Annotated in this window: 38 protein-coding genes; 21 read left to right on the top strand and 17 right to left on the bottom strand. The window is 65.7% G+C overall.

Features of this window, described 5'->3' with window-relative positions:
- Positions 1–88 precede the first annotated feature (88 nt).
- The 9 genes from CKY51_RS19270 to CKY51_RS19230 all read right to left on the bottom strand — a co-directional run bounded on the left by CKY51_RS19270 (position 89) and on the right by CKY51_RS19230 (position 5,491).
- Complete coding sequence (locus CKY51_RS19270; RefSeq protein ID WP_022973267.1) at positions 89–424, bottom strand: hypothetical protein; 336 nt, start codon at positions 422–424, stop codon at positions 89–91.
- Between the two features lie 103 nt (positions 425–527).
- A complete protein-coding gene (locus tag CKY51_RS19265; RefSeq protein ID WP_022973268.1) occupies positions 528–806 on the bottom strand; it encodes a RebB family R body protein in 279 nt (92 codons plus the stop codon).
- A 51-nt stretch (positions 807–857) separates the two neighbouring features.
- Complete coding sequence (locus tag CKY51_RS19260) at positions 858–1,124, bottom strand: RebB family R body protein (RefSeq protein ID WP_152249687.1); 267 nt, start codon at positions 1,122–1,124, stop codon at positions 858–860.
- 29 nt (positions 1,125–1,153) lie between these two features.
- Positions 1,154–1,423 carry a RebB family R body protein gene (locus CKY51_RS19255; protein ID WP_022973269.1) on the bottom strand — a complete coding sequence of 90 codons (270 nt, stop codon included), beginning with the start codon at positions 1,421–1,423 and terminating at the stop codon, positions 1,154–1,156.
- A gap of 34 nt (positions 1,424–1,457) precedes the next feature.
- Entirely contained in the window at positions 1,458–1,745 is a 288-nt protein-coding gene (locus tag CKY51_RS19250; RefSeq protein WP_152249686.1) for a RebB family R body protein, read from the bottom strand.
- 639 nt (positions 1,746–2,384) lie between these two features.
- Positions 2,385–3,449 (bottom strand): uroporphyrinogen decarboxylase, encoded by a 1,065-nt coding sequence (hemE, locus tag CKY51_RS19245; RefSeq protein ID WP_022973271.1) that lies wholly within the window; start codon positions 3,447–3,449, stop codon positions 2,385–2,387.
- Between the two features lie 12 nt (positions 3,450–3,461).
- Positions 3,462–3,713, bottom strand: coding sequence for a WGR domain-containing protein (locus CKY51_RS19240; RefSeq protein ID WP_022973272.1), 252 nt, complete (start codon positions 3,711–3,713; stop codon positions 3,462–3,464).
- A gap of 126 nt (positions 3,714–3,839) precedes the next feature.
- Positions 3,840–4,952 carry a 3-dehydroquinate synthase gene (gene aroB, locus CKY51_RS19235; RefSeq protein WP_022973273.1) on the bottom strand — a complete coding sequence of 371 codons (1,113 nt, stop codon included), beginning with the start codon at positions 4,950–4,952 and terminating at the stop codon, positions 3,840–3,842.
- Positions 4,949–5,491, bottom strand: coding sequence for a shikimate kinase (locus tag CKY51_RS19230; protein WP_022973274.1), 543 nt, complete (start codon positions 5,489–5,491; stop codon positions 4,949–4,951). Before CKY51_RS19230 ends, aroB begins: the two co-directional genes overlap by 4 nt.
- A gap of 164 nt (positions 5,492–5,655) precedes the next feature.
- Here CKY51_RS19230 and pdxH point away from each other — a divergent pair, with 164 nt between their 5' ends.
- The 7 genes from pdxH (at position 5,656) to CKY51_RS19195 (ending at position 11,008) form a co-directional block, all read left to right on the top strand.
- Positions 5,656–6,255: a pyridoxamine 5'-phosphate oxidase gene (gene pdxH, locus CKY51_RS19225; RefSeq protein WP_022973275.1), complete on the top strand. Its 600-nt coding sequence runs from the start codon at positions 5,656–5,658 to the stop codon at positions 6,253–6,255.
- Positions 6,256–6,490: 235 nt separating this feature from the next.
- Positions 6,491–6,907: a YjfI family protein gene (locus tag CKY51_RS19220; RefSeq protein ID WP_022973276.1), complete on the top strand. Its 417-nt coding sequence runs from the start codon at positions 6,491–6,493 to the stop codon at positions 6,905–6,907.
- Positions 6,908–6,919: 12 nt separating this feature from the next.
- A complete protein-coding gene (locus tag CKY51_RS19215) occupies positions 6,920–7,693 on the top strand; it encodes a PspA/IM30 family protein (protein ID WP_152249685.1) in 774 nt (257 codons plus the stop codon).
- Positions 7,694–8,145: 452 nt separating this feature from the next.
- Complete coding sequence (locus CKY51_RS19210; RefSeq protein WP_031340271.1) at positions 8,146–8,820, top strand: YjfK family protein; 675 nt, start codon at positions 8,146–8,148, stop codon at positions 8,818–8,820.
- Between the two features lie 28 nt (positions 8,821–8,848).
- Complete coding sequence (locus tag CKY51_RS19205; protein WP_152249684.1) at positions 8,849–9,253, top strand: DUF350 domain-containing protein; 405 nt, start codon at positions 8,849–8,851, stop codon at positions 9,251–9,253.
- An 11-nt stretch (positions 9,254–9,264) separates the two neighbouring features.
- Positions 9,265–9,840, top strand: a complete 576-nt coding sequence (locus CKY51_RS19200) for a DUF1190 domain-containing protein (RefSeq protein ID WP_022973280.1) — start codon at positions 9,265–9,267, stop codon at positions 9,838–9,840.
- A 1-nt stretch (position 9,841) separates the two neighbouring features.
- A complete protein-coding gene (locus tag CKY51_RS19195; RefSeq protein ID WP_022973281.1) occupies positions 9,842–11,008 on the top strand; it encodes a glutathionylspermidine synthase family protein in 1,167 nt (388 codons plus the stop codon).
- A 398-nt stretch (positions 11,009–11,406) separates the two neighbouring features.
- Here the strand turns inward: CKY51_RS19195 and CKY51_RS19190 are convergent, their stop codons facing one another.
- Positions 11,407–12,777, bottom strand: coding sequence for an MFS transporter (locus CKY51_RS19190; protein WP_031340273.1), 1,371 nt, complete (start codon positions 12,775–12,777; stop codon positions 11,407–11,409).
- A gap of 95 nt (positions 12,778–12,872) precedes the next feature.
- Between CKY51_RS19190 and soxR the strand changes: the two genes are divergently transcribed.
- The 6 genes from soxR to CKY51_RS19160 all read left to right on the top strand — a co-directional run bounded on the left by soxR (position 12,873) and on the right by CKY51_RS19160 (position 22,932).
- A complete protein-coding gene (soxR, locus tag CKY51_RS19185) occupies positions 12,873–13,319 on the top strand; it encodes a redox-sensitive transcriptional activator SoxR (RefSeq protein ID WP_022973283.1) in 447 nt (148 codons plus the stop codon).
- A gap of 79 nt (positions 13,320–13,398) precedes the next feature.
- A complete protein-coding gene (locus CKY51_RS19180) occupies positions 13,399–15,375 on the top strand; it encodes a M1 family metallopeptidase (protein WP_031340274.1) in 1,977 nt (658 codons plus the stop codon).
- Between the two features lie 792 nt (positions 15,376–16,167).
- Positions 16,168–19,326, top strand: coding sequence for a TonB-dependent receptor (locus CKY51_RS19175; protein WP_170292355.1), 3,159 nt, complete (start codon positions 16,168–16,170; stop codon positions 19,324–19,326).
- Positions 19,327–19,592: 266 nt separating this feature from the next.
- Complete coding sequence (locus tag CKY51_RS19170) at positions 19,593–20,339, top strand: SapC family protein (RefSeq protein WP_022973287.1); 747 nt, start codon at positions 19,593–19,595, stop codon at positions 20,337–20,339.
- Between the two features lie 3 nt (positions 20,340–20,342).
- Complete coding sequence (locus CKY51_RS19165) at positions 20,343–21,380, top strand: cupin-like domain-containing protein (protein WP_022973288.1); 1,038 nt, start codon at positions 20,343–20,345, stop codon at positions 21,378–21,380.
- Between the two features lie 34 nt (positions 21,381–21,414).
- Positions 21,415–22,932: a tryptophan halogenase family protein gene (locus CKY51_RS19160; protein WP_152249682.1), complete on the top strand. Its 1,518-nt coding sequence runs from the start codon at positions 21,415–21,417 to the stop codon at positions 22,930–22,932.
- 39 nt (positions 22,933–22,971) lie between these two features.
- Here CKY51_RS19160 and CKY51_RS19155 read toward each other — a convergent pair whose 3' ends face one another.
- Positions 22,972–23,979, bottom strand: a complete 1,008-nt coding sequence (locus tag CKY51_RS19155; protein ID WP_022973290.1) for an MBL fold metallo-hydrolase — start codon at positions 23,977–23,979, stop codon at positions 22,972–22,974.
- A gap of 305 nt (positions 23,980–24,284) precedes the next feature.
- On the opposite strand from CKY51_RS19155, the gene CKY51_RS19150 reads away from it, so the two are divergent.
- On the top strand, positions 24,285–24,521 hold the full coding sequence (locus CKY51_RS19150) for a KGG domain-containing protein (RefSeq protein ID WP_031340279.1): 237 nt from the start codon (positions 24,285–24,287) through the stop codon (positions 24,519–24,521).
- Between the two features lie 108 nt (positions 24,522–24,629).
- On the opposite strand, the gene CKY51_RS19145 is transcribed toward CKY51_RS19150, so the two are convergent.
- A complete protein-coding gene (locus CKY51_RS19145; RefSeq protein ID WP_022973292.1) occupies positions 24,630–26,027 on the bottom strand; it encodes a trypsin-like serine peptidase in 1,398 nt (465 codons plus the stop codon).
- A gap of 346 nt (positions 26,028–26,373) precedes the next feature.
- Complete coding sequence (locus tag CKY51_RS19140) at positions 26,374–27,753, bottom strand: APC family permease (RefSeq protein ID WP_022973293.1); 1,380 nt, start codon at positions 27,751–27,753, stop codon at positions 26,374–26,376.
- A gap of 148 nt (positions 27,754–27,901) precedes the next feature.
- On the opposite strand from CKY51_RS19140, the gene CKY51_RS19135 reads away from it, so the two are divergent.
- The 7 genes from CKY51_RS19135 (at position 27,902) to cydB (ending at position 37,890) form a co-directional block, all read left to right on the top strand.
- Positions 27,902–28,666, top strand: a complete 765-nt coding sequence (locus CKY51_RS19135) for a LuxR family transcriptional regulator (protein WP_031340282.1) — start codon at positions 27,902–27,904, stop codon at positions 28,664–28,666.
- 171 nt (positions 28,667–28,837) lie between these two features.
- Positions 28,838–29,779, top strand: coding sequence for a proline iminopeptidase-family hydrolase (locus tag CKY51_RS19130; protein ID WP_022973295.1), 942 nt, complete (start codon positions 28,838–28,840; stop codon positions 29,777–29,779).
- Between the two features lie 799 nt (positions 29,780–30,578).
- Positions 30,579–31,640, top strand: coding sequence for a pectate lyase family protein (locus CKY51_RS19125; protein ID WP_152249681.1), 1,062 nt, complete (start codon positions 30,579–30,581; stop codon positions 31,638–31,640).
- A gap of 167 nt (positions 31,641–31,807) precedes the next feature.
- Positions 31,808–33,196: an amino acid permease gene (locus CKY51_RS19120; RefSeq protein WP_022974203.1), complete on the top strand. Its 1,389-nt coding sequence runs from the start codon at positions 31,808–31,810 to the stop codon at positions 33,194–33,196.
- A 495-nt stretch (positions 33,197–33,691) separates the two neighbouring features.
- Complete coding sequence (locus CKY51_RS19115) at positions 33,692–34,921, top strand: membrane dipeptidase (protein ID WP_152249680.1); 1,230 nt, start codon at positions 33,692–33,694, stop codon at positions 34,919–34,921.
- A gap of 552 nt (positions 34,922–35,473) precedes the next feature.
- Positions 35,474–36,883, top strand: a complete 1,410-nt coding sequence (locus CKY51_RS19110; protein WP_152249679.1) for a cytochrome ubiquinol oxidase subunit I — start codon at positions 35,474–35,476, stop codon at positions 36,881–36,883.
- Complete coding sequence (cydB, locus tag CKY51_RS19105; protein ID WP_022974199.1) at positions 36,874–37,890, top strand: cytochrome d ubiquinol oxidase subunit II; 1,017 nt, start codon at positions 36,874–36,876, stop codon at positions 37,888–37,890. The genes CKY51_RS19110 and cydB overlap by 10 nt, the downstream gene beginning before the upstream one ends.
- A 75-nt stretch (positions 37,891–37,965) precedes the next feature.
- Here cydB and CKY51_RS19100 read toward each other — a convergent pair whose 3' ends face one another.
- The 4 genes from CKY51_RS19100 to CKY51_RS19085 all read right to left on the bottom strand — a co-directional run bounded on the left by CKY51_RS19100 (position 37,966) and on the right by CKY51_RS19085 (position 42,622).
- Complete coding sequence (locus tag CKY51_RS19100; protein WP_031340755.1) at positions 37,966–38,763, bottom strand: carboxylesterase family protein; 798 nt, start codon at positions 38,761–38,763, stop codon at positions 37,966–37,968.
- 114 nt (positions 38,764–38,877) lie between these two features.
- Positions 38,878–40,239, bottom strand: coding sequence for a magnesium transporter (mgtE, locus tag CKY51_RS19095; protein WP_022974197.1), 1,362 nt, complete (start codon positions 40,237–40,239; stop codon positions 38,878–38,880).
- A gap of 321 nt (positions 40,240–40,560) precedes the next feature.
- Complete coding sequence (gene ptsP, locus CKY51_RS19090; RefSeq protein ID WP_022974195.1) at positions 40,561–42,291, bottom strand: phosphoenolpyruvate--protein phosphotransferase; 1,731 nt, start codon at positions 42,289–42,291, stop codon at positions 40,561–40,563.
- Positions 42,292–42,352: 61 nt separating this feature from the next.
- Entirely contained in the window at positions 42,353–42,622 is a 270-nt protein-coding gene (locus CKY51_RS19085; RefSeq protein WP_022974194.1) for an HPr family phosphocarrier protein, read from the bottom strand.
- Between the last annotated feature and the right edge of the window lie 48 nt (positions 42,623–42,670).

Raw genomic sequence — 42,670 nt, 5'->3', positions numbered from 1 at the left:
GCCATTGCCGCGCCCGATGCGGCCGTGCCGACCAGGCTGGCAACGCTCGCGAGACGTGCGCTGGACTGCATGGCAGGGGATTGGCGTCCTACGCCAGCGACGGCCTACGCTGGGCGATGCCGGCCGAGGACGAGAACAGCACGGTGTTCTGCGGTTCGTGCCTGCACGCGTACTGAAAGGCGACGCCACTGGGTACCCGCTCCAGCAGCGCGAAATTTCCGTGCGGTACGTCGATCACGCCGCCCAGCGCCTGGCGATACACCAGTGGCTGGATGCCTGGAATCATCGGCAGGATGCCGTCGAACTGGACGTTCATCACCGCCCTTTGGTGCGGCGCGAACGTCGCCACGATGGTGCGGCCCCGGATCAGCCTCACGACCACGTCCAGGGTATTGGACGTGGGCACATGGTGGAGTTGCAACATGATGCGTCCTTTCTGGATTCAAGCAGAAGATGCGTAGAGTTGCGTTGCACTGCCCATCGAACCAGGCGCCGCACACGCGGCGGTGGCGGCGCCTGGTTGTCGATTACCGCAGCCCGGCGCTGAGGATTTCGCGGGTGGCCACGCCATCGGAGGCGGTGTCGATCGAGTACAGGGTGGAGACGCCCTGGGTGGTCGAGGCCTGCATCGTCACGTAGGACTGTTGTTGGTTGTTGGTGGCGTTGTGGGCGGCGTTGGACAGCGCCTGGCTGGTGGCGACGAACAGGTTGCCCATTGCGATCGCCGGCGCGTCGCCGAGGACCTTGGTGTTGACCTGCGAGACGGAATCGGTGATCTGGCTGTTGACGGCAGTCGGAAAGGCCATGGTGAAAACTCCTTTAGGTAGAGAGAGGAGAAGAATCCGCAGCGGCAACGGTTAGCTGAGGATCTTCTTGGTCGCGGCACCGGTGGTGCCGGTATCGAGCGAGTACAGCAGCGATACACCCATCGTCGTCGCCGCCTGCGCGGTGACATACATCTGTTGTTGCGCGAGCGTCGCGTTATGGGCTGCGTTGGCCAGTGCTTGCGCGGTGGCCTGATACAGATTGCCCATTGCCGCAGCCGGTGCGCTTCCCAGCACCTGCAGGTTGGCTTGTGTGACCGAATCGGTGATCTGGTCGTTGACCGCAGTGGGAAATGCCATGCGATTGATTCCTTGGCGTCAGCAGGACGTCACACGCCCAGTATCTGTTTGGTGACGACGCCGGTGGTGGCGGTGTCGATGGAATAGAGCGTGGCGACGCCCATGGTGGTGGCCGACTGCGCGGTGACGTAGCTCTGCTGCTGCGCGTTGGTGGCGTTGTGAGCGGCGTTGGCGAGCGCTTGCGCGGTGGCCTGGTAGAGATTGCCCATCGCGATCGCCGGTGCGTCGCCCAGCACCTTGGTGTTGACCTGGGTGACGGAATCGGTGATCTGGTTGTTGACTGCGGTCGGGAATGCCATACGTGCTCCTTAGCTGTCTAAGATCAAGGTGGGCTTAGCCCAGGCCCTTGACGCCGGTGCTCAGCACCTGCTTGGTGGCGACGCCGGTGGTGGCGGTGTCGATGGAATAGAGCGTGGCCACGCCCATGGTGGTGGCTGACTGCGCGGTGACGTAACTCTGCTGCTGCGCATTGGTCGCGTTGTGGGCGGCATTGGCCAAGGCCTGTGCGGTGGCCTGGTAGAGATTGCCCATGGCGATGGCAGGCGCATCGCCCAGCACTTTGGTATTGGCTTGTGTGACCGAATCGGTGATCTGGTCGTTGACGGACGTCGGAAATGCCATGTCTCGCTCCTTGCTGATGCGGATGAGTGGATGGGTCGAACGCAACGGTGTCGTGGGCCGGCGTGCCGCTGTCGCCAGCGAAGCGAGGCGGGTGCGAGGTGTCACCGTGGGGCCAATGTAAGCCACCACCGTTGGCAAAGATCGGCGTGAATGACGAGGATCGCGGGCTTTTCAATGTGAAAGCATTGCCCGCCAGTCGCCATGGGGGCTGCGTTGCGCGGTGCTGCGCACGGCATGCGGTGGAATCACCGATGCATCGCGATGGAGTTCGCCAACGCCATGTGCGCTAGTGCTCGTCACGCCTTCAGGTCTTCACGTGCGCAACGGCCTGCCTGCTTTACGGCGGGATGTCTAGATCAGTCGTGCGGCGCGCGCCGCTAGCCGGGCGCGCGCAATGCTGCGGCGCAGGCTGCGCATCACAGGGCAAGCGCGGGATGGGTGGGCGCTCAGTGGGGCCAGTAGTGGCCTACGGCTGACCGGCGGAGGCCCTGTGATAGGACAGGCGCGGTTATCTGCCAGACGCGGGGTTAGCTGGTGCAGGCATACGCCAGGAGGGCGTGGCGCGTGCAGACGTCTGCACGCGTGGGCGCAGGGCTGCCCGGCTGCGGTCCGCTATCGCCATGGCAGACCGCTCCGGGCTCAGCGTGCGCTCAAGGTCCGTACTGCCTCGACCAGCACTGCCACGTGTTCCGGATCCATATCCGGCGACATGCCGTGCCCGAGGTTGAAGACATGGCCTTCGCGCGAGCCGCCATTGCCTTGCGCATAGCTGTCCAGCGCCTTGCCGACTTCGCTGCGGATCGCGTCCGGGCTGCCGTACAGCGTTGCCGGATCGAGGTTGCCCTGCAGCGCCACGCGGCCGTCGGCACGTTGGGCGGCATCGGCCAGCGAGATGGTCCAGTCCACGCCCACCGCTTCGGCGCCGCTGGCGGCCAGCTCGTCCACGTACGCACCGTTGCCCTTGCCGAACAGCACCAGCGGGGTGCGTTCGGCGCCGTCGCCGCGTTCGAGCTCGCGCGCGATCCGGGTCAGGTAGGGCAGCGAGAATTCGCGATACATCGCCGGCGACAGCACGCCGCCCCAGGTGTCGAAGACCTGCAGCGCCTGTGCGCCGGCGGCGCGTTGCGCCGCCAGGTAGGCGATCACCGCATCGGTAACGGTCTCCAGCAGTTGGTGCAGCAGCTGCGGTGCGTTGAAGGCCATGGCCTTGATGCGCGCATATTCCTTGCTGCCGCCGCCTTCGATCATGTAGCAGGCCAGGGTCCACGGGCTGCCGGAAAAGCCGATCAGCGGGACCGCACCGTCGAGCTCGCGGCGGATCAGCCGTACCGCGTCCATCACGTAGCGCAGTTCGGTTTCCATGTCCGGCACCGCCAGGCGTTGGATCGCCGCGGCGTCGCGCACCGGGTGGCGGAACTTGGGACCTTCGCCCTCGACGAAATACAGCTCCAGGCCCATCGCGTCGGGGATGGTCAGAATGTCGGAGAACAGGATCGCCGCGTCCAGCGGGAAGCGCTGCAGCGGCTGCAGGGTGATCTCGCAGGCGATGTCCGGATTCTTGGCCATGCCCAGGAAGCTGCCGGCACGCGCGCGGGTGGCGCGGTACTCGGGCAAGTAGCGACCGGCCTGGCGCATCAGCCAGACGGGGGTGCGGTCCACGGGCTGACGGTGCAGGGCACGCAGCAGGCGATCGTTCTTGAGCATGGAAGATGGTCCTCAGCGCGACGCGTCGGCGCCGCCGGTGATGAGTTGGAAGCCACGCTTGAGTTGGGTGTCGCGGGCTTTCTCGAAGGCGCGTCCGGCCTCGTCCTGTTGCAGGTACTGGTCGCGCCGCAGTTGGGTACGGCCGCCGATCTCGCCGCTCTCGCGCAGCAATTCCCAGCCGCCGAACAGATCCGGTTGCAAGGTCAGCTGGACATAGCGAAGCGGTGCATTGCCGCCGGCGTCGTGTTGCAGAAGGATGCGCATGCCGCCGATTGTAGCCGGGCGGTGCTGAAGCCCGCATTGGGCGCTGCCGGCGCCGGCCGTGCAGGCGAAGCGTCGAGGCATCGCCTCATCGTGTGCCGGGTGGCACGCTCGGCCGCCGTGGCCGCGCTAGCTGGCCAGGATTGCCAGCACCGCCGCTTCGTCGACGTCGGCGACGACCTCGGCCTGGCCAATGCCGCGCCACAGGACCAGTCGCAGCCGGCCGGCAACATTCTTCTTGTCCAACCGCATGCGGCCGAGCAAGGACTGCGGCGATAGCCCCGGCGGCAGCGCAGTCGGTAGCCCGAACGCCTGCAGCAACTCCACCAGTGCGGAGGTCTGGTCGGCATCGGCCATGCCCAGTGCGGCCGACAGCCGTGCTGCCAGCACCATGCCGACCGCGACCGCCTCGCCATGATTGAGGTTGTCGTTGCCGGGCGCGCCGTAGCCCTGCTCGGTTTCGATGGCATGGCCGAAGGTATGGCCCAGGTTGAGCAGGGCGCGTTCGCCCTTCTCGAGCGGATCGCGCGCCACGATCTCGGCCTTGTGCTCGCAGCTGCGGGCAATCGCCTGTGCCAGTGCGGCCGGGTCGCCATCCAGCAAGGCATGGCGCTCGGCATGCAGCCACTGGAAGAACAGCGGGTCGCGGATGGCACCGTACTTGACCACCTCGGCCAGGCCCGCACGCAGCTCGCGGGCCGGTAGGCTGCGCAGGGTGTCGGTGTCGGCGATCACTGCGCGCGGCGGATGGAAGGCACCCACCAGATTCTTGCCTTGCGGGATATCCACCGCGGTCTTGCCGCCGACCGACGAGTCCACCATGGCCAGCAGCGTGGTGGGGAGTTGCACGCAGTCGACTCCGCGCATCCAGCACGCGGCCGCAAAGCCGGCCAGGTCGCCGACCACGCCGCCACCCAGGGCGAACACACAGGCATCGCGGGTGGCGCCCAGTTCGGCCAGGGCGGTGATCGCTGCGCCGAAGTTGTCCAGGGTCTTGGAGGCTTCGCCGGCGGCGATGACCAACTCGCCCAGGCGCAGCTCCGGGCGCGCCTGCAGCAGGGCGCTGCGGACGCCGGCGGCGTAGCGCGGGGCGACGTGCGAGTCGCTGACCAGCAAGGCGTGGCGGCCGCGCACGTGGCCGGCCAGACGCGCGCCATCGGCCAGCAGGCCGGGGGCGATGGTGATGGTGTAGGGCAGGGCACCGTCGACCTGGACGCTGCGCGAAGAACGGGAAGAAGTCATGCGGGAGTGCTCGACATGCGCCACTGCGCGGCCAATCGCAGCACCAGCTGCGCGGTGGCCTCGCCGGGCGAGAGGTGATCGGTTTCCAGGCTGAGGTCGGCGACCTCGCGGTACAGCGGGGTGCGCTGCTCGGCCAGGGCGTACAAGACCTGCTCGCGGTCCGGTCGTTGCAGCAGGGGGCGGTTGCGGTCGCGCACCAGGCGGGTCAATTGCGCCGGCACGCTGACATGCAGATACACCACGAAGCTGCGGCTGCTCAGCTGTTGCCGGTTGTGCGGGTCGAGGATGGCGCCGCCGCCGGTGGAGATCAGCGTATTGTCCTGCGCCAGCAGCGCCTGCAGCACGTCGCGCTCGTACTGGCGGAAGCGCTCCTCGCCATCGCTGGCGAAGATCTCCGGGATGCTGGCGCCGGCGCGCTCGACGATGGCCTGGTCGACATCGACGAAGTCCAGCCCGAAGCGCTCGGCCAAGCGGCGGCCGATGCAGCTCTTTCCGGCGCCCATCGGGCCGACCATCGCGAGATTGGGAGCGGGATTCATCCCCTGCGATCCTAACATTCGCTTGGCGTGTCGGGAGCGATGGGCCCCGTTGCGCGCACGCGGCGGCGTGCCGGCGGGTGCGTCCAGCGGTCGCGCCGGCGGCATAGGCGAAAGCGCACCGATGCGCCCACAATAGGCATCTTCTTCGCTGCCCTTGTGCCGTCATGCCCGACCTGTATGCAGAAGCCCTGGCCACCTTTTCCGCGCTGTACGCCGAAGCGCACGACAGCGCCGAGATCGAACCCAGCGCCATGACCGTGGCGACCGCCAGCGTCGATGGCCGGCCGAGCGCGCGCACCGTGCTGCTGAAGGCCTTCGATGCGCGTGGGTTCGTGTTCTACACCCATCTGGACAGTGCCAAGGGCCGCGACCTGCAGACCCACCCGCAGGCGGCGCTGCTGTTCCTGTGGCGCAGCCTGCGCGAAGCCGGGATCCAGGTGCGTATCGAAGGCGGGGTGCAACTGGTGGGCGCGGAGGAAGCCGACGCCTACTTCGCCTCGCGGCCGCGCATGAGTCAGATTGGCGCGTGGGCCTCGCAGCAGTCGCAGCCGTTGGCCTCGCGCGAGGAGTTCGATGCGGCGATCGCCAAGGTCGAAGCCACGTTCGACGGCCGCGAGGTCCCGCGCCCGGAAGGCTGGGGCGGGTTTCGGGTGGTGCCGCAGGCCTTCGAATTCTGGTATGGCGCCAAGTTCCGCCTGCATGAGCGCTGGCGCTACGAAGCCGACATGGCCAGCCATTGGAGCAAGCGGATGCTGTATCCCTGAGCGCCGGGCCGGGGGCGTGGCTGCCAGCTGTCTCGGCCAAGCGGTTGCCCCACGCTCGGATCGGATGGCCTGTCGGCAGTGCTGCGGCCGCACCGTCCAGGCATGAGGGCGACGCTGTCGGGGCGCCGGAACCCTCCCGCTTGGCCGCTGAATGCCCGCCTGGGCGTGCCGTTCTGCTGGTCGCCAACTGTCTGTACTATGTTGGCCCATCGCATGCCCAACGGACAGGACAGCCATGACGCAGTACACCACCGTCGCCTTGCATGGCCTGCTGGCCGAGCGCTATCACGACCTGCCGATCCACGTCGAACTTGTTGATGGGCTGGAGCCCGCCATCAACCTGACCCTGGGCGACCACGGCGACATGCAGATCCAGGTTGCCGCGTCCGGTTCGCAGATATTCGTCTCCACGCTGTTGGTGATGGGCGATCACGTCAAGGACCGCGCCGCCTTCAACGATGCCTGCATGCGGCTCAATCCGCTCAATCCGTTGTCCAACCTGGGCCTGGTGCAAATGGACGGCAAGGACGCCTATATCGTGTTCGGCGAACTGGCGGCCTCGTCCACCCTCGATCAGATCGACGAGGAAATCCACACCCTGGCGACCAACACCCTGGACGCTGCCGAATCCCTCAAGCCGTTCTTTTCCTAAGGGCCTGTTGTCATGAGTATCTTTTCCAAGCTGATCACGCTGCTGCGCGGCGGCGCACATGAGGCCGGACAGAAGGCCGTCGATGCCAATGCGCTGCGCATCCTGGATCAGGAAATGCGCGATGCCGGAACCCAGCTCACCCGCTCGCGCGAAGAGCTGACCAAGCTGATGGCGCAGAGCAAGCTGGCGCAGCAGAAGATCGACGCGCGCGCCGACAAAATGGCCGAGTACACCCGCTATATCGAAGGTGCGCTGGCCAAGGGCGACGAGGCGCTGGCGCACGACGTGGCGGTGAAGCTGGCGGCGCTGGAAAGCGAGGACGCTGGCGACAAGACCACCAAGGCGGCGCTGGATCAGTCGGTCCTCACCCTCAAGGCCACCATCCAGAAGACCGAGAACCAGCTGCGCGGCATGCGTCAGCAGATCGATACCGTCAAGGCGACCGATGCCGTCCAGCGTGCGCAGGCTGCCATCGCCGCGCGCCATTCCGGTGCCAATAGCAAGATGGGCTCGGCGCTGGAGTCGCTGGAGCGGATCAAGTCGCGCCAGGCCGAGACGGCGGCGCGGATCGAATCGGCCGAGGAGCTGGAATCCTCCAGCGGCGACGGCGACCTGAACCGTCGGCTGGCGGCTGCCGGGCTGATGGACGGCGAGTCCAATGCCGCCGCCGTGCTGGCCCGCTTCAAGAAGCCGGCCCAGCAGCTGGGTCACGACAACGCCGGGGGCACCGCGCCGCTGATCGGCCAGGTCCGCGACGTGCAGCAGGTGCCGCGCAGCGACAGCTGAGCGAGCGGCCACGGCACAGGATGCGCCATGCGCAAGGTTGGACCAGCGCAACCTGCAGCGCGACGCCGTGTGACGCGGCGCGTGGGGCTTGTACGCCATGAGGTGCAGGCCGAGGTGCTGGTCGATCAGCGCGGGGCCGTGGTGCGACTGAGGGGCCCTGCGATCGCGGAACGACCGCGACCGATACGCTAGCGTGCAGCAGGTCGGGCCAGTGCTTGCCATCTCCGTCGGCGACCTGCCGCGATCGCGCGCCGGCATCAGCGCGCCTCGGCACATGACCGCGTTGCCACTGCGATCCTTCGGCATCGTCCGCTGGACGCTGCGCGAACAAACCCGCTTGTCGGTCCATGCGATGCTGTACGACCTGGCCGAGCAGCGGTCTCCGCGCAGGCCATCACCCGGCCGGGCGTGTCTGCGTCCGTCGCCTTTCCATCCCGATTGCCCACAGGTGCATGACGATGAGCTTCTTCAATAAATTGTTCGGCCAACCGCAACCTCCGCCGTTGCCCACCGGCAGCGGTGCGATTGGCCATGCGCTGCCGCTGGGATTGCGGGTCGGCGGGCAGGTCGCCATCGACACCACGCTGTATCGCATGGCGCCGGAGGCGATGACGGCCGAGCTGCCTGGCGGCAATCAGGGCATTCCCTGCTACGGCTACGTCGATCTGGGCGATGGTTATGCCTTGCATCGCTTCTATCTCGACGACGATGCGTTTCTGCAGGTCACCACCGTCGGCGGCGATGTCGAGGCGATGAAGGCCTTCGTGTTCTGCGAGACGGTCAACCCGCAGAGCAAGCAGGCGTTTCAGGATTTCGTGCTGCAGCATCCGCACCTGGGTGCCGCGCAGATCGACTATGCGGGCAAGCGCTGGGAGCGGGCGACCCAGTCCACCGACACGCTCGGGCGTATCCCGGCGATCGCCTACGACGAAGTGCTGTACCGCTACCAGCCGCCGCGCCCCGATGGCGACCTGACCCATTACGCCATGCTCTACAGTCGCGCGGTGCCCGAACTGCAGCGCGACGAATTCCTGCTGGTCACCGGCGAAGACTCCGGTCCCAACGAGTTCTGCATCACCTATGCGGTCGGGATCGACGTCACCCAGGCCGACCTGGACATCACCTGAGCCTCTCCTTCCTCATTCCGGTCCTGCCATGACTCCGATCACTCTGCACAGCCTGCTCGCCTTTCTTTCCTATGTCGGTACCGGCCTGGGCGTGTTGGTCATCGCCACTGTGGTGGTAACGCTGGTCACCCCGCATCGCGATTTCACCTTGTTACGTCAGGGCAATGCCGCAGCGGCGACTGCGCTTGCCGGCAACCTGATCGGCATCGCGCTGCCCTTGCACTCGGCGATCAGCCACTCGGTCAGCCTGCTCGACGCGCTGATCTGGGGCGGCGTCGCTGTGGTGGTGCAGGTCGTGGCCCATCTGCTGGCCAACCTGGTGGCGGGGCGGATCTCGCGGCAGATCACCGACAACGTCATCTCGGCGGGAATCTTCTCGGCGGGCGTCTCGGTATCGGTCGGCCTGATCAACGCCGCGGCGATCACGCCGTAACGGAGCCTGGCATGAAACGCTCGCGCAATCTCAAGCTCACCTTGATGGCCGCCGTGCCGGCGGCGCTGCTGACCGGCTGCGGGTCCGAGCCGGAAACCGGCGTCGTGCTGCAGTCGGCGTCGGACTGTTATCAGCTCAAGCAGGAACAGGGCAGCATCGAGCAGTGCCTGAAGGCCTACGACGAAGCCACCGCCAAGCACCGGCAATCGGCGCCGCGCTTCGGCAGCCGCTATGAGTGCGATGCCCAGTTCGGCAGCTGCACCGAGGTGGACGAACAGGGCCAGCACAGCTGGATTCCGCCGATGGGTGGTTTCCTGCTCGGCTATGCGCTGGGCAATATGACCAGCGGGGGCAGCTACGGCTATCGCTATGGTGGCGCCATCCCCTTGTATCGCGACTATCGCAGCGGCGGCTTCTACAAGCCCAACGGCGACCTGGCCAGCGACCGTATCGGCACCGTGCGTGGCCGCAGTGGCGCCATCGACATGCCAACGCGGGCGATCACCGTGTCGCGCTCGGGTTTCGGTTCCAGTGCCGCTGCGCGCAGCTCCTTCGGTGGTGGCCGCAGCAGCGGCTTCGGCGGCTGACATGCGACGCATCGCCATCGCCGAGCGCCCGGACTGGCGCGACCAGGCCGAGTCGCTCGGTTTCCACTTCCACACCATCGATGGCGAGCCGTACTGGGACGAACAGGCCTACTACGCGTTTTCGCTGCGGCAGATCGAGGACGACATCGAGGCGCCTACCCAGGAGCTGCATGACATGGCGATGCAGCTGGTCGACGAGGTGGTCGGCTCGGACGCATTGCTGAGTCGGCTGGCCATCCCGGCGTTCTATTGGGACTGGATCGCCGCCTCGTGGAAAAACCGCGACCCGCATCTGTACGGACGCATGGACCTGGCCTATGCCGGCGACGGCCCGGCCAAACTCTACGAGCTCAATTACGACACGCCGACGTCGTTGTACGAAGCGGCGTACTTCCAGTGGTTGTGGCTCGAACAACGCATCGCCGACGGCGCGCTGCCGCCGGGCACGGATCAGTACAACCTGATCCAGGACCTGCTGTGCGAGACGCTGGGCACGCTGGCGCTGGACGGCGCGATCGGCCCGCGGATGCATTTCTCCGCGGTGCGCGATTCGCTGGAGGATCAGGCGACCGTGCGTTATCTGCGCGATTGCGCGCACCAGGTGGGTATCGCGACCGAAGAAGTGGCCATCGAGGACATCGGCCTGAGCGCCGAGGGCTGGTTCACCGATACCCAGGATCAGGTGATCCACACCTTGTTCAAGCTGTACCCGCTGGAATTCATGATGGAAGAACGCTTCGGTCCGGCGCTGTGCGCCAACCGCGTTCGCCTGATCGAGCCGGCCTGGAAGGCGGTGCTCAGCAACAAGGGCATCCTGCCCTTGCTGTGGGAACGCCATCAAGGTCATCCCAATCTGCTGCCGGCACGCTTTGCCGACGGCAATGAGGCGCCATCGGCAGGCTGGGTGCGCAAGCCGCTGCTGTCGCGCGAGGGCGCCAACATCGCTCTGGTGACCGCGCAGGGGCTGGTCGCGCAGACCGATGGCCCGTATCCGGATGGTCCGGCAATCCTGCAGGCGCATCATCCGCTGCCGGTGTTCGCGGGCCGGCATGCGTTGGTAGGCAGCTGGGTGGTCGCCGACCGTGCCGCCGGACTGGGCATGCGCGACGACGATGGCCCGATCACCCGCGACAGCTCGCGCTTCGTCCCGCACGTCATCGTCGACTAAGCGCAAGCCGTGCGCCGGCGTCGGCCGGGTAGGGTGGAGCGGCGTGACGTCTGGCGGGGCCGACGCCGTATCTGCAGTGGCGGGGTTTTCCACACCCCCTGTGGATGAAAACTGCACAAGGCTGTGGACAAGTGGTCTCGGCCCCCGGCCCGCAAGGCTGTCAAGAGGGGTGGTCAAAATTTGACCATCGCGTGACAGCGCGAACCGGTGTGCTGTCGGTCTGTAGGCGCGGCGCTTCTGGCCGACGCATCGCATGCGCAGATCACACCGGTGCCGGCAAGGCGCGCGACGGACAGTGCTGCAGCCGGCGGCAGTCGTCCGAGCAAACCGCACATGCGTGCTTGACGACGGCTGGCGGCCCGCACCCGCCGGCGAGGCGATGACGCCAGCGCCGATCGTTACAGCCGCTGCACCAGCCAGTGGCTTGCCACCGCGAGCAGCCAACACAGTGCGAAAGGACCCAGGTAGGCGGCCGCGGGTACCCGTGGTAGCAGCAGCGCAAACAGCGTTCCGGCGATCGCCAGCACGCTCGCCACGCTGATCGCTTCGCCCAATTGCAGCGCGGCGCTGCTACGCCCTTGCTGTGTCGTATTCGCCAGTGCCAGCACCGACAGGCTGGGCAGCAGCAGCCCCATGCCGACACCGCACAGGCCCCAGCCGGCGATCGCCACCACGACCGGGAACGCTGGCCACAGCGCGCCGCTGTTGATTGCCAGGCCGAGCAGGAGCCAGCGCACACCCAGTGCAGGCAAGCCCGTGCGTTGCGTCGGCAGGCGGCGGCGACCTTGCAACCAGGAACCGGCCGACCAACCCAGTGCGCCCACGCTCAACGCGAGCCCGGCCAACCACGGTGACAGCGCCCGCTCGCGCGTCAGCAGCAATGGCAGGAAGGCTTCCACGCCATAGAACGCGGCGGCGGTAATGCCGCGCAGCGCAACGGCCGTCGGTAGCCCGCGTGCCAGCCGCAACGTGCCGGCCGGCAGCAGGCGCCAGGCGCACACGGCGGTGAGCGCACTGGCCAGCACCACCAAGGCGGCGGCGCCGGCGCCGTGCAACCGAGCGCCAACGGAGATGCTCAGGATTGCCGCCGCCGCGGCAATCGCCCATCCAAGTGCACCTGCGTGCGCGGTCGCGGCCCCGCCAACACGGCCCTGGGTACGGATCGCTGGCCACAGCAGCGCGGTGATCGGCACGGCCAGCATCGGCACGGCCAGAAAGACCCAGCGCCAGCCGAACTGGCCGACGATCCAGCCGGCAACGCTGGGCCCGACCAGCGAGGGCACCACCCAGCCGGCGGAGAAGGCCGCCAGCACCTGGGGCCTGAGCGCAGGTGGATACAGGCGGCCCACCAACACATACAGCGCCACCACATAGGCGCCACTGCCCACCCCCTGCAGCAGTCGCCCAGCGATCAGTTGCGGCATTCCTGGCGCCAGGCCAGCGGCCAACAGCCCGGCCACGAAGCACACCATGCCCAGCGCGAGCATGCGGGCGGGTCCATGACGATCGCAGCCCCGACCGGCGATGGTCATGCCGACCACGCTGCCGGCGAGCGTCGCACTGAAGGCCAGCGCGTACAGCGCCACGCCAGCGAGTGCGCGGACCACCGATGGCATCGCTGCGGCCACCGCCATCGCTTCGAAGGCGCCAAGTGCGACCAGGCTCACCATCGCCCCGGTTGTCGCCCGATAGCGCGCTCCGAGGATGCTGTCTGCCCTGCGTGCCGCTGTAGCAGCAGGGGTGGATGCGGGGCAGGTGCGGTCGGTCATCGGATCTCCGGAGACGCTGCGGTGGGCGACGCAGGTGGTTGCGCCGAGTGAGCGCGGGGCAGCATGCTTGCTCAACCAAGGTTGAGGTCAAGGCGATGGGGCAGGAGCTATCGGTGGGCGAGGTGGCCAAGCGCAGCGGCGTGGCGGTGTCGGCCCTGCACTTCTACGAACGCAAGGGGTTGATCCGCAGCCTGCGCACCGCTGGCAATCAACGGCGGTATGCCCGCGATGTGTTACGCCGCATTGCGGTGATCCGTGTTGCCCAGCGGCTGGGAATTCCATTGCAGCAGGTGCTGGCGGCGTTCGCGCTGCTGCCGGCGCAGCGCACGCCCACGCGCGCGGAGTGGGCGCGCATGTCGGCGTGCTGGCGCGCCCAGCTGGATGCGCGTATCGCCGAGTTGCAGGACCTGCGCGATCAACTGAGCGAATGCATCGGCTGTGGATGCCTGTCGTTGCGCCGCTGTCGCCTGAGCAATCCTGGCGATGTGCTGGGCAAGCACGGCGACGGCGCGGTGCGACTGGCCTCGCTGCGCGCGCGTTGAGCTGACGTCACGCTCGTGCGACCGCATCGGCTTGCTCTGTTCTAAGATTTCGGTGATCCCCCCGCCGCAGGATTCTGCAATGAGCCCTCGTTTGCGCCGCTTCGCCTCCGTTCCCTTCCTGCTGGCCAGCCTGGTGGCCCCGGCGTTTGCCGCGCCGGCCAGCGATAGCGGTTTCGATCCGCAGGCCTTGTTCGCCCCGTTGCAGTTGCCGGAACCGCCCACTGCCTATCGCGGCGGCAGTGGCTTGCCGGGGCCGGCCTTCTGGCAGAACCGCGCCGATTACCGGCTGCAGGCCAGTATCGACCCCGCCAGCCATCAGCTCAGCGGCGAGGCCGCCATCCGCTATACCAACAACAGTCCCGATGCGTTGGACGTGCTGTGGTTGCAGTTGGACCAGAACATCTACCGTGCCGATGCCCGTGCCGCGGCCAGCCGCCCCGCGCGGCGCACGCAATTCACCGACGGCATGCAGATCGCCAGCGTGGAAGTCGACATGGGCAACGGCCGCCAGGCGGTGCCTTATCTGGTCGATGACACTCGCCTGCGGGTGGATCTGCCGCAGCCACTGAGCGGGCAGGGCAAGACGTTGACGCTGCATATTCGTTATCGCTACCAGATCCCCGGTACCTGGGGCGGCCGCACGGCGGTCAGTAGCAGCAAGCAGGGCGAGATCTACGAGATCGCGCAGTGGTATCCGCGCATGGCGGTCTACGACGATCTGCGTGGCTGGGACACGCAACCGTATCTCGGTGCCGAGTTCTACCTGGAGTACGGCGATTTCGACTACGCGGTGACGGTGCCCGAGGGCTTCCTGGTCGCCGGTTCAGGTGCGCTCGTCAATCCGCAGGAGGTGCTCAGCGCGGCCGAGCAGCAGCGGCTGGCGCAGGCGCGTCGCAGCGACCGCACGGTGGTGATCCGCACGCCCGAGGAGGTGGCTGCGCACGTGGCTGCGGCGGCAACGGGCCGCACGCGCACCTGGCGCTTCCACATGGACCATACCCGCGATGTCGCCTTCGCGGCGTCGCCGGCCTTTGTCTGGGACGCAGCCCGCATCAACCTGCCCGAGGGCAAGCAGTCGCTGGCGATGTCGGTCTATCCGGCCGAGGGTCTTGGTGCCGACAAATGGGGACGCTCGACCGAATACGTCAAAGGCGCGATCGAGCACTTCTCGCAGTGGTATCCCTATCCGTGGCCCGCCGCGGTCAACCTGGGCGGCTACGGCGCCGGCATGGAATATCCGGGAATCGTCTTCGACGGTTTCGAGGACGGTGGCAAGGATCTGTTCTGGATCACCGCCCACGAAATCGGCCATACCTGGTTCCCGATGATCGTCGGCTCCAATGAACGGCGGCATGCGTTCATGGACGAGGGCTTCAATACGTTCATCGACGTCTATGCCTCGGATGCCTTCAACAAGGGCGAATACGCGCCCAAGCGCGATTCCGAATATGCCCCCAAGGGCGGCAATCCGGTCGACGAGATCCTGCCGCTGCTGGCCGATGCGAAGGCGCCGACCCTGATGGATCGTGCCGACGCCATCAGCGAGACGTATCGGCACTCGCTGATCTACTTCAAGGGAGCGTTGGGGTTGGTGTTGTTGCGTGAGCAGATCCTGGGGCCGGCGCGCTTCGATCGTGCGTTCAAGCGCTACATCGCCACCTGGGCCTACCGCCACCCGACGCCGTCGGATTTCTTCCGCCTGATGGAAAGCGAGAGCGGCGAGGATCTGTCTTGGTGGTGGCGCGGTTGGTACTTCAACAACTGGCAACTGGATATGGGCATCAGCGATGCGCACTACATCGATCACGATCCGGCCAAGGGCGTGCAGCTGACCCTACATAGCCAACAGAAGCTGGTCTTGCCGGTGACTGTCCGCGCTGAGCTCGCCGACGGCGGCCATCTGGATCGCCGCGTGCCGGTGGAAGTGTGGATGCAGGAGCGTGCGCCGCAACTGGTGCTGCCGACCCGGCAGAAAGTGCTGCGGGTGATCGTCGATCCCGACCACGTGCTGCCCGATGCGGACCGGGGCGATAACCAGCGCAACGTAGCGAACTGAGCTGTCGCGGGCGCGTAGCCGGCCACGCACGTGGCCGGGCGTGCTCAGTATCGGCCAATGCCCCCTGGCATTCGTGCTGACACGCGCGCCCATTCCCGGTTTGACGACAACACAGTGCAGCGCAATCGATTGCGCTGCGCGTTGCGATATCCGAGAAGTGTTCCGTGTGCTGCCGCGCGCTTGGCGCGGCGGAAAACCCTCTGTGCATCGCGTCTGCGATGAGGTGGATGTCGCGATTTTGCGCAGGCGTGTGCGATGCCTGCATCAGGCATGCGCATAGCGAGCGAGCGCATCGGCAATGTGATGCTCTTGACCTTATCGAGCTGGTAACGCTTACAGCCGCGATACGTCTCTATATGCTGACGGACTCGAGTGTGCGTCCGCGCACTGTCGCGACGTGCGCGATAGTCGCTTTGTTGCAACGCACGGTGACAAGCCTGGCCACGCGTGACTAGGCTTCGCTGAGTGTTAGCGCTATCAAAAACGGTACTCGACCGCATCGTCGAACCGCTGGTCACCGTGGTTCGCATCGATGACGATACCGAAGCGCAGGGGGGCGCGGGGTATCTAGCAGTTGTCGTGATCGTGCAGCTGTCGCCCTCTTGCGGGCGTGACGCTGTGCGACCGCCGCAGGATCAGGGGGATTCGTTCGATCCAAATGCAGGGGGATGACATGCAGTGCTGCAGGGATTCGTGCCATGCGCCGCAGCGACGGCGCTGGTTGACAGATGCCACGTCGCAGATCGCGACACCGGCCGTGGGTGGTTGGACTCCAGACCCGAGGACATATCGATGCGTCGTTCGTTGAACAGTTTCAAATCCAAGGCCATGTTCACCTTCGTCGGTGGCTTGCTGGTGATCAATCCGGCCTTCGCGCAGGACAGTGCTGCGCAGACAGCGGCGCAATCGCAGACCGGTGGCGATACGGCCACCACCCTCGATGCCGTCACCGTCACCGGCATCCGCAGCAGTCTCAACCAATCCATGGGCATCAAGCGCGATGCCGCGGGCGTGGTCGATGCGATCAGTGCCGAGGACATCGGCAAGTTCCCGGACACCAATCTGGCCGAGTCCCTGCAACGCATCACCGGTATCTCGATCGAGCGCCGCGATGGCGAAGGTGCGCAGGTGACCGCGCGCGGCTTTGGTCCGCAGTTCAATACGGTGACGCTCAACGGACGCCTGATTCCCGGCGCCGATGCGTTCGGCGCGCCTGGCCAGACCCCGATCGGTGGCGTGGACGTCGGTACCCGTGCCTTCAACTTCGCCCAGCTCGCCTCCGAAGCGATTACCGGTATCGAGGTCTACAAGACCAGCCGCGCCACCGCACCCAGCGGCGGTATCGGCGCAACCATCAACATCCTGACCGACAAGCCCTTCAACCATAGCGGTGTGGTCGCCAATGCCGGTGCCAAGATGGTGTCGGACCGCTCGCAGCCGTTTGGCGATTCGCTGACGCCGGAAGTGTCGGGCATCTTCAGCTACACCAACGACGACAAGACCTGGGGTATCGGCCTGAGCGCCAGTTACCAGAAGCGCCACGGCGGTTCGGTGCAGGCTACCGAGAACACCTGGAACATCCAGCGCTGGACCGGCACCGATCCAGCGCTGCGTCCGGACGCGGTGGTGACCAATGCGCCGCAGATCGGCCAGCTGTACGGCATGCCCAACGACCTGCGCTATGCGTTCGCGGATTTCGAACGCGAGCGCATCAATGGCCAGGCCGTGCTGCAGTTCGCTCCCAGCGACAGCCTGACCCTGACATTGGATTACACGTTCTCGTCCAACGAGATCAGCGAGCGGCGCGGCGAGCAGGGCATCTGGCTGCAGCGCGCCAATAGCTTCACCGATCTGACCTTCGATACCGGGCAGGCCGTTGCCACCCCGGTATATCTGCGCGACGTCCCCAACGGTGCCAAGGATTTCGGCATGGAGCAGCAGCGCAACGAGCAGAAATATCGGCTCGGTTCGCTGGGCTTCAACGCCGATTGGCAGGTCAGCGATCGCTTCCAGCTCAGCTTCGATGCCCACGACTCCAAGACCCAGAGTCTGCCCAACGATCCGCTGACCGGCGGGAGCGCCACCTACTTCAGCTTGGCCGGCACCAACAACTGCAGCAATGGGCCGCTGTGCGGCGGGCAATGGGGGCAGGAGCTGTGGTTCAACAATTCGCTGCCGATCGGTGCGCGGACCTGGTATCCCACTGCCGCCGATTCGGTCGCCGGCACCAACGGTGTGGTCAATCCGGACTTCACCGCGGCCAATCTCGGTTCGCAGGTGCTGCGTATCTACTATCAAAAGCAGGTCACCGAGATCAAGGAAGGCCGGGTGGACGGTACCTTCGACTTCGACGAGGGGCGCTTCCAGTTCGGCGTGAGTTCGGCCAATACCAAGATGAACCGGCTGACCAGCGACAACACCTCCACGTTGGGCGACTGGAGCGCCGCCAACGCCGGCAACGAGCCTGGCATGGTCGCACTGCTCAGGCCGGTCAGCATCACCGGCATGTTCGACGACTTCAACACCAACGGCGCCGCCCGCAATGCCTGGCGTGGTGATGCCAATCAGCTGGCGCAATGGGCCGCCGGGCAATACGGCGCCAATACGCGCTATAACCCGCTGTACAGCGCCGATAATCTGGTGGAGGAAAAGACCCGTTCGGCTTACGTGCAGTTGGAAATGCGCGGTGAGCTCGGCGGTTTGACCACCAACACCCGAGTCGGCCTGCGGTACGAACGGACCGATGTGGAATCCACCTCGCAGGTGGCGACGCCGACCGCGATCCTGTGGCAGTCGAACAACGACTTCCAGATCCTGCGCTCGTCCGAATTGCAACCCTTCAGCGAGAAGACCAGCTACAACTACATCCTGCCCAATCTGGACTTCAGCATCGACTTCAGCGACTCGCTCAAGGGGCGTGCCTCCTTCGGGCAGACCATCGCGCGGGCGCCATACAACAACCTGATCGCCGGCCCGGTGCCCAACCAGCCGAGCGGTTCGGTGCTGATCAATCCGTCCACCCGTGCCGACGGCGATTCGCAGAACCCGGCATTGGATCCGCTGGAGTCGGACAACCTGGATCTGGCGCTGGAGTGGTACTTCGCCGACGCCAGCTATATTTCGGCCACCTTCTGGAACAAGCGGGTCAGCAACTTCATCGGCAACACTGTCTCGCGCCAGTCGCTCTACGGCTTGCGCGATCCCACCTCCGGCCCGGACGCGCAGGCGGCGTTGGCCTTCCTGCAGAGCGCAGCATGCGCGGCGCAGGTCGGGGCGGCCGGCAACGATGTGGCCGCGGCCTGTGCGGCCAACGACACCTCGTTGTTCTCCACCGTGGCGCTGCTGCGCAACGCGGCGGCGACCGGCGGGCTGGCGGCGTACAACGGCAGCTCGGCGCAGACGCTGGCACTGGAGAACGCCTACGATCTGGTGGGTACCGCGGCCGATCCGCTGTACGAATTCGATGTCAATCGCCCGGTCAACCAGAACAAGGCCAACATCCATGGCTGGGAGTTGGGCGGGCAATACTTCTTCGGCAGTACCGGCTTCGGCATCTACGCCAACTACACGATTGTGGAAGGCGACGTCGGCTTCAACAACAATGTGATCGATCGCGACCAGTTCGCCCTGCTCGGCCTCAGCGATACCGCCAACATCATGCTGATGTACGAGAAGTACGGCTGGAGCGCCCGCCTGGCCTGGAACTGGCGCGACGAATATCTGATTGCCGCCAATCAGGACGGCTCCAACCGCAATCCGTACTATGTCGAGCCCTACCAGCAGTTCGATCTCAGTGTCAGCTACGCCTTCAACAAGCAGCTGTCGGTCGGCTTCGAGGCGATCAATCTGACCGGCGAGGATGTGCGTTGGCACGGACGGTCGGAGAAGCAGATCATCCGTCTGGTCGATCAACAGCCGCGCTATACGCTCGGCGTCCGCTACGCGTTCTGAGGTCGTCGGTGGCCGTCGCTGCGGCGACGGCCACCTTCCGGATAGGGCGGGCGGGGCGCGCGGCTGTGCAGCCACGGGCCCATCTGTGGCCGCGGCTGCAGGCGTCTTGATCCGGAAGGTGCTCGGCAGCGGCCGCTTTGCTGCCATGCCGCTTGCCGGGACCGGCGTTTTTGGCAATGCTCGCCGCCAGTGCGAGCCGACGATCCGTCCCGCCGCCTCCTCGACCCTTGGCGCGATCGGCGCTGCGTTTCACTGCCGGAGTTCTGATGACGCGTTACGCTGTGCTCAACAATGTGGCTCACCACGATGTCCGCGTCATTCTGCGATTCGGTGCCGAATTCGGCGATGCCGTCGGCCTGGTACCGGCCTTCGTCACCGAGTACGCCGAGCTCCAGCGCGAATACCCGCTGTTCTTCCGCAAGGATCCGGCCGGCGAGGGGTATCAATCGGTCGCCTTGCTGGGGTTCGAGACCCACGAGAACCTGTTCCTGCACGGTGGGCGGTGGAATGCCAATTACGTGCCAGGCATCGTTGCCAAGGGGCCGTTCCTGATCGGTCTGCAGGAGCAGCGCATCGATGGCGCGTTGGTGCAGGAGCCGGTGATCCATGTCGATCTGGAGCATCCGCGCATCAGTCGTTCCGAGGGCGAAGCGGTATTCCTGCCCGAAGGCGGGCATAGCCCGTATCTGCAGCACATCATCGAGATCCTGCGTGGCATCCACGATGGGGTGGAGGCCGGGCGCGCGATGAACGCCGCGCTGGATGCCGCCGGACTGATTCAACCAATACGGCTGGATGTGGGCCTGGATGCGAATCACCGCGCGCAGCTCGATGGCCTGTTCGCCATCGATCGCGAGCGATTGGCCGCGCTCGATGGGGCAATCCTGCAGACGCTGCATCGTCAAGGCTATCTCGAAGGCGCGTTCCTGATGCTGGCGTCGCAGCACAATCTGCGGCGGCTGATGGCCGAAAAGCAACGCCGCCTGCAGCTGGCGGCGGCCCCCCAGGGGTGATGCATGGCGGTCGCTGCTCCGCTCTCTGGCTGTACACCGATTGCCGAGCGGCAGGATTGCCGCGGTGGCGCGCTGCCGTTGGCCGAGCTTTGCGCCGCGGCCGAGCCGGTGGTCCTGCGCGGCGTGGCTGCCGATTGGGCGCTGGTACGCGCCGGGCTGCGCGATCCACGCGAGGCGATGACGCAATTGCTGCGGTACGACCGCGGGCAGCCGCTGGTGTATTCATACGGCGCCCCAGAGATCGACGGCCGGCCCTTTTATGACGAGGACCGCACCGCGCTGAACTTCGAGGTGCGCCGTGGCAGCTTGAGTAGCGTGCTGGACGCCATAACCGCAGCGGCCGGCGAGCCGCGGCCGCCGACCTATTACCTGGCGTCGTTGCCGGTCGACGACCATCTGCCTGGTCTGCGTGCCGGCAACGACCTGGGCCTGGCCGCCAGCGGTGTCGATGTGCAGCCGAGCATCTGGATCGGCAATCGTGTCATCGCTTCCTGCCACTACGACGTGCCCAATAATCTGGCGTGCTGCGTCGTGGGGCAGCGCCGTGTCACCGTGTTTCCGCCCGACCAGGTGGCCAACCTGTATCCCGGCCCGCTGGAGCCGACCCCAGGCGGGCAGGTGGTGAGCATGGTGGATTGGCGCGCCCCGGACCTGCAGCGTTATCCGCGCGCAGCCGATGCGCTTGCGCAGGCGCGCAGTGCACTGCTGGAGCCGGGCGATGTGCTGTTCATCCCCAGTCTGTGGTGGCATCACGTCGAGTCGCTGCAGCCGTTCAACGTGCTGCTCAATTATTGGTGGAACAGCGTGCCGGCACATGTGCCCACGCCGATTCCGGCGCTGTATCACGCGCTGTGGTCGATTCGCGACCGCCCGGATGCCGAGAAGGCAGGATGGCGCGCCTTGTTCGACTACTACGTGTTCGGGCCATCCACGCACGCGGGGGAGCACTTGCCCGAAGCGGCGCGGCAGGCACTCGGGCCGATCGATCCGCTGCTGGCCCGCCAGCTACGCGCGATGCTGATCGGCCGGCTGAATCGCTAAACAGTCCCGGACCTCTCGTCATCAGGAGCATGTCGTGAATCAGCCCCGTATTCGCAAGGTCGTCATTGCCGGCGGTGGTACCGCCGGTTGGATCGCCGCGTGTGCGCTCTCGCATCAGTTCCGTGAGTTACTCGATATCACCTTGGTGGAGTCCGAGCAGATCGGGACGGTTGGGGTCGGGGAGTCGACGGTGCCGCCGATCCGCACCTTTCACCGCTTTTTGCAAATCGACGAACAGGACTTCCTGCGCGCGGTGGCTGGCACCTTCAAGCTGTCCATTTCCTTCGAGAACTGGCGCCGGCACGGGGAGCGCTATATCCATCCGTTCGGTTTCACCGGACAGGGCACTCTGGTGTGTCCCTTCCACCACTTCTGGCTGGAAGGCCAGCGACGTGGCCTGACCGGGGAACTGGGCGACTATTGCCTGGAAACGGTCGCCTCGCGGGTGGATCGCTTCGCGTTGCTGCGCGAGCCGGCGATCAACTATGCCTACCACTTCGATGCGGCGCTGTATGCGCGCTTCCTGCGGGCGCGCAGCGAGACATTCGGCGTCAAGCGGGTGGAAGGGCGGATCGAGCGCGTCACCGTGCACGCGGACAGTGGCGATGTCGCTGCGCTGGTGATGGAAGACGGGGCGGTGATCGATGGCGATCTGTTCATCGACTGCAGTGGGTTCCGCGGCTTGCTGATCGAGCAGACCCTGCGGACCGGTTACGAGGACTGGAGCCACTGGTTGCCGTGCGATCGCGCGGTGGCGGTGCAGACCGAGTCGCTGGAAGCGCCGGTGCCATATACCCGCGCCATCGCCCATGAGGCCGGCTGGCGCTGGCATATCCCATTGCAGCACCGGGTCGGCAATGGTCTGGTGTTCTCCAGCCGCCACCTGTCCGACGACGAGGCACAAGCCAAGCTCTTGCGCGATGTTGGCGCGCGACCGGTCAAGGAACCATGGCTGGTGCCGTTCCGCACCGGATGCCGCAACAAGGCCTGGAACAAGAACGTGGTGGCGCTGGGTCTGGCCAGCGGCTTCATCGAGCCGCTGGAGTCCACCAGCATCCACCTGACCATCGCGGCGGTGGTGCGGCTGATCGCGCTGTTCCCGAGCGAGGGCATCGCGCCGTCGCAGGTGGAACTGTTCAATACGCTCAGCCGTGCAGAGATGGAGCATGTGCGCGACTTCGTCACTCTGCATTACCACGCCAATCAACGCGATGAGCCGCTGTGGCAACAGTGCCGAACCATGGAGTTGCCAGACTCGTTGCAACTGCGCCTGCGCGCCTGGCGCGAACGTGCGCATGCCTGGCAGGCCGGCGACGAGTTGTTCCGGGTCGACTCATGGACCCACGTGCTGCTGGGGCAGGGGATGGTGCCGGATCAGCATCACCCGCTACCGCAGGCGATGCCGGACCTCGAGTTGCGGCGATTGCTGGATGGCATCGCCCGGCCGATCGAACAGATCGTCGAGCAGATGCCGTCGCAGCAAGCCTTCATCGAACGGTATTGCCAGGCAGGCGCGCAAATCTGGGGTGGACGCGTACCGATGCCGGCCTGAGCGTGCTTACGCCGCGCATCTGACGCGCTGGTCGCTGCGCTATAGACGCATCAGATCCTTGCCGACCACGATCGGCCCGTTGTAGTGCTTGCGCGCGCCCTCGCTCCACATGGCGTCGGTGATGGAGGCATCGCCGCCAGGGACGAAGTGGCTGAGCACCAGCATCTTCGCGTCGGCGGCAGCGGCGATCTTGCCGACCTCCTCGCTGGTGCAGTGGCTCTTGAGCAGGTGATCGAGCAGGGTAGGCGCGTTGTCGTTGGTCTTGAGCAGTTTTTCCAACGCCGGGACGTACATCACCTCGTGCACGAGGATGTCGGTGTCCTTGGCGAAGTCCGCCAGCGCCGGCAGGTAACGCGTATCGCCAGAAAACACCACGCTGCGGTCGCGCGCCTGGAAGCGGTAGGCAAATGCCGGCTTGAGCGTGTAGTGGTCCACCAGGGTGGCGGTGACTTCGACGTGTTCGTTCTTCAGCACGCTGCCGGGTTGGTCGAACTCGTGCACATGGATCAATGGCTTGAACGGCGGGCGACCTTCTTCGCGCATGCGTGCATCGATGTCGATGGCATTCATCTCGACGAAGGCATCCACCATCTTGGCGATCCCCGGTGGTCCGTACAGATGCACCGGCGTCTGCAGACCACTGGCCCAGGCGAGCCATACCACGTTGAGCAGATCGGCGTTATGGTCGGAGTGATGGTGGGTCAGGAAAATGTCGCGTAGTGCAGGCAGCCCGATGCCGGCCTTGGCCAACTGCTGCGCCACGCCGTTGCCGCAATCGATCAGGTAGGGCTGCCCATCGATCACCAGCGCGTTGGCCGGTGCCGCACGCAATGGTGAAGGCGTCGGTCCGCCCTTGGTGCCCAACAACACCAGCACGCTGCCCTCGTCCGGAAATGGTTTGGGTGGGGCTGCTGCATCTGCCGGGTGTGCGCTGTCGTCGGTGGATCGAGCGGCGGCAACAAGCGGGCCGGCGGCCGTCCAGACTCCAGCGCTCAACGCCAGGCGCAGCAGCGTGCGGCGGGAGCAGAACGTGGATGAGGCGGACATTGCGGCTCCTGGAGATATCGGTTCGATAGCGACGATAGCACCGGCACGGTCATTGCCGTCGGTGCTTCGGAGCCTAAAAGTCCTCTTGATGCGAAGGTCTCCCTGCCTGCCCTCTGTCGCGATGCGCAGCGGCGGCAGGGATGAGACGGGCTGGGTGGCGAGGTTAGCGCGCTGCGAAGCCCGTGCGGCGTCGTGGGCATGGCTCACACCTCGATTTCGTCATCTGGACGGGCGATTAATCGCGGCAGACGGAGACTGGCCATGCGGCGCTTCTGCCGCATGCAGAATGTTTGAGGAGTGCAATCATGGCCCAGCAACAGAATAGCAACCGTGGTTTCGCGTCGATGGACGAGGACAAGCAGCGCGAGATCGCCAGCAAGGGCGGCAAGGCCGCGCACGCCAGCGGAAACGCGCACGAGTTCGATTCGAAAGAGGCACGGGATGCCGGACGCAAGGGCGGCGAATCGGTAAGTCAGAATCGCGAGCACATGGCCGATATCGGTCGCAAGGGTGGCGAGAGCAGCGGTGGCGGTAATCGCTGATCGGCCGTGGCTGGTACGACAACGATCCGCCGGCTCGTAGACGCTGACGCGGACTTGTCTAGGCCCAGCAAGACGACGGGCGGATCGCCGCCCGTCGTCGCTGTGCGCTTACTGACCGAAATAGCTCGAGATCGTCGAATACACGTCGGAGAACCGCGAGTAGTAGTCCGGCGAGCTCTGCGCAGAGCAGAACGAATAGCCGCCGTACAGGCCACCACGCAACTGGTAGGCGCCGCCGCTGGCGACAGTGAACAGACCTGAGCCTGAGGAACCGCCTTCGGTGACGCCGTCGCTCCACACCACGCGATAGAGCGGGCTCTTGCCGTCGATGGAGGTGCTCAGGCCGGTGACCGAGCCCAGCGAATACTTCTTCACGTCGCCAGCCGGATGGTGGATGCCGACGATCGCGGTACCGGTCGCACCGATCGCAGCGCTGTTCCAGGCCGCATAGAATGCGCCGCTGGGCGGTGCGCTCTTGAGTTCCAGCAACGAGGTGTCGCGAGTGGTATTGGCGTAACGCAGGAAGGCGCCGCCGCTGAGCGTGGTCGCCTGCGAGCTGACGGTGTTGCCGTTGCAGGTCGCGGCGTCGTAGAACCAGTAGGTCTGCAAGGTATTGGCAACCGTCTGCGTGCTGATGCAGTGCGCGGCGGTCCAGAACAGATAGCGCTTGGGCGAATTGTTGTTGTTCAACAAGGTGCCCGTGCACAGGTACGAGCCGTCGCTGGTGGTGAACAGCATGCGTGCCACCGCCTTGGTGGCGCTGGTGAAGCCACTGGTGGGATTGGCCCGGCAAATCACGTCGTTCTCACAGGAGTCGCTCTCGCCGATGGCGATCGTCATCATCTCGCGTGGGCTGGCGGTCGGGCTGATGTCCAGATGCGACAGCTGCGGCACGCTCAGGCTGAAGTTCTCCGGATACTGCCCGGCCGGCAGCGAGAGTTCGACCAGCAGGTTGTCGCCACTGACCGTGGGCGACCAGCCAGTGTCGGCACCGGTGGCGGTGAAGGTGGCGCCGGATTGCTCAAACACGCGACCGTCGTTGCCGGCAAAGCGCAGCGTGATCTTGGCCGGATCGCCCGGCGTTGCACCGGCGCCGCGCAGCACCAGGGCCGCACGCAGCGCAGCGGCATCGGTCGAGGCGAGGTTGAACGTCGCCACGCGCCCGCCATCGCTGGTCATGCGCCAATCCAGCTTGGTCAGGTTCACCATCGGCTGCTGCAGCGTACGCGAGAAGCCGATCTGCAGTGGTTGTCCATGCTTGACCTGGTCAAGCCGCCGCTCGCGCACGCGGCGCATTTCTTCGGCGCTGGGCGCGGCCAGCTGTGCCACGCGTAGGGGGACGATGCTGCCGTGCAAGCTCGCCGATTGCAGCCGGGCTGCACCGAGCTTGGCGGCCTGCGGCGCGGCATCCACCGGGGCTGCATCCATCTCGGTGGGCGGGGCCGCCAACGCGGTGCCGGACAAAGCGGAAAGGAAAGCCAGATACAACGCATGCTTGCGATTCATGGAGATTCCTTGTGGTCAGGGGACCAGCCGCGCGGCGGGGGCCACTGCGGGTGTACGCCAGAAGGGCGTCGAGCGAGACTAGCGACAATTCAAGTCTGAATATGTGCCGATAATCTCGTTCGGGCGGTATAGTGGAATTCCTGAGACCATGTCATGCACGTGCGCGCATAGCGCCGCGCGGACGTGTCGCGATACCACGCAAGCACGTCGCCCCTGCATCGCCCCATTGCCGAGGTCACGCCCGTCTATCGAACACTGCCTGCTGCGCTCCATGCGCGTCGCCGGCCTGCGCAGCCGATTGCCGGCACGTCATCGACACAGCGGCATCACCCTGCGGATCGGCAACTCATTGCGTATCGCCAACATGCAGTTGGGTGGAGCGTCCCATCGCTCTGAGCACGCCGAGTGCGAGGACGCCGGCCGCCATCCACGCCGCGCCGCCCAGGCGGGCATGCAGATCGGCATTGATCAACACGTACAGCAGGATCAGGCTACCGAGCACCGGGACGATGCCATGCAGGATCGGTCGTCCCTGCCGGCGGAAGTGCCACAGGACCGCCACGTGCAGCATCACGAACGCGGACAGTGCGCCGACGTTGCAGAGCGAGGACAGCAAGGCGATCTGGCCGACGAACAGCTCGCCCAAGACCAGACTGAGCGCGGCGACCAACAGGATGGCGCGCTGCGGCACGCCGGTGCGCGGGTGGATGTAACGCAGGAAGCCCGGCAGCTGGCGGTCGCGTGCCATCGCAAACAACAGGCGCGAGGTGGCGGCCTGCGCCACCAGCGAATTGGCCACCGCGGCGCTGATCGCCACCGTCAACGCGATGACGACCTGTAGCCACGGCCCCGCCACCAAGCGACCGATCTCGAAGAAGGCATCGTTGGAGGCTTGTGCGTTGGGATAGCGCTGCAACTGCGGTTGCAGCAACGCCGCCAACCACGTTTGCACGACGAAGAGCACCGCCACCAGCAGCAGCGCCAGCAGGGTGGCGCGGCCGACGACGCGATGGCCGTCGCGCGCCTCCTCCGCTAGCGTGGAAATCGCGTCGAAGCCCAGGAAGGAAATCACCGCGACCGATAGCGCGCCGAAGATCAACTGCGGCGAGAAGGTCTGTGGGTTGTAGAACGGCCGCAGGCTCCAGTGGGCACCGTTGACGCCGCGCTGGATCGCCAGCGTGGCCAGCACCACGAAGATGGCCAGCACCAGCAACTGCGCGTAGAGGAATACGCGATTGGCGCGCGCGGTGGTCTCGATGCCGCGCAGATTGATCAGCGTATTGAGCGCGACGAAGAACAGGATCCAGGCCGGTTGCGGAACGCCGGGCAGGACGTTGTGCATCGCGTTGGCGCCCACCACGTACAGCAGCGTCGGCACCAACAGGTAGTCCAGCAGGATCGCCCAGCCAGCCAGGAATCCCATTCCGCCGCTCAGGCCACGGCCAACATAGGCGTAGACCGATCCGGCCACCGGAAAGGCCTGCGACATCTGCTGGTAGCTGAGTGCCGTGAACAGCATCGCCACAAAACCGACCAGGTAGGTCAGCGGGACCATGCCGGCGCTGATGTCGAAGACGCCGCCGAAGATCGAGAACGGCGCGGTCGGCACCATGCAGACCAGGCCATAGATCAGTAAATCCTTCAGGCCGAGCCGGCGTTTGAGCTCCTGGGTGTAGCCGAAGCGTTCCAGCGCGGCCGCATCGTCGCGACGTGGAGAGTGGGTCATGCGGATATCCGTTGGAAGGGCCGGCGCGGGTGGGGCCACCGGCAGCGTCATTGTGACCATAATGCCGCCAACGAACCCATCCATTGGTAAAAATGCTAGGTTCTGTGTGCGCATGTCGCCGGCCGGTGCTGGCACCGAAGGACCCGAGATGTTCGATACCCTGGCCAGCCTGGGCCACGACCTGCAGGCATTGACAACGCTGGATAGCTGCCTGGATCGCGTACTGAGCGATGCCCGTGCACTGGGCTTCCAGTCGCTGGTCTACGACTACGCGCCGGTGCCGCGCAGCCTGGAAGGCGCGCTGATCACTCCGTCGATCTTCCTGCACCGCAATGCGCCGGGCGATATGCAGCATGTCTGGTGCGAGCATGGCTACTACCAACATGACCCTGTTCAGCAACGCGCGATCCAGCGCACCCTGCCGTTTGCCTGGTCCTACCGAGGGCATGGACTGGCCGACGGGGTGGAGGATGTCGGCCAGCAGCATCAACCGGTGACGCGCTATCTGTGCGAAAGCGGTATGGCAACCGGTGTCACCGTGCCGCTGCATCTGCCCGGCGGCGCATTCGCCAGCCTGACCGGTGCCATCGATACTGAACAGGTTCCGCTGCACCAGCTACGCGAGGTCCAGCTTCCCGGGCTGCTGCTGCTGGGGCATGCCTTCCAGGCGCGGGCACAGGCGTTGCTGGATCCGCAGGAGCAGCGTTGCCACCATGTGGTGCTGACCCGGCGCGAGCGCGAATGCCTGCATTACTCGGCGCAGGGGCTGACCGCCAAGCGGATTGCAATGGCGCTGAATCGCTCCACCGCGACGGTCAACCTGCATCTGAACTCGGCGGCACGCAAGCTGGGCGCGCGCAACCGGGTCGATGCGGTGGTACGGGGACTGCACTATCGCCTCCTGGAGCCCTGAGCCGTCATCGTTTCGGCGGCCGCGGGGCGTTGGGATCGGCGCGGCGACGCCTTGAGTCTGGGCATATCCGGTATGTCTTTAGATGTATGGAGAACCTGGCACATTTGCCAGTTAACGGCTGTCCGGCAGCGCCGTAGGCTCGCGACTCCAACGCCATCAGCGGACGCGGTCATGCAGTGCACCGAGGGGTTTGTCGAGTTCCGGGGATATCGCACCTGGTATCGGATCACCGGCGATCTGGCCAGCGATGCCTGCCCGCTGATCGTGTTGCACGGCGGGCCCGGCTGTACCCACGACTACGTGCACAGCTTCGTCGACCTGGCCGCCGCCGGGCGGGCGGTGATCCATTACGACCAATTGGGCAACGGGCGTTCCAGTCATCTTCCCGATGTCGACCCCGGCTTCTGGACAGTGGGTCTGTTCCTGGACGAACTGCAGGCCTTGATCGCGCATCTGAGCTTGCGCCAGTACGCCGTGCTGGGCCAGTCCTGGGGCGGCATGCTGGCGGCCGAGCATGCGGTTCGGCGCCCGCCTGGGTTGTCGGCGCTGGTGATCGCCAATTCGCCGGCCTCGATGGGCCTGTGGCGAGCGGCTGCCTTGCGCCTGCGCGCGCAATTGCCCGAAGAAGTGCAACGCACGCTCGAGCGACATGAAGTTGCCGGGACCCTCGACACCCCCGATTACCGCGCCGCCACCGAAGTGTTTTACGCGCGGCATGTGTGCCGCTTGCAGCCCTGGCCGGTGGAAGTTGCGCGCACGTTCGCCGCGATCGAGGCCGATCCGACGGTCTACCATGCGATGAACGGGCCGACGGAGTTCCACGTCGTCGGCAGCCTGCGCAACTGGAGCATCATCGAGCGCTTGCACCGCATCGAGGCGCCGACGCTGGTGCTGTCAGGCCAATACGACGAGGCGACGCCAGAAACGGTGGAGCCTTATGCGCGCTTGATTCCGGATGCACGCTGGCACGTGTTCGCCAACTCCAGCCACATGCCGCATGTGGAGGAGCGCGATGCCTGCATGCGTCTGGTCGGCCAGTTCCTGGACGACCACCGGCCGTGGCCGGCGTCGGTGGCCGCGCAGCCTGCCAGCTGCCACTCGCAGATGCGCTGACGACACGCCGTCGGCGGCGTTGTGGAAATCAGCCAGGCGGTTGGCGGATGCGCCAGCGCGTGCAGTCGCTGATCCGGTCGCACGGTTGCTGCCGCTCTTCGCTGGCAAGGTGTGCAGCACGCCGCTCTGGCGCCTGCGCGCGATGTGCTGCCGTCGGCAAGCGCGCCTGCTTGCCTGGGCAGAGGTGACCATTGCATGGCATCAGGGCGCGCGCTTCGGCGGGCAGCGTCTTGCCGTGCGTGCGCGTGCAACGTGTGCAGTCGTAGCACGCTTCGCGATGCAGCACTGCAGATCGGCTCGGTCGACACCGCAAGACGCGCATCTCTCCGCTAGAGCGTGTTGCGCGCTTTGAGCTTCGCACGCACCGCGAAGCACATAAGACGCTCCAGACGTAGCGCTCAGCGCGCTGCGGGCGAGTGCGATCGCAGGCCTTCCACGGGAGTGCATAGCGATGTCTGCAGACGCAGGGTTCGCCCAGCAATGCTGCACTTGAACAAAGCGCCGTCGCGATATCGCCTGCCGCGGTCGCCCAAGGCCGCTGCAGGCTGCTGGGCAGGCGTCGTGCGCCGCGCGTCGCTGTCCGGTGTCCAGGGCTGGCGTTGTCCTGTCCTTGCTGTCTCTTGTTGTCCTTTTCGAATGTCCCGCAGCGCGAATAACGCGGTCTGTCAAAAATCCAGGATTGGATAATTGTATTCGGCGCAAACTCGCGCGAAGAATGCACGCCCCCACGCATCGCGTTGCCGCTGTCGCGCCGCATGCGTCAGCCGCAGCGCTCACGACATCCATTGGGAGAGGCTGCATGAAAATCACCACACTCCAGAGCGCGCTCGTGCTCGTGTTGTCCATATGCGCTGCGGGGGCGGTCGCCGGGCCGGTCGGCTACGGCGCCGCGACGACCGGGGGCGGCAACAAGATGCCGGTCAACGTCGCCAGTTTCGAGGCAATGCAGTCAGCCATCGATAGCTACTCCGGCAGTGGCGGACTGGTGCTCAACTACACCGGCAAGTTCGACTTCAGCACCATCAAGGACGTCTGCGCGCAGTGGAAGCTGCCGGCCAAGACCGTGCAGATCAAGAACAAGAGCGATATCACCATCAAGGGGGCCAATGGGTCAGCGGCCAACTTCGGTGTGCGGGTCGTCGGCAATTCCAGCAACGTCATCATCCAGAACATGACCATCGGTCTGCTGCAAGGTGGCGAGGATGCAGATTCGATCTCGCTGGAAGGAAATTCCAGCGGCGAGCCGTCCAAGATCTGGATCGATCACAACACCATCTTCGCCTCGTTGACCAAGTGCTCCGGCGCAGGCGATGCCTCGTTCGACGGCGGCATCGACATGAAGAAGGGCGTGAATCACGTCACCGTCTCCTACAACTATATCCACGACTACCAGAAGGTGTCGTTGAACGGGTATAGCGACAGCGATACCAAGAACGACGCCGCGCGCACCACCTATCACCACAATCGCTACGAGAACGTGGATTCTCGGCTGCCATTGCAGCGGTTCGGCTTGAGCCACATCTACAACAACTACTTCAACAACGTCTTTACCTCCGGCATCAATGTACGGATGGGGGGCATTGCCAAGATCGAGTCCAACTACTTCGAGAACATCAAGAATCCGGTGACCTCGCGTGACAGCAGCCAGATCGGCTACTGGGACCTGATCAATAACTACGTCGGAAGCGGCATTACCTGGACCATACCCGATGGCAGCAAGCCCTACGCCAATGCCACCACGTGGATCAGTTCCAAGACCTTCCCGGGGTCGCTGGGATACACGTACACCGTGACCCCGGCCGCGCAGGTCAAGGCCAAGGTGATCGCCACGGCAGGCGCCGGCACCAATCTCGCCGAGTAACTCGGGCGAGGCCGTGCGGTGCACGTCCCCGGCCAGGCCGGGGGCGTGCTGGGGGCAAGCGCCAGCAGAGCCTCCATCGAGCGGATGGGTCGTATGGCGTCCGTCAAGAGGCGCAGTTGGCGCCGCGACGCGGTATCGTGTCGCGTTTCCACCCGTCGATCCTGCCCATGTCGCTTCCGACCGACCCCGCTGCCCAGACCGCTTCCGCCACGGCGCCGACGCTGCGCCATGCACTCAAACCCCGGCAGTTGATGATGATGGGGTTGGGCACGGCGATCGGTGCTGGCCTGTTCCTGGGCTCGGGGGAGGGCATCCACACCGCCGGCCCAGCCGTGCTGTTGTCCTACCTGATCGCCGGTGCGTTGGTGATCATCGTGATGAACGCTCTGGGCGAGATGGCGGCGGCCAAGCCGACCAGCGGCGCATTTTCGGTCTACGCAGCCGATGCGATGGGCGCGACGGCCGGTGCCACCGTGGGCTGGCTGTGGTGGCTGCAGATCGTGGTGGTGATTGCGGCCGAGGCCGTGGGCGCGGCCAGCCTGCTGGCCACGGTATGGCCGGCAGTGTCGGTACCGATCTCGGCATCGCTCTTCATGGCGGTGTTCACTGCGATCAACCTGTTGGGCGTGCGTAGTTTCGGTGAGTTCGAATTCTGGTTCGCCATCCTCAAGGTGGTGGCGATCGTGCTGTTCCTGTTGATCGGCGTGGCCTTGTTGGCAGGTTGGCTGCCAGGCGTGGCCTCACCCGGCCTGAGCAATTTCAGCCAGAACGGCGGCTTCGCCCCCAAGGGCCTGGCTGGCGTGGGGGCGGCCCTGTTGGTGGTGGTCTTCGCCTTCGGCGGCACCGAGATCGTCGCGGTGGCCGCGGCGGAAACTGCCGATCCCGGTCGTAGCCTGGCGCGGACCATCCGCACCGTCGCCTGGCGCATCCTGGTGTTCTACATCGGGTCGATCAGCGTGATCGTGGCAGTGGTACCGTGGACCAGCGAAGCCTTGCGTTCGCCATTCGCCGCGGTGCTGGACGTGGCGCGCATTCCCGGTGCCGCCACCGCCATCACCCTGGTGGCCGTGGTGGCGCTGTTGTCGGCGCTCAATGCCAATCTATACGGTGCCTCTCGGATGATCTTTTCGCTGGCGCAGCGCGGCGAGGCACCGCGGTTCCTGGCGCGCACCAGCGCACAGCAGGTCCCGCGGCTGGCGGTGGTGGCCAGCGTCCTGTTCGGTTTCGCTGCGGCAGTGCTGGAACTGTTGTACCCCAACAAAGTGTTGTCGGTCCTGCTCAATATCGTTGGCGCCACCTGCTTGCTGGTGTGGACGATCTCGCTGGTCTCGCAATTGATCCTGCGGCGGCGGGCGGATCGCGAGGGCCTGGCGCTGCCGTTCCGCATGCGCGGTTTTCCCGTGCTGACCCTGCTGGCGCTGGGAATTCTGGCGGCGATCTTCGGGTTGTTGGCAAGTTCGCCGGAGACCCGTATGCAATTCCTGTCGATGGTGGCCCTCACCGCAGTCATCGCGCTGGTCAGCGAAGTGGCGCGGCGCGCGCGTCATCGCGCATAAACGCAGACGGCCGGGAGCACTCGCGCTGCGCGGTGACGCGCCGATGCTTGGCGCAGCGGCGATCGTCGCTGGCGGCGCTGCTACGCCACTGAGGACCCATGCGCGCAGGGATGCGGTCATCGAGGGATGGCAGTGCGCTATCGGCCAGCAAGAAGCTGGCGCGGCGGTGCGTTGGAGAGGGAAGCGAACATCAGCCGACTCGGTTGGCTCCGGTGGCGATCGGCGATGGCGGTCGGCGTGCGCCGACGTCCATCCATGGACTGTCGATCCGGCAGTGGACGCGGCCTGCGATGATGGCCTGCCGCCCATTGGCGCAAGCACGTGTACAGTCCAATCCCCTGGACGTCGCGCTGCAGTTCGGTTAATGATCGTCGGGCATTGGCTGTCGCTCGATCGGAGTCCGGCAGCGGATGTCGCAGTAAATATTTTCTGATTCAAATAAATCCGCGTTCTTCATTCCTACTCTTTTCTGGGGTCACTGCCGGAGCTGCGTCGATGAATGCTGTTTCGTCCGAGGAGTCTGCTGCCTTTTCGACGGCCAACACGGTGGACGCGGTGCATGCGCTGGCCTATCCGATCGATACGCATCTCGACTCGCTGTACCTGGCACGCTTGCTCGGCTACGACTTCTGGAAAGGCGACTGGCAGGCGCATCGCCGCTCACTGATCATCTGGCTGGTTCGCAAGGGCTCGCCGAAAGGCCGCAATCATCCGCTGATGGACCATGTCAGTGGTCCGGACTTTCTCGCCGGCGGTTACGGTGGTGCCTGTTTCAGCGCCCATGCGCTGTGGGAAAACTTCATCGATACGCGCTTGCTCGACCCATGGAAACAGTGGCTGGAGCATCAGCGCTATGTCGAGACAGTGGTCGAAACAAGTCAGGATCGGATGCGCTTGGCGCGCAGTGCCAGCGAGCTGCATGCGATCCGGGCCGATGGTCGTTGCTGCGCCATTCTGTCGCTGGAAGGCGCGCATATGCTGGGCCCCAGCGGTACCGGCAGCCAGGCGATGCGGCTGCAACGCCTGGAGATTGCCGCCAAGGCCGGTGCTGCCTATATGACGCTCAATCATTTCAGCCATACCGATCTGTCCCAGGCCGGCTATGCAGCGGTCAATCGCTGGCGGGAGGTCGCGGGTCAGGGGCTGACGGCGTTTGGCAGGCAGGTAGTGGAACGTTGCATCGATGTCGGCCTGCTGATCGATCTCACCCATACCTCGCGCCAAGGCATCATCGATACCTGCGACATTTGCGTGCGGCGCAATGTGCCGGCCTTTGCATCGCACGGCGCGTCGCGCCGCGTCACCCGTGGTGCCGAGACGCGGCCATCGCCGCATCTCGATCGCGGACTCGACGACGATGCGATTCGCGCCATCGTTCAGACCGGCGGCTGTATCAGCGTCATTCTGGCGCCGTATTACCTGCAGCATGCTTACCTGGCGGACGGCACGCCGAATATGGATGCCGATCTCGCCTTCGTCGTTGCCTATTATGAAGCCTTTGCTGGCCAGATCGCGGACATGGCGATCGTCGAAGATCCCTGGAAGCACCTGAGTTTCGGCAGCGATTTCGATGGCGGGATTTCCAGCCTGCCGACCGGCATGCACAGCGGCGCGGATTTGCCCAAGCTCACCCAGGCGATGCTGGATGCCGGCTGGCCGGTGCAACGCATCGTCGATGTCTATAGCGGCAATTTCCTGCGGGTCTGGGAGCGGGTGCGGTCGTAACGGACTGCTGCGCACTGGGTGCGGGTCGTAGGCGCGGAGAGCCCGGCCGCGCGTCCCACCAACAGCACTCGGTCTGGCCGATGCGCAGTCAGGTAGGGCAGCATCGGGAAGCGACGTGCAGCGCCAAAGCGACGGTCGCCCATCCGAACGCAGCGTCTCTCGGTGCCGGTGCCGACAGCGGTGTTGACGTCCGCCGGGACGCAACCACGACCTCACGCATGACCCCGCGATGGCATCCGCAGGGCACGCTGCAGGGCATGGCCGCACACGGGGCGCGCTGCTTGGCGACGCAGCCTGACGCGCTTGGCCTTCGATCATCGGGCCGAGACCACGGCCGCAGCTGTCCACTGCGAGCCTGCCGACGGAACGCTTCTTCGCGATTGCAGCGGCTGTCACTGCGACAAGCTGCCGCAGTGCGACCGCGTGTCGCATCGGGAACGGGCACGACCGTCCCTATCATGAAGACGTGCCGCAACCGGCCATGCGCGGCGCGGCGAATGTCGCTACGGTTCCGACGTGGAGCCATGTGTGGTTTTCTTACAGGAGGTGTCCATGGACGCCCTGCTGCTGTCACGGATCCAGTTCGGGTTCGTCATTGCCTTCCACGTGCTGTTTCCTGCATTCACCATTGGCTTGTCCAGCTTGCTCGGCTTTCTGGAATGGCGCTGGCTGCGCACGCGCTTGCCGGTCTGGCGCAGCCTGTATTTCTTCTGGCAGAAGATCTTTGCGGTGTCCTTCGGCATGGGCGTGGTCAGCGGCATCGTGATGGCCTTCCAGTTCGGCGCCAATTGGCCCGAACTCAGTCGCATCGCCGGCAGCGTGATCGGCCCACTGCTGAGCTATGAAGTGCTCACCGCGTTCTTCCTGGAAGCCAGCTTCCTGGGCGTGATGATGTTCGGTTGGGGGCGCATTTCCGAGCGCCTGCATTTCTTCGCCACCTGCATGGTCGCGCTGGGAACGCTGTTCTCTACGTTCTGGATCCTGTCCTCCAATAGCTGGCTGCAGACGCCGGCCGGCTACGAGGTGGTCAATGGCATCGTGCATCCGGTCGATTGGATGCAGGTGATCTTCAACCCCTCGTTCCCGTATCGTCTGGCGCATATGGCCCTGGGGGCGTTCATCACCACCTGCTTTGTGGTCGGTGCCGTAGGGGCCTGGTATCTGCATCGGGGCGTGCACCGTGATGCTGGCCTGCGCATGCTCAAGTTGGCGGTGGTGTTCTCGGCGATCGTGATGCCGCTGCAGATCGCCGTCGGCGACATGCATGGTTTGAATACGCTCAAGCACCAGCCGATGAAAATCGCCGCGGTCGAAGCGCATTGGCACGATGCGCCTGCCGGCGAGGGCGTTCCGCTGGTGGTCTTCGCGCTGCCCAATGCGCGCCAGGAGCGTAACGACTACGAGATCGCCATTCCGCGCTTGGGTAGCCTGATCCTGACCCACCGTCTGGACGGCAGCATTGCACCGTTGACCTCGGTGCCGGCCTCCGAGCGGCCGCCGGTGTTGCCGGTGTTCTTCGCATTTCGCCTGATGGTGGGCACCGGCACGTTGATGCTGTTGGTGGCCTGGGTGTCGGCCTGGGCCTGGTGGCGCGGCGCGCTGCTGCGGTGGCGCTGGTTGTTGGCGACCTGGCGCTGGATGTTGCCAAGCGGTTTCATCGCGCTGGTATCGGGTTGGTTCGTCACCGAGATGGGGCGGCAGCCGTATGTGGTGTATGGCGTGCTGCGCACGGCAGATGCGGTCGGCACGCAATCGGCGTGGATGACCGCCACATCGCTGGCGGTCTACGTGGTCGGCTACGCCTTCGTGTTCGGCTGGGGCATCTGGTACCTGGTCAAGATCGGCAAGCACGGTCCGATCGCGCATGACGACGCGCCGCAGCTGGACCACGGCGAGCACACGCCGGCGCGGCCGTTGTCCGCCGCCGATGCACCGATCGATGGAGTGGCGTCATGGACATGAGCAGCGTTTTGCCGGTGGCATGGTTTGCGGTGATCGGCTTCGGCGTGTTGATGTATGTGTTGCTGGACGGCTTCGTGCTCGGGATCGGCATCCTGGCGCCGTTTCGCCGCGACGAGGCGCAGCTGGATGTGATGATGAATACCGCAGCGCCGATCTGGGACGGCAACGAAACCTGGCTGGTGCTGGGTGGGGCAGGGCTGTTGGCCGCGTTCCCCAAGGCCTATGCCGCCCTCCTGTCGGCGCTGTACCTGCCGGTGCTGCTGATGGTGATGGCCTTGGTGTTCCGTGGCGTGGCGTTCGAGTTCCGCTTCAAGGCGCAACGCTCGCGGCGCCTGTGGAGCAACGCGTTCGCGGTCGGCTCGATCCTGGCGACCTTTGCCCAGGGCGTGATCCTGGGCGCGCTGGTGCAAGGCTTGCCGATCGAGCACGATCGCTATGTCGGCGGGGCCTGGGGGTGGTTCAGTCCGTTCGCCATGTTGACCGGGGCGGCGCTGGTCTTCGGCTACGCACTGCTCGGCAGTACCTGGCTGATCCTCAAGACCAGCGATCAGGTACAGCAGCTGGCACGGCAGTTATCGCGGCCACTGACGTTGACGGTCCTGGTGTTCATCGGACTGGTCAGTGCCTGGCTGCCCTCGCTGCAGTCGCATGTGATGGAGCGCTGGTTCGAGGGTCCGCACATGGGCTGGTTGTTGCCGGTGCCCGCGTTGGTGGCGCTGGTCGGCTATGGATTGTGGCGGGCGATCGCTGCCGCGCGCGCCGATGCCTGGCCCTTTCTATTGGCGATGGCGCTGTTCGCGCTGGGTTTCCTGGGATTGCTGCTGGGCATGTGGCCGTATCTGGTGCCGCCGGTCTATACGATCTGGCAGGCCGCCGCGCCGCCGTCCTCGCAACTGTTTGCGCTGGCCGGGCTGGTGGCGTTGCTGCCGCTGATCCTGGGCTACACCGTGTGGTCTTATCGGGTGTTCCGCGGCAAGGTCACCGCCGAGACCGGCTACCACCACTGACGCCGGCTGCGTGTCGGTCGTGGCGTGCGATGACATGCGGCCGGCCGCCACGGGGGTATGACGGCCGGGGGAGCTTCATCGCAGGCGCTGCCGAAACAGCCACTCCCACATGCTCGGGTCGGCGTAGGTCGCGTCCCAGGCATTGTGGTTGCCGTGCGGGTATTCGCTGTAGCGCACATTGGCGCCCACCCCCTTGGCGGCGCGGTACAGCGCACGGTCGTCGTGCGGCGGTACCTGATCGTCCTTGGCGCCATGGAACATCCAGATCGGCACCCGCTTCAAGCGCGTGACCGCGGCGGTATACGGATCGGCCTCCTGTGCGACCAGGCTGACGTAGAGCGTGCGGCGTTCGTCGCGCGGTGCCTTCAACGCGCCGCAGATCGGCACTAGCGCGGCGAACCGCTGCGGCTGCATCAGGCCGACCTCCCAGGTGCCATAGCCGCCCATGGAGATGCCGGTCAGGTAGGTCCGCTGTGGGTCGGCATTGAATTCCGCGCTGGCGGCATCCAGCGCGGCGATCGCCATACGTGCATTGATGCCCAGCCACTCCTCGTCGTCTGGGACCTGCGGCAGCACCACCAACGCGGGAAAATCCGCTGCGTGATCGCGCAAATAGGGGCCAAGCCCGACCTCGGTCTGATCGCGCCCGTTGTCGCCGCGCTCGCCGGAGCCGTGCAGGAACAGCACGATCGGCCGCGGTTGCGCCGCGGCTGCGGCCGGCACGAACACTTGGTAGCGGTACTCGCGTCCTTCCAGCTGCAGCGAACGCATCACGAAGTGACCGCTGCGCGGATCCGGGTGGCGGTCAGGCATGCCGGCGCATCCCACCAGCGCCAACGCCACCAGTACAACGACAAGGCAACGACCAATCACGCAGAGCTCCCAGGCGGATACACAAGTGAAGTATCGCCGGCAGCGTATGCGGTGGGGCGTGCAGAGCGAGCGGTTCCAAGCCTGGGTTCATCTGTGCGGTTCAGCGCAGCAGGATCAGCGCAGCAGGATCAGCGTGGCCAGGCCAAGGAAACTGAGGAAGCCCATCACGTCGGTCAGGGTCGTCAGGATCACGCCGCCGGCCAGGGCCGGGTCGAAGCCCAGCCGCTTGAGCGTCACCGGCACCAGCACTCCGCCCAGCGCGGCGGTCAGCAGGTTGACGGTCAAGGCGGTGCCGATCACCAGCGACAGCATCGGCTGATGGAACCAGGCCAGCACGATCAGGCCCAGGCCGATGCCCAGACACAGGCCGTTGATCAACGCGACAGTGAGTTCCTTCTTCAGCAAGGTCATCACGTTGGAGGCGCCGATCTGCCCGAGCGCCAGGCCGCGCACCATCAATGCCAGCACCTGGGTGCCGGCATTGCCGCCCATGCCGGCGACGATGGGCATCAGCGCGGCCAGCGCGACCAGCTTCTCGATCGTGCCCTCGAACTGGCTGACGACGCTGGAGGCGATGAACGCGGTGGCGAGGTTGACCCCCAGCCAGAGCAGCCGGCGACGGAACGCGCGCCTGGCCGGGCTGAACATGTCCTCGTCCTCGTCCAGGCCGGCGGCGCTCAGCGCCTGGTGCTCGGCCTGCTCGCGGATGATGTCCACCACGTCGTCGATGGTGATGCGGCCCAGCAGGATGTTGTTGTCGTCCACCACCGGCGCGGAGATCCAGTCGTGGTCGGAGAAGCGCCGCGCCACTTCCTCGGCGCTGTCGCCGACGTCGATGGCCGGTTGTTCGTCGTCGATCAGCCGATTGACCGGCGTGCTGTCCTCGTGCGTGACCAGGGCAGCCAGCGGCACCCGGCCCAGATACTGGTGCCGGCGGCTGACCACGTACAGATGGTCGGTGTGATCGGGCAGCTCGCCGCGCAGGCGTAGATAGCGCAGTACCACGTCGACGTTGACGTCGGCGCGCACGGTCACCACGTCCGGGTTCATCAGGCGGCCAGCGGTGTCTTCCGGATACGACAGCACCTGCTCGAGTCGCTCGCGGTTTTCGCGATCCATCGACTTGAGCACTTCATCGATGACGGTATCGGGCAGGTCCTCGACCAGGTTGGCGAGGTCGTCGATGTCCAGGTCTTCGACCGCGGCCACGATTTCGTCCGGGTCCATGTCGGCCAGCAGGCTTTCGCGCACTTCTTCACCGACGTGCAGCAGCACTTCGCCGTCGTCTTCCGGATCGACCAGGCCCCAGACCACCTCGCGCTTGCCCGGCGGCAGCGATTCGAGCAGGTTGCCGATCTCCGCCGGCGCCAGCGTGTTGACCAGCCGGCGGACCGGACCCAGGCGGCCGCTGTCCAGCGCATCGGACAACAGGCGCAACTGGCGGGCGGTCTTGTCGTGGCGGACGGCTTCGGCCATGCACGGCTCCCCGGTGAAGTGAACGTGTCCCCACGGAACACGGTGCTGGGTCAGCGCGGCATTATCGCTTGCGATGGGTGACGAAACATACCGTCGTCGGCGTCGCCGGTGCCAGGATCGCCATCGGTGTGGCGATGCACACGCTGGCGTTCGCGTTGAAATCCCTGCAAGCCTGCGCGCTGCACGACGAGGCGCGACATTGCTGGCCACCTTGCGCATGCCACTTCCGAGAATGTGCGGTCTGCGGGCCAGTCACTGTTCGATCGTGTCGACCTGCAGCGAGTCGACCTCTCCTGGCTGCGGCAAAGCGCACGCCATTGCTCAATGCAGATTGCCGCAGCCGACGCCAGCCAGCCACTTCTCGATCGCCTTGCGGTCGCGCGCGCGCAGGAGTTTTTCGCCCTGCAATCGCAGCTCGCCCAGATGCGAGTCGCGGATGGCACGGCGCACTTCCAGCAACGTGGCCGGGTGCAGGCTGAATTCGCTCAACCCCAAGGCCAGCAGCATCGGGACGAAACGCGCATCGCCAGCGATCTCGCCGCAGACCGCCACCGGCGTGTCGTACTGGCGCCCAACAGCGATCACCTGGGCGATCAGTCGCAGCACGGCAGGATGCAGTGGCGAATACAGCTCGCCCAGCGCCTCGTTGTTGCGATCCACCGCCAACAAGTACTGCACCAGATCGTTGGTGCCGATGGACAGGAAGTCGACATCCTCGATGAAGCAATCCAGTGCCAGCGCCGCGGCCGGCACCTCGATCATCGCACCGAGCGGGATCCGCTCGGCGATTTCATGGCCTTCCTCGCGCAGTTGGGCGGCCAGCTTCTTCAGCTGCTTGCGCAACTGCTGGACTTCCTCGCGTCCGCTGATCATCGGCACCAGGATGCGCACCGGGCCATAGCCGGATGCGCGCAGGATCGCCCGCAACTGGGTGCGCGCCACCGCCGGACGGGCCAGGGACAGTCGCACGCCGCGCAGGCCCAGTGCCGGATTGTCTTCGTCGCTGAGGGTCAGGCCGGTGCGGTCGGCCTTGTCGGCGCCCAGGTCCAGCGTGCGGATGGTCACTGGCCGGCCACTCATGCCCAGCACGGTGTCGCGGTAGGTCTGGAACTGTTCTTCCTCGTCCGGCAGCTCCTGGCGTTGCAGAAACAGGAACTCGGTCCGGTACAGCCCCAGGCCCCTGGCCCCCAGCGCATGCGCCTGCGCCACGTCTTCCAGCGACTCGGCATTGGCCAGCAAGGTGATATCGATATTGTCGCGCGTGCGGCTGGGTTTGGAGCGCAGACGGCCCAGCTCGCGTTGTTCCTTGGCCAGCGCGCGCAGTCGCTCGCGATAGTCGCGCAGATGCGTGGGGGTGGGATCGACGATGACCTGGCCACTGCCGGCCTCGACGATCAGCACATCGCCATCGTCGATCCGCTGCAACGCATCGGCCACGCCGACCACCAACGGCAGATGCAGGCTACGCGCCAGGATGGCACTGTGCGAAAGCGCGCTGCCGGCGGTGGTGACGATGGCCACCACGCCTTGTGCCTGCAATTGCGCCAGTTCCGACGGTGCGACGTTCTCGCAGACCAGAATCTCGCCGGCCACGCCCTTGAGGTCGGTGGGGCGCTGGTGAAGAAATGCGTGGATGCGCCCGATGACGTGGTCCAGGTCGTCCATGCGGCTCTTGAGGTAGGCATCTTCCATGCCGTCGAAGACCGCTGCCAGCCGATCCCGCTGCACCTGCAACGCATAATCCGCGCTGTAGCGATGGCTGCGGATCAGCTCGTCCAGCCCTTGCAGCAGTTCCGGGTCGTCCAGCAGCAAGGCGTGCAGGTCGAGGAATTCGCCCACCTCCCGCGCCAGCGCGCCCTGCAGCCGATCGCGCAATTGCTGCATCTCCTGGCGCGCGGCGGCGATCGCCAGATGCAGACGCTGCAGTTGGACCTGCACCTGGCTGGCGGGGACGCGCTGTTCGGCCACGTCAAGGGCATGGCTCTGGCGGACCCGCGCGCGGCCAAGCGCGTTGCCGCGCGAGGCGCCATGGCCGCGCAGACGCACGCTCATGCGCAACCAGGGCGCGCAGGCGCCTGATCGGCAGGCGGGGCAGCGGCCACGCCAGGCACGCTCAGCTGTCCTCGTCGAAACGACGCTCGAACAAGTCTACCAACGCCTGCATGGCCTCGGCCTCGTCTTCGCCATCCAGACGCACCGCCACGCGGGTGCCCTGGCCGGCGGCCAGCAGCATCACGCCCATGATGCTCTTGGCATTGACCTCGCGGCCCTTGGCCGACAGGGTGGCATGGCTGCGGAACGAGGACAGGGTCTGCACCAGCTTGGCGGTCGCCCGCGCATGCAGTCCCAGCCGATTGGACACTGTCAATTCACGTTCAAGCATCGTCGATGATCGCTCCATTGCGGGTGCCGGCGGCCGCGGTGGCCGGCA

This window comes from Xanthomonas maliensis, assembly GCF_009192945.1.
Taxonomy (GTDB): domain Bacteria; phylum Pseudomonadota; class Gammaproteobacteria; order Xanthomonadales; family Xanthomonadaceae; genus Xanthomonas; species Xanthomonas maliensis.
The sequence above is the reverse complement of the archived record's forward strand: the minus strand, read 5'-3'. Positions and strand labels throughout refer to the sequence as shown.

Bases quoted from the DNA above. Each gene is read 5' to 3' on its own strand.
- CKY51_RS19165 (WP_022973288.1), top strand. From the start codon at position 20,343: ATGGCGGTCGCTGCTCCGCTCTCTGGCTGTACACCGATTGCCGAGCGG.
- CKY51_RS19200 (WP_022973280.1), top strand. From the start codon at position 9,265: ATGAAACGCTCGCGCAATCTCAAGCTCACCTTGATGGCCGCCGTGCCG.
- CKY51_RS19215 (WP_152249685.1), top strand. From the start codon at position 6,920: ATGAGTATCTTTTCCAAGCTGATCACGCTGCTGCGCGGCGGCGCACAT.
- mgtE (WP_022974197.1), bottom strand. From the start codon at position 40,239: ATGGCCGAAGCCGTCCGCCACGACAAGACCGCCCGCCAGTTGCGCCTG.
- CKY51_RS19140 (WP_022973293.1), bottom strand. From the start codon at position 27,753: ATGACCCACTCTCCACGTCGCGACGATGCGGCCGCGCTGGAACGCTTC.
- CKY51_RS19110 (WP_152249679.1), top strand. From the start codon at position 35,474: ATGGACGCCCTGCTGCTGTCACGGATCCAGTTCGGGTTCGTCATTGCC.
- CKY51_RS19190 (WP_031340273.1), bottom strand. From the start codon at position 12,777: ATGACCGACCGCACCTGCCCCGCATCCACCCCTGCTGCTACAGCGGCA.
- CKY51_RS19130 (WP_022973295.1), top strand. From the start codon at position 28,838: ATGCAGTGCACCGAGGGGTTTGTCGAGTTCCGGGGATATCGCACCTGG.
- CKY51_RS19150 (WP_031340279.1), top strand. From the start codon at position 24,285: ATGGCCCAGCAACAGAATAGCAACCGTGGTTTCGCGTCGATGGACGAG.
- CKY51_RS19270 (WP_022973267.1), bottom strand. From the start codon at position 424: ATGTTGCAACTCCACCATGTGCCCACGTCCAATACCCTGGACGTGGTC.
- CKY51_RS19205 (WP_152249684.1), top strand. From the start codon at position 8,849: ATGACTCCGATCACTCTGCACAGCCTGCTCGCCTTTCTTTCCTATGTC.
- CKY51_RS19210 (WP_031340271.1), top strand. From the start codon at position 8,146: ATGACGATGAGCTTCTTCAATAAATTGTTCGGCCAACCGCAACCTCCG.
- CKY51_RS19240 (WP_022973272.1), bottom strand. From the start codon at position 3,713: ATGCGCATCCTTCTGCAACACGACGCCGGCGGCAATGCACCGCTTCGC.
- aroB (WP_022973273.1), bottom strand. From the start codon at position 4,952: ATGACTTCTTCCCGTTCTTCGCGCAGCGTCCAGGTCGACGGTGCCCTG.
- ptsP (WP_022974195.1), bottom strand. From the start codon at position 42,291: ATGAGCGTGCGTCTGCGCGGCCATGGCGCCTCGCGCGGCAACGCGCTT.
- soxR (WP_022973283.1), top strand. From the start codon at position 12,873: ATGGGGCAGGAGCTATCGGTGGGCGAGGTGGCCAAGCGCAGCGGCGTG.
- CKY51_RS19265 (WP_022973268.1), bottom strand. From the start codon at position 806: ATGGCCTTTCCGACTGCCGTCAACAGCCAGATCACCGATTCCGTCTCG.
- CKY51_RS19255 (WP_022973269.1), bottom strand. From the start codon at position 1,423: ATGGCATTCCCGACCGCAGTCAACAACCAGATCACCGATTCCGTCACC.
- CKY51_RS19155 (WP_022973290.1), bottom strand. From the start codon at position 23,979: ATGTCCGCCTCATCCACGTTCTGCTCCCGCCGCACGCTGCTGCGCCTG.
- pdxH (WP_022973275.1), top strand. From the start codon at position 5,656: ATGCCCGACCTGTATGCAGAAGCCCTGGCCACCTTTTCCGCGCTGTAC.
- CKY51_RS19170 (WP_022973287.1), top strand. From the start codon at position 19,593: ATGACGCGTTACGCTGTGCTCAACAATGTGGCTCACCACGATGTCCGC.
- CKY51_RS19135 (WP_031340282.1), top strand. From the start codon at position 27,902: ATGTTCGATACCCTGGCCAGCCTGGGCCACGACCTGCAGGCATTGACA.
- CKY51_RS19145 (WP_022973292.1), bottom strand. From the start codon at position 26,027: ATGAATCGCAAGCATGCGTTGTATCTGGCTTTCCTTTCCGCTTTGTCC.
- CKY51_RS19260 (WP_152249687.1), bottom strand. From the start codon at position 1,124: ATGGCATTTCCCACTGCGGTCAACGACCAGATCACCGATTCGGTCACA.
- CKY51_RS19125 (WP_152249681.1), top strand. From the start codon at position 30,579: ATGAAAATCACCACACTCCAGAGCGCGCTCGTGCTCGTGTTGTCCATA.
- CKY51_RS19120 (WP_022974203.1), top strand. From the start codon at position 31,808: ATGTCGCTTCCGACCGACCCCGCTGCCCAGACCGCTTCCGCCACGGCG.
- CKY51_RS19175 (WP_170292355.1), top strand. From the start codon at position 16,168: ATGCGTCGTTCGTTGAACAGTTTCAAATCCAAGGCCATGTTCACCTTC.
- hemE (WP_022973271.1), bottom strand. From the start codon at position 3,449: ATGCTCAAGAACGATCGCCTGCTGCGTGCCCTGCACCGTCAGCCCGTG.
- CKY51_RS19115 (WP_152249680.1), top strand. From the start codon at position 33,692: ATGAATGCTGTTTCGTCCGAGGAGTCTGCTGCCTTTTCGACGGCCAAC.
- CKY51_RS19085 (WP_022974194.1), bottom strand. From the start codon at position 42,622: ATGCTTGAACGTGAATTGACAGTGTCCAATCGGCTGGGACTGCATGCG.
- CKY51_RS19220 (WP_022973276.1), top strand. From the start codon at position 6,491: ATGACGCAGTACACCACCGTCGCCTTGCATGGCCTGCTGGCCGAGCGC.
- CKY51_RS19195 (WP_022973281.1), top strand. From the start codon at position 9,842: ATGCGACGCATCGCCATCGCCGAGCGCCCGGACTGGCGCGACCAGGCC.
- CKY51_RS19250 (WP_152249686.1), bottom strand. From the start codon at position 1,745: ATGGCATTTCCGACGTCCGTCAACGACCAGATCACCGATTCGGTCACA.
- CKY51_RS19230 (WP_022973274.1), bottom strand. From the start codon at position 5,491: ATGAATCCCGCTCCCAATCTCGCGATGGTCGGCCCGATGGGCGCCGGA.
- CKY51_RS19180 (WP_031340274.1), top strand. From the start codon at position 13,399: ATGAGCCCTCGTTTGCGCCGCTTCGCCTCCGTTCCCTTCCTGCTGGCC.
- cydB (WP_022974199.1), top strand. From the start codon at position 36,874: ATGGACATGAGCAGCGTTTTGCCGGTGGCATGGTTTGCGGTGATCGGC.